The sequence below is a fragment of the Streptomyces sp. NPDC046727 genome (assembly GCF_040645635.1).
Classification (GTDB): Bacteria; Actinomycetota; Actinomycetes; order Streptomycetales; family Streptomycetaceae; genus Streptomyces.
This window is the reverse complement of record NZ_JBEYYR010000030.1, coordinates 74863-118991: the sequence shown is the minus strand read 5'-3', so window position 1 is coordinate 118991 and position 44129 is coordinate 74863. Positions and strand designations below refer to the sequence as shown.

Below are 44129 nucleotides of genomic sequence, written 5' to 3'. Positions count from 1 at the left end.
GGCTTTCCTCCGGGCGCTTCCCTTCGGTCTTGCGTTTCCGACTCTATCAGATCTTTTCTCGATCCGATTTCCTCGGTGCTTTCCAGGTTCCCGCTTTCGCGTTTCCCTTTCCGGCGGTTCCGACTTTATCAGAAGTTCTTGGCCGGTCTGACCGGCCACTCATTTCTGAGTCATCGGGGGGTGCTTCTCGGAATGCCGTTCACGACTTTCTGAGGAAGCTCGTAGATTCTATCGGCTGCCGGTGGAGTTGTCCACTTCCAGGCAACTGTTTGAATCTACCTCCCCACGCCTCCCGTGTCAACGGGTCTTGCGGGGCGAAGAGGAGACTAGCAGCTCACAGGGGCCGAACGCACATCAGGCGGCCGCGGGTGCGGCGGCGCTGCGGTCCGCCGCTTCGAGATCGCCTGTCTCGCCTGCGCGTGCCGCGCGGCCTCCCAGGACGTAGACGTACGCCAGAAATGCCAGCTCGGCCGCGACTCCTGTCCCGATGCGGGCCCAGGTGGGCAGGCCAGAGGGGGTGACAAAGCCTTCGATGGCGCCCGATACGAAGAGAACCAGGGCGAGGCCTATCGCCATACCGAGGGCGGCTCGCCCCTCCTCCGCGAGTGCCGCGCGCCGGGGGCGCGGGCCGGGATCTATCAGTGTCCAGCCCAGACGGAGGCCCGTGCCGGCGGCGACGAAGACCGCGGTCAGTTCGAGCAGGCCGTGTGGGAGGACCAGGCCGAGGAAGGTGTCGAGACGGCCTGCCGAGGACATGAGGCCGAATCCGACGCCCAGGTTGAGCATGTTCTGGAAGAGGATCCAGAGGACGGGCAGTCCCAGGAAGACCCCCAGGACCAGGCACATCGCCGCTGCCTGGGCGTTGTTCGTCCACACCTGGGCGGCGAAGGCGGCTGCGGGATGGCTGGAGTAGTAGGTCTCGTACTCGCCGCCCGGGCGGGTCAGCTCGCGGAGCTGGCTGGGGGCCGCGATGGACGACTGCACCTCGGGATGCGTGCCTATCCACCAGCCCAGGAGGATGGCGACAGCTGTCGAGACGAGCGCCGTGGGCACCCACCAGTGCCGGGCGCGGTAGACCGCGGCCGGGAAGCCCTGGGTAAGGAAGCGTGTGGCGTCCCGCCATGAGGCGCGGCGGGTGCCGGCGACGGCGCTGCGCGCGCGTGCCACGAGCTGGCTGAGCCGACCCGTCAGCTGTGGGTCCGGAGCACTGGACTGAATGAGGGAGAGGTGGGTGGCGGTGCGCTGGTAGAGGGCGACGAGTTCGTCTGCTTCGGCGCCGGTGAGGCGGCGCCGGCGACGGAGCAGTGCATCGAGCCGGTCCCATTCGGCTCGGTGTACGGAGACGAAGACGTCCAGGTCCATCGGGTCTGCCTGCTCCTCGGCTCGTCGGCCACGGCTCGTCTTGGATGCCCGTGAGTGTTGTCAGCTTGTCCCACTGGGGCGCGATGCGCCCACAGCTTGGCAGACTTGCGGCTCAGGGGGGCGGACCAGGGAAGGACGGCAGGCGTGAGTGAGCTGGTGACGGGCGAGGCGGTGGCGCTCGAACTGCGGCCGGCGAAGCTGCCGAGCAGGGCGCTGGCCGTGCTGCTCGACCTGGCGGTGGCGATGGTCGCGTACCTCGTCGTGATCATGGTGCTGGTCGCGTCGACGGCTTCGCTGGACGAGGCCGCGCAGGTGGCGCTGTCGATCGCAACGTTTCTGCTGGTCCTGGTCGGCGGGCCGATAGCCGTGGAGACGCTCAGTCACGGGCGTTCGCTGGGGAAGCTGGCGTTCGGGCTGCGGGTGGTACGTGACGACGGTGGGCCGATCCGGTTCCGGCACGCGCTCGTGCGGGGCGCGATCGGGGTGGTCGAGATCCTGATGACGCTCGGGGTGGTGGCCTGTATCGCCTCACTGGTCTCTGCGCGGGGGCGACGGCTCGGGGACGTGTTCGCGGGCACGCTGGTCGTGCGCGAGCGGATACCCGCCGGGCGGACCGGCTTCGTACCGCCTCCGCCGCCGTGGCTCGCGGGACGGTTCGCCGAGCTGGACCTGTCGGCGGTGCCGGACGGGCTGTGGCTCGCGGTCCGGCAGTACCTGACACGGATGCGGCAGCTTGATCCGCAGGTGTCGGCGGGGATGGCGCAGCGGCTCGCGGCCGACCTCGCCGGACGTACGGGCGCGCCGCTCCCGACGGATCTGCCTCCGGCCGCGTTCCTGGCGGCCGTGGTCCACGAGCGGCAGTCCCGTGAGGCCCGGCAGGCCTTCGGCCACAGCGGTTCGACGGTCGGGGGCTTCGCCCCGCCGGTGGCGCAGCCCGGCGCACCGGCCTCTTATCCGGCTCAGGTCGCGTACCAGCCTCCAGCTCCCCATCAGCCCCCGGCGACATGGCCTCAGGGTTCTCTCCAGCCTGCTCCGGAGCAGGAGCGGGCCGACCGGCCGGACCGGCGGGCCACCGGGTTCGCGCCGCCGGCGTGACGGCGGGGCGGAGGCGCCGCGTTCAGTCGAAGTGCGACGGCGGTGACTGAAGGTCCTCCAGCTCGATCCCGGGCGCGGCCAGGACGACGTCCCCGGCGATGTGGACGGTGTGCTGTTCGCCCGTGTCCAGGGCTGTGACCTGGTATTCGTCCACGGTCAGCGGGCCGTTGTCAGTGGCGTGTGCTTCGCTGTTCACCAGAGCCCAGGACTGGTCCACGGTGCGGGGGGCGAGGACGGGGTCGGTGAACGCCACGAGGCGTACGCGGGTCGCGGCGGACGAGGGGGTGAGGCGCAGGAGACGGGCGGTGGCGACGAGGAACGCGGGGGACGTGCCGGTGAAGGCGTGGGCGCGCACATTGCCTTCGGTGGCATGGGTGCCGGTGGGGTCGGTACGGACCCAGGTGACGCCGTCCAGGGCGGCGCCGCGCACCTGCCAGCCACCCGCGTGCAGTTCGAGGCGGATGGGACGGCCGAGGTCGTCCAGGGCGAGGTCGACCGAGCCGCGGTGGTCGCCGGCGGGGCCGGTCAGCTGCGAGACATAGCGCCAGCCGGACGGGCCGGGGGCGCACTGGAAGTGCTCTTCTGCGAGGGGGGTGTGATCGTGCGGATCGTGGAGCGAATAGCGGCCGCGGGGCATGGGGGTCCTGGGTCTTGACGGGCTGGTCCGGCCGGAAGCCATAGGTCGGGGGCCAAAGGGGCAGGCCCCCGGCACGGGGGTGCGGGGGCCTGCCTCGGAGGACCTGCTGCCGGGGAGGGTGCGTCGGTGCACCGGCGCACTCCCCCGGCGGGCCGGACTACGGAATCGCCGGCTCGGACGGCTCAGTAGCGGTAGTGGTCCGGCTTGAACGGGCCGTCGACCTCCACGCCGATGTACGCGGCCTGCTCCGGGCGCAGCTTGGTGAGCTTGACGCCGAGCGCGTCCAGGTGGAGGCGGGCGACCTTCTCGTCGAGGTGCTTGGGCAGCGTGTAGACGCCGATCGGGTAGGCGTCGGGCTTGGTGAACAGCTCGATCTGGGCCAGGGTCTGGTCCGCGAAGGAGTTGGACATCACGAACGACGGGTGGCCGGTGGCGTTGCCCAGGTTCAGCAGGCGGCCCTCGGAGAGGACGATGATGACCTTGCCGTCGGGGAAGGTCCAGGTGTGGACCTGCGGCTTGACCTCGTCCTTGACGATGCCCGGGACCTTGGCGAGGCCGGCCATGTCGATCTCGTTGTCGAAGTGGCCGATGTTGCCGACGATGGCCTGGTGCTTCATCTTGGCCATGTCGGCGGCCATGATGATGTCCTTGTTGCCGGTCGTGGTGATGAAGATGTCGGCCTTGTCGATGACCTCGTCCAGGGTCGTGACCTGGTAGCCGTCCATCGCCGCCTGCAGGGCGCAGATCGGGTCGATCTCGGTGACGATCACGCGGGCGCCCTGGCCGCGGAGGGACTCGGCGCAGCCCTTGCCCACGTCGCCGTAGCCGCAGACGACGGCGGTCTTGCCGCCGATCAGGACGTCGGTGGCGCGGTTGATGCCGTCGATCAGGGAGTGGCGGCAGCCGTACTTGTTGTCGAACTTCGACTTGGTGACGGCGTCGTTGACGTTGATTGCCGGGAACAGGAGGACGCCGTCGCGCTGCATCTCGTACAGACGGTGGACGCCGGTCGTGGTCTCCTCGGTCACGCCGCGGATCTCGGAGGCCAGCTGGGTCCACTTCTGCGAGCCGTCCGTGATGGTGCGGTGCAGGAGTTCGAGGATGACGCGGTGCTCGTCGGACTCGGCGGTGTCGACGGCCGGCACCTCACCGGCCTTCTCGTACTCGACGCCCTTGTGGACGAGAAGGGTGGCGTCGCCGCCGTCGTCCAGGATCATGTTCGGGCCGCCGGTGGGGCTGTCCGGCCAGGTCAGCGCCTGCTCCGTGCACCACCAGTACTCCTCCAGGGTCTCGCCCTTCCAGGCGAAGACCGGGATGCCCTGGGGGTTGTCGGGCGTGCCGTTCGGGCCGACGGCGATGGCGGCGGCCGCGTGGTCCTGGGTGGAGAAGATGTTGCAGGAGGCCCAGCGGACCTGGGCGCCCAGGGCGACCAGGGTCTCGATGAGCACGGCGGTCTGGACGGTCATGTGCAGGGAGCCGGTGACGCGGGCGCCGGCCAGCGGCTGCGCCTCGGCGTACTCCTTGCGGATCGCCATCAGGCCGGGCATCTCGTGCTCGGCGAGGGTGATCTCCTTGCGGCCGAACTCGGCCAGCGAGAGGTCGGCGACCTTGAAGTCCTGTCGGTTCTCGACAGTCGTCATTGCGAGCTGCTCCTCGGGGTTGGGGCGAGGTGGGTACGGCTGGTCTGCGCGGCGGCGGACACAGGGGTGCCCGAGAAGAGGACACAGGCATGCCCACGTACGCGCAGCGCAGTCCGTCGGAGGCCCTCTCTCCCTCGGTCGGTCCGTGTGGGACCGCCCGACCGCCATCAGCAGCGACGTCTGGCTCCGTCCCAAGCTACACCGGACGCCCCCGTCGTCCCCAGTCCGCCTGAGCATCGCGTTCACGGGTAGCCGCTATTCTCCGCGCGGCGGAAGGGCCGCCTGGGGAGGATGGGACATGGCGCGCAGAGGGCGGGGACTGGGAATCGCGGCGCTCGTGGTGGGGCTGCTGGGGGTGGCCCTCGGCGGTGGTGCCTACCTGTACGGGAGGAGTGCGTTCGGCACGGGCACGATGCCGAGCCAGAGCATGGAGCCGACGTACCACCGGGGCGACAAGATCATCTGGGAGCGGTTGGACGGGAGTGAGGTGCGGCGCGGTGACGTCGTGATGTTCTCGATGCCGGGGCGCTATCGGGCCGACGGTGTGCTCATGCAGCGGGTGATCGGCGTGGGCGGCGACCGTGTGGTCTGCTGCACGACCGTCGGAGCCGAGGAGCGGGTCACCGTGAACGGCGAGCCGCTCAAGGAGCCGTACGTCTACCAGGGCGACGCCGACGGTGTGCACCGGCCGTTCGATGTGAAGGTGCCGCGGGGCCGGCTGTTCCTGATGGGTGACCATCGGTCCAACTCGATGGACTCGCGCTTCTTCGCGTCGGACCACGGCGGGACCGTTCCGGTGGACGCCGTGCAGGGGCGGGTGACGGACGACCGTACGGGCCCGGCGCTGCTGGGGACGGCTCTGCTCGTCAGCGGGGTGCTGGTCCTCACCGGCATCGGGCTGGGGATCGGCTTCCTGGTGGTACGGCGGCGGAAGGCGCCGGCGGTGCCGCCGGCGCCCTGGCCCGTGCAGCCGGTCTGACGACCGACGCCGTACCGGAGGTCAGTGACCGGCGGGGTGCGGGGTCGGGCCGCCCGGGGTGGCCTCCGGGTCCGGGCCCTTGGCGGCCGCGGCCTCGCTGTAGATGTCGGGTTCCAGGTAGATGACACGGGCGATGGGGACGGCGGCGCGGATGCGGACCTCGGCGGCGTCGATGGCGCTCGCGACCTCGGCGGCCGTGTCGTCGTGCCGGACGGCGATCTTGGCGGCGACGAGCAGCTCCTCGGGGCCGAGGTGCAGGGTGCGCATGTGGATGACGCGGGTGACCGTGGTGCCGTCGACGATCGCGGCCTCGATCTTCTCGACCTCCTCGATGCCCGCGGCCTCGCCGAGCAGCAGCGACTTGGTCTCGGCCGCCAGGACGAGGGCGATCAGGACGAGCAGGACACCGATGCAGACGGTGCCGATGCCGTCCCAGACGCCGTCGCCGGTGAGCAGGGCGAGGCCGACGCCGCCGAGGGCGAGGACCAGGCCGATGAGCGCGCCGAAGTCCTCCAGGAGGACGACCGGCAGCTCGGGCGCCTTGGCACGGCGGATGAACTGCGACCAGGACAGCTTGCCCCGCAGCTCGTTGGACTCCTTGATGGCCGTGCGGAAGGAGAAGCCCTCGGCGATGATCGCGAAGACGAGGACGCCGACGGGCCAGTACCAGTGCTCGACCTCGTGCGGGTGGTTGATCTTCTCGTAGCCCTCGTAGATGGCGAACATGCCGCCGACCGAGAACAGGACGATGGAGACCAGGAAGGCGTAGATGTAGCGCTCGCGGCCGTATCCGAAGGGGTGCTGCGGGGTCGCTTCGCGCTGCGCCTTCTTGCCGCCGACGAGCAGCAGGAACTGGTTGCCGGAGTCGGCGAGCGAGTGGACGCCCTCGGCGAGCATCGAGGAGGAGCCGCTGAACGCGAACGCCACGAACTTCGATGCCGCGATCGCGAGATTGGCGCCGAGTGCCGCCACGATCGCCTTGGTACCGCCTGACGCGCTCATGTGTTCGCGTTGTCCCTTCGCCCTCGTACGTCTACGCCGTCCCGGCGTGTACCCGTCTTTGCCCGTGCTTTGCCGGTGGGCCATTCTTGCAGCCCGGCCGGGCAGCGGCGCGTCAGGTATCCACAGCCCCGGTCATACGATCACAGTGGCGCGGAAGACCGTGCCGGCGCCCGAGATCTCCGCCTTCTCGCCCGCCGGGACGAAGACCGACTGACCGGGGCTCAGCTCGTGTTCGCCCGCCCGGACGGCACCGGCCGTGCAGAGCAGGATCTGCGGGGTGTCCCGGGTGAGGTCGTGGACGGTGCCGCCCTCGGGGAGGACGTACCGGGAGAGCCGGAACTCGTCGATCGGCGTCTCGTAGACCTCCTCGTCGTCCGGGGAGGCCTCGGGGCGCAGCACGCCCGGGTCGGTCGGTTCGAAGCGGACGATCCGCAGCAGTTCGGGGACGTCGACGTGCTTGGGGGTCAGGCCGCAGCGCAGGACGTTGTCGGAGTTGGCCATGATCTCGACGCCGAGGCCGCTCAGGTAGGCGTGCGGGATTCCGGCGCCGAGGAACAGGGCCTCGCCGGGCTGCAGGCGGACGTGGTTGAGGAGCATGGCGGCGATGACGCCGGGGTCGCCCGGGTAGTGGTGGGCGATGTCGGCGTAGGGGGCGTAGGCGCCGCCGAGGCGGGTGCAGGCGGCGGTGGCCTCGGCGACGGTGTGGGCCATCTCCTCCGGGTCGGCGCTGAGGATCGCGGTGAGGACCTCGCGCAGGGCGGCGTCCTCGGGGTGGGCGTGCAGCAGGTCGACGTACGGCTTGAGGGAGTCGACGTCGAGCCCGGCGAGCAGGTCGGCGGCCTGGACCGGGTCGCGGAAGCCGCACAGGCCGTCGAACTCGGTGAGGGCGCAGATCAGCTCGGGCTTGTGGTTGGCGTCCTTGTAGTTGCGGTGCGGGGCGTCGATCGGGACGCCGCGCCGTTCCTCGTCGGCGTACCCCTCCTTGGCCTGCCGCAGGTCGGGGTGCACCTGCAGGGACAGGGGGGCGCCGGCGGCGAGGATCTTGAGCAGGAACGGCAGGCGCGGGCCGAACGCGGCGACCGCGCGGGCGCCGAGTTCCCGTTCCGGGTCGGCCTCGATCACCTCGACGAGCGTCCCGCGCGCGGTGCGCGAGGGTGCGCCGGGGTGCGCGCCCATCCACATCTCCGCCTGGGGTTCGCCGGTCGGCTCGACGCCGAGGAGCTGCGGGATGGCGGTGGGGGAACCCCAGGCGTAGGGGCGGACGGTGTTGTCGAGGCGGTCCATGTGTCTTCTCTGTCTCCGTAGGTACGCGGCTCAGCCGGCCCTGTCGCTTCTGGTCGCGCCGCTGATGGGCGCGCTCGGCAGGCCAGGAGTCAGATCAGGCCCCCGAAGCGAGCGCCAGGTAAACGGCGGCGAAATCCGTGACGGCGATCAGTTCCGCGAGGGTCTCCAGTTCGCCGCCCTCCTCCGGTTCGAGTTCGCTGATCGGCGTGTCGTGGCTGAGGGCCAGGTCGCGGGCGGCCGGGGCGGCGGTGAGGCCGCTGATCGGGCGGTCGCGGAGCAGCACCACGCGCGCGTGCAGCGCGGGCTGCTCCTCCACGCGGTCGCGGAAGAAGTCGTCGGGGTCGGCGCTGGCGGCGAGCGGGCCGGCCAGCAGGGCGCTGTGCTCGGCGAGTGCTTCGGGCAGTTCGGCGACGAGGGCGGGGCGGCCGGCGAGCTCGGCGAGGGCGGCGGCGAACCGGCGGCCCGCGGGACCGGCCGAGGTGCCCTCCGTCCACACGACGGGCAGGGCGTCGGCGAGTTCGGCGGCGAGGGTCTTGGCCGGGTTGCTGTAGGTCGCGATGGCGGGACCGCAGCGCTCCGCGATGTGGTCCAGGCGGTCGGCGACCTTCTCCAGCTCGTCCGGCGGGACGGTGAGCAGGCCGATCCGGTCCAGCAGCGCCAGCAGCGGGGTCAGCAGCGCCCAGAAGACGCCCGGGGAGGACGCGGCGAGCGGTTCCCCCTGGTCGTAGGGGGCCGTCGCCATCGGTACGAACAGTCCGTGCGCGCCGGCGACCGCCTCGGCGAGCGGGGTGCCGGACGGGGCCACGCCGACGACCGAGACGCCGCGGCGGTAGGCCTGGTCGGCGAGGAGGGAGAGGCTCGGTTCGGTGCCGTCGGGGGTGGCGATCAGGAGCAGGTCCACGGATCCGGCCCAGCCCGGAAGCTCCCAGCGCAGGGCTCCCGCGGCCGGGGCGACGCCGCTGGGGGCGAGCCGGACGACGGGGCTGCCGGCGCCGGCCAGGGTGCCGAGCAGGTCGGCCGTGTGGGTGGCGGCGGCGCCGGGTCCCGCGATGAGGACCGCGCGGGGGCGGCCGTCGGGCTTGAGGTCGCCGACGCCGGCCTCGGCGGCGTGCCGGGCGGCGGTGCGGACGCGGGCGCCGGCCTCCGCCGCGCCGCGCAGCAGACCCCGGTGGTCGGCCTCGGCGAGGCCCTCCGGGGTGTCGAGCAGCGATTCGTCCAGCATGGGCGGCAGCCTCCGATAGCCGGGGGGTCCTGGGGTCCTACGAGGGTCCTGGGGTCCTACGGGGTGAATCGCCGCGTCACTCGGGGCGGCGGGCCTCGTCGACCAGCAGGACCGGGATGCCGTCACGGACCGGGTAGGCGAGACCGCAGTCCCGGCCCGTGCAGATCAGCTCGGTGTCCTGCTCCTTCAGGGGGGCGTGGCAGGCCGGGCAGGCGAGGATCTCCAGGAGGCCGGCTTCGAGCGCCATGGGGTGTCCCTTCGGGGGGCGGGTATGTGTCTGTGGATATGCCTGGTCAGCGTACCGCCGTTGGGCGGGGCGCTCAGCCCCTGATGATCGCCAGCGCCTCGTCGCGGATCTTGGTCATCGTGGCCTCGTCCTTCGCCTCGGCGTTCAGGCGCAGGAGCGGCTCGGTGTTGGACGGGCGGACGTTGAACCACCAGTCGGCCGCGGCGACCGTGAGGCCGTCGAGGTCGTCCAGGGTGACGTCGGCGCGGCCCTCGTACGCGGTGCGGATCGCGGCGAGCCGGGCGGACTGGTCGGCGACGGTGGAGTTGATCTCGCCGGAGCCGGTGTAGCGGTCGTACTGCGCGACGAGGGCGGACAGCGGGCCCTGCTGGCCGCCGAGGGCCGCGAGGACGTGCAGGGCGGCCAGCATGCCCGTGTCGGCGTTCCAGAAGTCCTTGAAGTAGTAGTGGGCCGAGTGCTCGCCGCCGAAGATCGCGCCGGAGCGGGCCATCTCGGCCTTGATGAAGGAGTGGCCGACCCGGGTGCGGACCGGGGAGCCGCCGTTCTCCCGTACGACCTCCGGGACCGTGCGGGACGTGATCAGGTTGTGGATGACCGTGCCCTTGCCGCCGTTGCGGGCCAGTTCGCGGGCGGCGACCAGCGCGGTGATCGCGGACGGGGAGACCGGGTCGCCCTTCTCGTCCACGACGAAGCAGCGGTCGGCGTCGCCGTCGAAGGCGATGCCGAGGTCGGCGCCCTCCGCCGGGACCCGCTTCTGCAGGTCCACGAGGTTGGCCGGGTCGAGCGGGTTGGCCTCGTGGTTCGGGAAGGTGCCGTCCAGCTCGAAGTACATCGGGACGAGGGTCAGGGGCAGGCCGGCGAAGACCGAGGGGACCGTGTGGCCGCCCATGCCGTTGCCGGCGTCGACCACGACCTTCAGGGGGCGGATGGAGGTCAGGTCGACCAGGGAGCACAGGTGCGCCGCGTAGTCCTCCAACGTCTCGCGCGAGGAGAGGGTTCCCGGCCGGCTCACGGGCTCTGGGGCGCCCTCGGCGAGCCAGCGCTCGGCCAGCTCGCGGATCTGCGCGAGGCCGGTGTCCTGGCCGACGGGGGCGGCGCCCGCGCGGCACAGCTTGATGCCGTTGTACTGGGCCGGGTTGTGGGAGGCCGTGAACATCGCGCCCGGCAGGTTCAGCGCGCCGGAGGCGTAGTACAGCTGGTCCGTGGAGCACAGGCCGATCTCGGTGACGTCCACCCCGCGGTCCGCCGCGCCGCGCGCGAAGGCGCGGGAGAGGCCGGGGGACGAGGGCCGCATGTCGTGGCCGACGACGATGGCCGCCGCTCCCGTCACCTCCGCGAAGGCGGCGCCGAAGAGTCCGGCCAGTGCCTCGTCCCACTGGTCCGGGACCACTCCGCGCACGTCGTACGCCTTCACGATCTGCGACAGATCAGCAGTCACGGCCAACCCTCCTGAGGTCCTATTGGGTGCCCACAAACTACCCGTCGGGAGTGAGGGGGAGGTGTGCGGTCACCGGTGGACGCTCGGTGGACCCCCATCCGTAACGCCCGGACGAGGCGAATCGTCACGCCTGACGGGGGTGGCGCGGGGTGGTGATCAGTTGTCCGGGGAGCGCAGGACCCTCAGGTGGCCGCGGCGGGCGACCTCCATGGGGTCCGCGGCGCGGCCTGCGCCGCCGCCCGCCTCGGCCGCGCGCTCCTGGGGGCGGGCCGCCTCGCGCACGGCGTTGGCAAGCGCTTCCAGATCGTCGCCGCTGGGCCGCGCGGGCGCGGAGCCGTCCAGGAGTCGTACGACCTCCCAGCCGCGCGGGGCGGTGAGGCGCTCGGAGTGCTCGGCGCACAGGTCGTAGCAGTGGGGTTCGGCGTAGGTGGCGAGCGGGCCGAGGACCGCGGTCGAGTCGGCGTAGACGTACGTCAGCGTCGCGACGGCGGGTCGGCCGCAGGCGGTGCGCGAACAGCGACGTACAGGGCTCACGACGTTGGACGGTACCGCACTCTTGAGCGGGCCGCGACGACTCCCCACCAGGTCACTCCACCGTGTCGTGCTGTGAAACGGCCCACACGCCTCTTCGAGCGGACCCCGCTGACCTGCGGGGACAGGTTTCCGGCGGGTGTCCGGCGGGACCGCATCCGGTCATGAGTCGGTACATACACCGTCAATTGCCTTGAGTTCGGCGGTCTTGGAGAGTTACGGAAACGAGCCAGACCTTGGCCGGAATGGTCATCCTGCGACATGGGGGTCCGGCGGCCGGTTGCCGCGTGGAGCCGGACGGCCGGAGGGTGCGGGGACTACGCTTCACCAGTGATGGACAACCGTGTACCGCCCCGTGCCGCCGGCCCCGGGCCTCGTCGCCGTGATCGCCATGGGCGGGGCATGCGGGGGCCGATCGCGCCGCCGCAGGTGCCGCTGGCGGCCAGCCGTGCCGAGGTGTTCGCGGACCTGGTGCAGGACTCCGTGGAGCGTCTTGAACGGCGGTGGCCGCAGCTTGCCGACATCGACTTCCTGGTGCTGGAGGTGCCGCGGCTGGACGGGCGCGGGGAGCAGGCGGCGTGGGGCGACGAGGCCGTGCCGCTCGGCGGGATCATCCCCGCGCGTGACGGGCGGCGGGCCCGGGTCGTCGTGTACCGGCGGCCGGTGGAGATCCGGACCAAGGGACGGGACGAACGGGCCGCGCTGGTGCACGAGGTCGTCGTGGAGCAGGTGGCCGAACTGCTCGGGCTGACGCCGGAGACCGTGGATCCCCGTTACGGGGAGGACTAGGCGGCGTCTCCGGGCCGCGGCTGCGCTACTTCTGCAGTACCGACAGGTCCTCCTCCGCCTGGGGCACCGACACCATCCCGTGGTCGTTCGGGAGGGTCTGGACGGTGAAGGCGGGGATGCCTCCCTCGGTGACCGCGAGGGTGCGGGAGGCGTAGACCGGGCCGCCGGAGACGGGTTCCACCGTGAGGGCGTACGTGCCCTTCATGCCTGCGGGGACCGGGGCGTCGATGTTCTGGGTGGTGCCCGACTTGACGGTGTAGGTCTTGGTGACCGGGGTGCCGCCCTCGCTGCCCGCCGAGGCGGTGACCTTGACCGTGGCCGTGGCGGTGGGGGCCGTCAGGGCGAGCGTCGTTCCCTTCTCGCTGTTGTCGGCCGACGTCGCGCGCGCGCCGACGGCGGCCGTCGCCGGGATGAACGCCGTTTCCCGCTTGTCGCCCTTGCCCCGGACGACCTGGAGGGCCGCGACGACCGGGACCGTCTGGTCGGCGGGGGTGAGGACCAGGGAGCCGGCCTCCCCACGGGTGACGTCGCCGAGGTCGACCGCCGTCGTCATACCGGACTTGACGTGCACGGTCTCGTTCCCGGCCGGGGTGATCAGGCCGTCGGGCGAGGCCAGGCGGATCTTCAGGTCGGCGTCGTCGTCGCCGGGGGTGAAGGCGATCAGGCGGACGTCGGTGGCGTCCTTGGGGATGCCGGGCAGGACCAGGCTGCCGGCCGGGTCGGCGGCCGCGGCCAGCCAGTCGCCGCCCGCCTTGTCGTCCAGGGCCTGCACGGCCGCGCCGACCCGGCCGCTGCGCACGCTGACGTGCACCGTCAGGTCGGTCTGCCGCTCGTCGGTGAGCGTGGAGAGCAGGATCGGCTCGCTCGCGTGCGGCTCGACGGTGAGGTTCTCGCCCAGCGGGGCCTTGATCGCGCCGTTCTTGCCGTACAGCTCGATGTCGACCACGGCGGCGGAGTCGTCGGGGTTGGTGAGGTGGACGTAGTCGGTGCGGCCGGTGGCCGTGGCGGCGCCCGGGAACCAGAACTCGGTGTCCGCGCCGGTGCAGTTGACGCCCTGGAGGCCGCGGCCGGTGCCGACGGCGACCTCGGTGGTCTCCTGGACGGTCCAGCCGGGCGCGAACCCGCCGTCCGCGGTGCCGACGAGCGCGGGCGCCTCCGCACCGGAGGTGTCACCGGTGGCGGGCGTGCCCGGCGCCTTCGGGGTGAGCACCGGCCGGTCGGCCTTCTTCCCGGTGCCCTTGCCGTCCTTGCCGTCCTTGCCCTTCTGGTCGCTGCCCGCATCGTCCGCCGACTGCTCGGTGGCCGCCTGGAACTGGGCCTTGCCGCTGCCGGTGGTGCCCTTCGTGACAGGCGTGAACGACGTGTACGCCGTGTCGGCGACGTCCGACATGCTCGGCGCCGGGCACAGCAGGGTGGTGCGCTCCACGGGCAGTTGGCCGACTGCCTCGGGGACGGCGGCGCCGGAGGCGGACGGCGGGTCGAACGCGGCGAACGCGGTGACGGCGGCCACCGCGGCCGTGCCGGCGATCAGGGACAGGGTGGTGCGGTTCACTGCTGGCTCCCGTCGGGGCGCTGGCTGCCGGTGCCGTGGGGGTGCTGGGCCGGGTCGTAGCCCTGCTGGGCGGGGTCGTACGCCGGGTCGTAGCCCTGCTGCTGGTAGGCCGCCGGGTCGTAGGGGGCCTGGTCGGTGCCGCCGTTGTAGGCGTACGGGTCGTACGGGGCCGTCTGGTACGGGTCGGCCTGGTACGTCTGCTGGCCGTAGCCCGTCGCGGTCTGGTACGGGTCGGTGCCGTAACCGGCGTACCCGGCGTTCGCGTAGCCGCCCTGGTCCCACTCGTCGTAGGACTGCTGGTGCGGGACGGCGGCCGGGGGCTGGTCGGGGGGCGGCGGGGTGCCGGGCCGGTCCTCGGCGGGCGGCTCCTCGGCCTGGGCGCGCAGGCGGCGGGCGCGACGGCCCTCACCGGCGGTGGCCTGGGCGGGCAGCGGCTGCTCCTCGGGCAGGTCGTCGTCGACGTCACGGCGGCGGCCGGGCAGGGCGAGGACGACCAGGACGACGGCGAGCGCGCCCTGCGCCCAGAGCCAGGCGGTGCGGGTGACCGGGGCGTCGTAGGTGACGTCCAGCCGGCCTCCGGTGGAGGGCAGTCGGAAGCCCTGGGCCCAGCCGTCGACCGTGGTGCGGGTGAGCGGCTTGCCGTCGAGGGTGGCCGTCCAGCCGTCGGCGGCGCTGTCGGCGAGCCGCAGGACGCGGTTGCCCGAGCCGGAGGGGATGGTGGTGTGGATCTCCACCGGTCCCGCGGTGACCGGCTGGGCCCGGCCCGGGTCGTCGGCGGGCACGATGGCCGCGCGGGCGACATCCTGGCCGACGCGCCACAGGGCGCTGCCGTTCTGCTGGCTGAGCCGGCTCACGCCGGGGGTGGCGTCGAGGACGCGGGCGATCTCCCGGGGGGCGCCCTTGTGGACCAGGACGTAGCGGACGGCGAAGCCGCCGAGTTCGTCGGCCTGGTCGGCGCCGGAGCCGGCGACGAGGTTGGCGACGATCTTGTCCAGGCGGGTGTTCTCGCCGCCCGCGGCGGTGAGTTCGGCGTCGCCCATGCGGGCGCCGGAGCCGCGGACCAGGGTGTAGCGCACGCGCGCGGTGGAGTCGCTGTCCAGGATCAGGGTGCGGGCCTGGTCGCCGCCGGCGGAGTCCTCGGCGACGAACGCGGGCACCTGGGCCGGGTCGCGGCGCTCCAGGGGGCCGTCGGCGCCGCGGATCATCCAGCCGGCGGCGACGAGCAGCGGGCCGGCGGCCGAGGCGAAGGCGATCAGGGCGGCGACCGGCTGGCGCCAGCCGAAGCTCTGCTCGGCCACGCGCGCGCGTGCGCCGTCGGCGCCGAGGGCGGCGGCGGCGAGCAGGGCGATGCCGTGGACGAGGGTGGCCGGTCCGGCCCAGGCGGACTTGTTGGACAGGACCGCGAAGACGAAGCCGGTCAGGGCGACGGCCCAGGCGGTGCGGATGGCGAGCTGCCGCTCGGAGCGCAGCAGGGCGGCGAGCGCGGCGAGCACGATGCCGATGAGCATCAGGCCGTGCACGGTGCCGGGGCCGCCGGGGGCGGCGCCGAGCAGGTCGAGCGCGGAGGCGGCCGAGGGGCCGTACTCCAGACCGGCTTCCTTGAAGAAGCCGAAGGGGAGCAGGGTCAGCGACCAGGGGGCGAGGACCAGCAGCGGGGTGCCGAGCTGGGCGAGGAAGCGCAGGCCGTGGGCGACGAGGTCACCCCGGCGCAGCACGAGCACGCCGAGGCCGAGCAGCAGCGCGATGGGCCAGACGATCGGCGTGAAGGCGGTGGTGACGGTCAGCAGCAGTGCGTACGCCCAGGTGGCTCGCCAGCTGCCGCGGGCGCCGGCGCGGTACGCCAGGCCGCTCGCGGCGATGCCCGCGCGCGCGATGAGCGGCAGCAGCACGGCGAGGACGGCGGTGCCGACGCGACCGCCGGCCAGGGCGCCGGTGGTGGCGGGCAGGAAGGCGTAGGCGATGGCGGCCCAGGCGCGCAGCAGCCGGGAGGTGACCAGGGGCCGGGAGGCGAAGTAGGCCGTGAGTCCGGCGAGCGGCACCGAGCAGATCAGCAGGACGGTGACGGCGAGTCCGGTGGAGCCGAACAGGAGCGAGGCGAGGGTCGCGACGACGGCCAGGTAGGGCGGGGCGGACGAGGCGCCGCCGGCGCCCACCGGGTGCCAGCCGTCGACGTAGCGGGACCACAGGTCGCCGGCGTCGGCCGGGGCGGGCAGCAGGGCGCCGCCGGCGAGCGCGCCGCCGCCGAGCAGGGCGCGGCAGGCGGCGAGGGAGATGAGCAGCAGCGCGAGGAAGAGCACCGGGCCGGGCTTGCGGGCGATCCGTTTGAGCCGGGCGAACTGCTCGACCTCCAGGAACTCGGCGTCGTCGCCGCCGGGCCCGGACTCCACGGCGCCGCCGTGCCGGCCGGCCGAGGAGGTGTCGGTGTCGGAGCCGCTGGTGAGGTTGCCCGCGAGCTGTTCCACGGTGGCCCGGACGGTGGCGCCGGGCGGCGGGAACAGCTGGCGCAGCTCGCCCTTGTCGATCTGGGCGGGGCCGCGGCGGCGCCGGGCGGCGATGATCCGCTCGGGCCGCAGCAGGGTGCTCAGCAGGCCGCGGATCTCGTCGACGGCCTGTCCGGGGACCTTGCCGACGAGGTAGGCGAGGGTGCGCAGGACGGTGCCGAGGACGAGCCGCAGCAGCACCCAGGGCAGCGCTGCCGTACGGGTGTTGACGAGCAGGGTGTAGACGGCGCCCGCCTTGTCGACCTTGTGCGGGGAGGCGGCGGTGCGGCCGGCGCAGTCGACCGTGCGGCGCTCGCGGGAGGCGGCCTCGGCGTGCCGGACGACCGCGTCGGGGGCGACCAGGACGCGGTGGCCGGCCGCGTGGGCGCGCCAGCACAGGTCGACGTCGTCGCGCATGAGGGGCAGCCGGCGGTCGAAGCCGCCGAGCTGTTCGAAGACGTCGCGGCGGATGAGCATGCCGGCGGTGGAGACGGACAGCACGGTGCGGACGTGGTCGTGCTGGCCCTGGTCCTGCTCGCGGCGGTCCAGACCGGTCCAGCGGCGGCCGGAGTTGGCGATGGAGACGCCGACCTCCAGCAGCTGGCGGCGGTCGTACCAGCCGCGCAGCTTGGGGCCGACGACGGCGACGTCGTCGCGGCCGAGTTCGAGTTCGTTGTCGACGACGCGCAGCAGCTGGGCGAGGGCGTCGGGTTCGGGGGCGCAGTCGTCGTGCAGCAGCCACAGCCACTGGACGGGCTCGCCGTGCGGCAGTTCGGGCAGGTCGTAGGCGTCGTCGCGCCATGAGCGCGTGACCGGGTCCCAGCCGCTGGGGCGCTTCAGGTACGGCAGGTCCTCCGGGGTGAGGACGGGCGCGGTGCGGCTCGCCTCCTCCACGGCCTGGCCGAAGCCGGTGCGGCGGGCGAGGTGCAGCACGTTGGCGTCGCCGAGGGCGTCGGTGAGCAGCTGCGCGGAGAGGTCGGCGCTGCCGGTGTCGGCGGCCACCGCGTACTGGACGGGGCGCTCCTGGCCGAGCAGCCCGGCCAGCGCGTCGGGCAGCCAGCGGGCGCCGTCGTGGGAGACGAGGACCGCGGTCACCACATGACGCGGGGACTCGGGTGTTGCGGCGCTGTCTTGGGCCGCCGTTTGGCTGTGCACGGACATCGAGGTACGGGCCCCGGTTCGATGGACTGCGGTGGACGCCCGCGTGCTCTCGGGTTTCGAGGGGACAGCGGGGCGTCTCGGACGAGCGACCACACTATCGGCTGGCCATGGCAGCGGCCCGCCGCCTGTGGACAAGCCACGGGCGACGGGCCGTTCGTGATGTTCCGGTGTGGATGCGCGGTCAGACGGCGGCCTTCTTGAGGCGGCGGCGTTCACGCTCGGACAGGCCACCCCAGATGCCGAAGCGCTCGTCGTTGGCGAGGGCGTATTCGAGGCACTCGGAGCGGACCTCGCAGGCGAGGCAGACCTTCTTGGCCTCTCTGGTGGAGCCGCCCTTCTCGGGGAAGAAGGACTCGGGGTCGGTCTGGGCGCACAGCGCGCGCTCCTGCCAGCCGAGTTCCTCGTCCGCGTCGTCGACCAGCAGTTGCTGCACCAGCTCGGTCATGTGCGCCCCTCGTCTGTCTTTCGCGTCCCCGTGCGTAGCCGTTACCGATTTCGGCTGAACGACACGAGTGAAATTACAAGTGTGCTGCTCCGGGCGAGTCAAGCCGAGATCTGCTATTGGGCCCGTTATTCACTCTGCGGAACCAAGGCCGTGCGGAAAGTGTTCAAATCGGCATAAACCTTGACACGCAGCGGGACCCGGCGGGGGCGGCCGAACCCCGTACAGATCTCTGTACGGAGAAAGACGTCTCCGTGTTCGATCGCGTTCCGCGAGGCTCCAGCGCTCGGATGTGCCCCATGTGTCCCGGCATCCCCTTGAACAAACCTTTCACCTGGGAGATGAACCGGATGAGGTGAAACATGTCCCACATACCGGGCGCCGAGTTGACAGTGCCGGTGTGAACCGATGTCCTAGTGGGCATGCTCGCGAACTTGGCACCCACCTCGACCCGCACCGCCGGGTCCCTCGGTGCCGCACGCGCGCGCTGTAGCTGTTGTTGCTGTTGCAGCTGTTGAGCCAAGACCGCTCCGGCTGTTCCCGAGTCCATCCCGGCTCGGTCGCGTCTCCCGCTCCCTGATCCCTCGTCCGGGGCACCCCGCCCGCCCGTGACCCGGGCGGACCGTACGCGTCACCCCAGCTCCACCACCCAGCTCCAGCCCCCCACTCTTCACCGAGGACCACCGCACCCCGATGAACAGCGACAACGACCTCCAGATCGCCGGCGACATCCTCGAAGTCCCGCACCTGCTCCAGCCGCCGCGCGAGCACCCGGCCACCGTCGCCGAGTTCGTGGGGCTCGCCCGCTCGATCGCCGCCGACCGCGCCCAGTGGGCGCACCTCGTCCGGTACGACGCCACCACCCGCTGGTACCACCGGCTGCGCACCGGCCCGGGGTACGAGGTGTGGCTGCTGTCCTGGGTGCCCGGGCAGGGCAGCGGGCTGCACGACCACGGGCGCTCCTCCGGGGTGCTCACCGTCCTGGAGGGCACCCTCACCGAGCGCACCGAGCGCGCCACGCGCGCGCTGGAGGCAGGCGCCCAGCGGGTGTTCGCGCCGGGGTACGTCCACGAGGTCGTCAACGACACGCTGGAGCCGGCGGTCAGCCTGCACGTGTACCACCCGGGCCTGACCGAGATGCCCATGCACACCTCCCCGCACTGCGAGGCGCGCCCGGTGACTGCCTGACGCAATGTCCGACCCGCCTGCAAGACTTGGGCCCATGCGCATTGTGGTTCTGGCAGGCGGCATCGGCGGTGCCCGTTTCCTGCGTGGTCTGAAGCGGGCCGTGCCGGACGCGGACGTCACGGTCATCGGCAACACCGGCGACGACATCCATCTCTTCGGGCTGAAGGTCTGCCCGGACCTCGACACGGTGATGTACACGCTGGGCGGCGGCATCAACGAGGAGCAGGGCTGGGGGCGGACGGACGAGACCTTCCACGTCAAGGAGGAACTGGCGGCCTACGGGGTCGGGCCGGACTGGTTCGGGCTCGGCGACCGGGACTTCGCCACGCACATCGTGCGGACGCAGATGCTCGGTGCCGGCTTTCCGCTGAGCGCGGTCACCGAGGCGCTGTGCGCCCGCTGGAAGCCGGGCGTGCGGCTGATCCCGATGACCGACGACCGTGTCGAGACGCATGTGGCCGTCGAGCTGGACGGCGAGCGCCGGGCGATCCACTTCCAGGAGTACTGGGTGAGGCTGCGCGCCTCCGTCCCGGCCGAGGCGGTCGTCCCGGTCGGCGCCGAGCAGGCCAAGCCGGCCCCGGGCGTCCTGGAGGCCATCGCCGAGGCGGACGTGATCCTCTTCCCGCCGTCCAACCCGGTCGTGTCCATCGGCACGATCCTCGCCGTGCCCGGCATCCGCGAGGCCATCGCCGACGCGGGCGTGCCCGTGATCGGCCTCTCCCCGATCGTCGGGGACGCGCCCGTGCGCGGGATGGCCGACAAGGTCCTCGCCGCCGTCGGCGTGGAGTCCACGGCCGCGGCGGTCGCCGAGCACTACGGCTCCGGGCTGCTGGACGGCTGGCTGGTCGACACCGTGGACGCGGGCGTGGTCGAGCAGGTGGAGGCGGACGGCATCCGCTGCCGGGCCGTGCCGCTGATGATGACCGACGTGGACGCGACCGCGCAGATGGCGCGGGAGGCGCTGGCGCTCGCCGAGGAGGTGCGGGGGGCATGAGCGAGACGGAGTCCGCCGATGCCGGCGGGCGGCCCGAGTACCGGGTCTGGGCCCTGCCCGGCATCCCCGAGGTGCAGCCGGGCGACGACATCGCCAAGCTGATCGCCGCGGCCGGGCCGGACCTGGCCGACGGGGACGTGCTGATCGTCACCTCCAAGATCGTCTCCAAGGCGGAGGGCCGGGTCGTGCGGGCGGCCGACCGGGAGGCCGCGATCGACGCCGAGACGGTCCGGGTCGTGGCCCGGCGCGGCACGCTGCGCATCGTGGAGAACCGGCAGGGCCTGGTCATGGCCGCCGCCGGGGTCGACGCCTCCAACACCCCCTCCGGGACGGTGCTGTTGCTGCCCGTGGACCCGGACGCGTCCGCGCGCGCGATCCGGGCCGGCCTGCGCGACGCCCTCGGCGTCAACGTGGGGGTCGTCGTCACCGACACCTTCGGGCGTCCCTGGCGCTCGGGGCTCACGGACGTGGCGATCGGCGCCGCCGGGGTGCGCGTGCTGGACGATCTGCGCGGGGGCACGGACGCCTACGGCAACCCGCTCGTCGCGACCGTCGTCGCCACGGCGGACGAGCTGGCCGCCGCCGGTGACCTGGTCAAGGGCAAGGCGGCCGGGCGGCCGGTGGCCGTGGTGCGCGGACTGGCCCACGTCGTACGCCCCGAGGCCGACGCGGCCGGCGGTGACCACGCGGCGGGAGTCGAAGGCGACGAGGGCGCGCGGGCCTTGGTGCGCGACGCGGCCGACGACATGTTCCGCCTCGGTACCTCCGAGGCGGTCCGGGAGGCGATGACCCAGCGCCGTACCGTACGGGCCTTCACCGACGACCCCGTGGACCCGGGCGCGGTGCGCCGCGCGGTGGCGGCGGCGCTCACCGCGCCCGCCCCGCACCACACCACGCCCTGGCGGTTCGTGCTGCTGGAGTCGGAGGAGTCGCGGGTCCGGCTGCTCGACGCGATGCGGGACGCCTGGATCGCGGACCTGCGCCGGGACGGCAGGAGCGAGGAGTCCATCGCCAAGCGGATCCGGCGCGGTGACGTACTGCGCAACGCGCCGTACCTGATCGTGCCCTGCCTCGTCATGGACGGCTCGCACACGTACGGGGACGCCCGGCGGGACGGTGCCGAGCGGGAGATGTTCGTGGTCGCGACGGGCGCGGGCGTGCAGAACCTGCTGGTCGCGCTGGCCGCGGAGCGGCTGGGCTCGGCATGGGTGTCGTCCACGATGTTCTGCCGGGACGTGGTGCGCGAGGTGCTGGAGCTGCCGGCGGACTGGGATCCGATGGGCGCGGTGGCGGTCGGCCGCCCGGCGGAGGGGCCGAGACCGCGGCCGGAGCGGGACGCGGGGGCGTTCGTCGAAGTGCGGTGAAACACCCCGGACACCGCCTAGTCTCGTAGGACAGCCCCGGCACCCTAGGACCTCACCAGTGGCAGGACGTTTCGCCCCGCGCCCCAGCCGCGCGACCGTGCGCGGCGGGCATGTCGCCGTACCCGCGGGGACCGCCGCCGGGATACCGCGGCAGGCGACCGCGCCCGCGCGGGTGCGGCGCTGGGTGCCGGACGGGCCGCTGGACCTCGGGCTGACCCTCGGGCCGCTCCGGCGCGGGCCCGCCGACCCGACGTTCCGGGCCGCTCCGGACGGGTCCGTGTGGCGGGCCTGCCGTACGCCCGCCGGGCCGGGCACGCTGCGGGTGCGCGCGTACGGCGGTGAGGTGGTCGGCGAGGCGTGGGGCCCGGGCGCCGTATGGCTGCTGGACGGGCTGCCCGCACTGCTCGGCGCGGCCGACGACCCGGACGCGTTCGTGCCCCGGCACCGGGTGGTGGCGCACGCCCGGCACCGGCGGCCGGGGCTCCGGCTGACCCGGACCGGGCTGGTGCTGGAGTCGCTGATCCCGTCGGTGCTGGAGCAGAAGGTCACGACCGTCGAGGCGTACGCGGCGTGGCGCACGCTCGTGCGGACGTACGGGGAGCCGGCGCCGGGGCCCGCACCCGGCCGGATGTACGTGATGCCGGCGCCCCGGACCTGGGCGCTGATCCCCTCCTGGGAGTGGCACCGGGCCGGGGTCGACGACAAACGGGCCTCGACGATCCTGCGGGCCGTGCGCGTCGCCGCGCGGATGGAGGAGGCGGCCGGTATGGAGCCGGACGCCGCGCGGGCCCGGCTGGAGGTCGTTCCGGGGATCGGGCCGTGGACGTCGGCCGAGGTGGTGCAGCGCAGTCACGGCGCGGCGGACGCGGTCACCGTGGGGGACCTTCATCTGCCCGGGATCGTGGGGTGGGCGCTGGCCGGGGACCGGAACGCGGACGACGCCGAGATGCTGCGCCTGCTGGAGCCGTACGCGGGCCAGCGGCACCGGGCGGCCCGGCTGATCCTGCTGAGCGGGCGGGTGCCGCCGCGTCGGGCTCCGCGGATGCCGGTCGGTGACATCGGCAGGCTGTGAGGTGCGGGCCGGCCCGCGTCGCGGAGCCGGCGGTGGCCGTGCCGTAGACGGCCGCGATCCCGTCGAGGGCGGGCTCCCAGGTGCCGGGGTCCTCCCAGCGGAAGGGCGGCTCGCCGGTGCGTGAGCCGACGCGCACCGGCAGGCCCCGGACGGTCAGCCGCTCCGCGACACGCCGTCCGGTCTGGACGGAAGGCCGGCTCCCGGGCGCGCGGCCGCGGCGCCTACTGGTCGGAGGAGAACCGCACCGCCCCCGCCGGGATACGGGCGTCGCACCACACCCGTACTCCCTCGCGGAGTTCGTTGTCGGCGCCGACGATCGCGCCGTCGCCGACGACCGTGCCCGTGAGGACCGAGCGTTCGCCGACGCGGGCGCGAGTGCCGATCAGGGAGTCGGTGATGACGGCGCCGGGTTCGATGACGGCGCCGGGGAGGATGGTCGAGCCGAAGACCCGCGCCCCTTCGGCCACGAACGCGCCCTCGCCGACCACCGTGCCGCCGGTCACCTTGGCGTCCGGCGCCACCGTGGCCGTGGGCAGGACGAGGCGGTCGCCGCAGCGGCCGGGGACGGCCGGGGAGGGCGCGCGGCCGAGCACCAGGTCGGCCGAGCCGCGGACGAACGCGGCCGGGGTGCCGAGGTCCAGCCAGTAGGTGGAGTCGACCATGCCCTGCAGGTGGGCGCCGGCGGACAGCAGGCCGGGGAACGTCTCGCGTTCCACCGAGACCGGGCGGGACCGCGGGATCGTGTCGATGACCGAGCGGCGGAAGACGTACGCCCCCGCGTTGATCTGGTCGGTGACGATCTCCTCCGGGGTCTGCGGCTTCTCCAGGAAGGCCAGGACGCGGCCCGTCCCGTCCGTCGGGACGAGACCGTAGGCGCGCGGGTCCGTCACCTTCGTCAGATGGAGCGAGACGTCCGCGCCCGTCGACTCGTGGGTGTCGACCAGCGCCCTGATGTCCAGGCCGGTCAGGATGTCGCCGTTGAAGATCAGCACCGGGTCGTCGGGGCCGGAGTGCAGGCGGGAGGCGACGTTGCGGATGGCGCCGCCCGTGCCGAGGGGTTCCTCCTCCGTCACGTACTCGATGTGCAGGCCCAGCGCGGAGCCGTCGCCGAAGTACGGCTCGAAGACCTCGGCCAGATAGCTGGTGGCGAGGACGATGTGCTCGACGCCGGCCGCCCGGGCCCGCGCCAGCTGGTGCGTGAGGAACGGCACCCCGGCGGCCGGGACCATCGGCTTGGGCGTGTGCACCGTGAGCGGTCGCAGCCGGGTGCCTTTGCCGCCGACCAGGAGGATCGCTTCTGTCACCTGTCGTCTCTGCTTCCTGCCGGGACCGGCCGAACTACTCGCTGACTCTCGTTTCGGCCGGTCAGTGTATGCAGACCGTGCGACGACGCCTCCGATGGCCGCGCGGTGCCCCGCGAGATCGGCGTGCGGTTTCCCCCGGACCGCCCCCCGGACCGCCCCCTGGGCCGGACCCCGGCCTCACCGCCCCTGGTAGCGCGCCGCGGTGGAGCGGGCCGTGCCGAGCTTGGCGTAGAGCCGCTTGCCGGGGCACTCGGTGGCGTACCCGTCCCGATGACCGGAGATCACGTTCAGTCGTACGTTCTTCCCCTTGGCGTAGAGATTGCCACCGCCCGAGGTGAGATATGTCTTTCCGCGCGGATTGGCCCCGAAGAGCCCGAGCTTCCACGCGGTGAGCCTGGCGATGGCCGTCACGGCGGCGCTCGACGGCTTGCTCGTGGCGTACGTGCCGATCACGGCGATGCCCATGCTGTTGCTGTTGAACCCGAGGGTGTGCGCGCCGAGCACCGCCTTGGCCACGCCGCCGGCCCGGCCCTCGTAGAGGGTTCCGCACTTGTCCACGAGGAAGTTGTAGCCGAGGTCCCGCCAGCCCATGCTCTTGACGTGGTAGCGGTAGATACTGCGGATGACGGACGAGGCCTGAGCGCAGGTGTACTTGTTGCCCGAGGCCGTGTGGTGCACGAAGGCCGCCTTGACCTTCTTCGTGTAGACGAACCCGTGCTCGCGCAGTGACTCGTTCGCGCCCCAGCCCCGGCGGGTGACGATCCGCGGGCGCGGGCCGATGTACGGCTTCGTCCGCGCGGGACCCTGGAGGCGGGTCATCTCCTCCTCGGTGGCCGGCTGGTCCAGTTCCGGGATCTCGGTGGCGCCGAAGGCGGTGATCTCGGAGTTGGCGCCCGAGGCGGCGATGGCCGCCTCCGTGTCCAGCGCGGTGCGGGGCGGATCGTCGGCCGGCAGATCCGCGGGCAGCGCCTCACCGGCCCCCTGCGCCTCCTCCGCGGCCCCTGTCTTCTGCCCGTCCTCGCTCTTCAGGGCCTCGTCCGTCTTGCCGGGGTCTCCGGTCTTCCCGGGCTTCTCCGTCTTCTGAGCGTCCTCGGTCTTCCCGGCGTCTCCGGTCTTCCCGGGCTTCTCCGTCTTCTGACCCTCCTCCGTCTTCGGGCCGTCCCCCGTCTTCGGGCCGTCCCCCGTCTTCGGGCCGTCCTCCGCCTTCGGGCCGTCCTCCGCCTTCGGGCCGTCCTCCGCCTTCTGAGTCTCCTCCGCCTTCTGAACCTCGTCCGCCTTCTGAACCTCGTCCGTCTTCGGGGCGTCTCCCCTCTCCCCCGCCGCTCCGTCCCCTCCCGTGTCATCCCCGGGGTCGACCAGTTCCAGGCGCAGCCCCGTCGGCAGCGAGGCCGCACCCCCTCCCGCTCGCCTTCCGGCGGCGCCCTCCGGCTCCGCCCGCACCCGTACGTCCGCCCCGTCCGAGTCCCCCACCCACAGTGGCGCCGTCGCCCCGCGCACATGTCCGGAGGCGCGTTCCGCCGTGTCCGGGTCGGCGCCGTGGTCGGCGGTGTGCGTCTCGACGTCCTGCCAGCCGGACCACTTCCCCGTCAGGGCGGACCGGGTGCGCACCTGCACCCGGCCGTGCAGTGCGGTGTCCGGGTCGTCCCAGACGACGCCGACCAGCGCGAACCGGTGGAGGCCGACGCGGTACAGCCCCTGTTCGGGGGCAGCGCCGAGAACGCGCTCGCGGGTAAGCGGAACGAGCGGCAGCGACTGCGTACTGCCCGGGACCGCGACGGCGCTCCGTCCGGGCACGGCCGGCGAGGCCGGCGCGGCGGTCGCGGGCAGGGCCGGCGCGAGCGCGAGAACCGTGGCGCAGGTGACACCGATCGAGCAGGCGGCGAGCGGGGAGACGCCGAGGGGGGAAGTGAGGAATCCACGCATGGTCACGATCTTGGACATAGTCATACATATCTGTCCACACGTGAACTGACGGACCGTCGGGAAACGTTCCGCCGAACCGGTGGCGCCTCCGCCCCGTGCGCGCGCCCGCCCGCGCGTACCCTGTGCCGGGTGACTGCCACCGATCGCACCCCTGCCGACCTGCTGACTTCCGCGCTCGCCGCGGACCCCGGCCGCCCGCTGGTGACCTTCTACGACGACGCCACGGGCGAACGTGTCGAACTGTCCGTGGCCACCTTCGCCAATTGGGTGGCCAAGACCGCCAACCTCCTCCAGGGCGACCTCGCCGCCGGGCCCGGCGACCGGGTCGCGCTGCTGCTGCCCGCGCACTGGCAGACGGCGGTGTGGCTGCTGGCCTGCTCCTCCGTCGGCGCGGTCGCGGACGTCGCCGGGGATCCGGCGGCGGCCGACGTCGTGGTGAGCGGGCCGGACTCGCTCGACGCCGCGCTCGCCTGCACCGGTGAGCGAGTGGCGCTGGCGCTGCGGCCGTTGGGCGGGCGCTTCCCGCGGACGCCGGCCGGGTTCGTCGACTACGCCGTGGAAGTGCCGGGACAGGGGGACCGGTTCGTCCCGTTCGCCCCGGTGGACGCCGAGGAGCCCGCGCTGATCGTCGCCGGACGGGAGTTCAGCGGGGCGGAGGTCGTCGAGCGGGCCGCGTCGGAGGCGGGGGCGCTCGGGCTCACGGGTCCGGGGTCGAGGCTGCTGTCCGGGCTGTCGTACGACACGTGGGAGGGGCTGAGCGCGGGGCTGCTCTCGCCGCTGGCCGTCGGGGGGTCGGTGGTGCTGTGCCGCCATCTGGACCGCCTGGACGAGGAGGGTCTCGCCCAGCGGGTCGAGAGCGAGCGGGTGACGGCGGTCCGGCGGTAGGGCGGCCACCCGGCTCCCCGTCCGCCCGGGTCCCCCGAATGGAGTAGTACAGGGCGCTCCCGGCCCCCCTCCCCGCCATCGTCGTAAGAGCAGGACGTGACGCTCGTACGCCAGAGGGGTGGACCTGACGTGGGCGACACCGCAGGCAACTCCCCCGGGCCCGGGGCCGGCTCCTCGGCCACCGGGGAAGGGCTCGTACGACGGCGGCGTCGGCGGTGGATCAGGGGTACGGCCCTCTCGGCGTCCGTACTCCTCCTCGCCGCCTCCGGCGCCGGCTGGGCCCTCTACGCCAAGCTCAGTGCCAACATCACCCCCGACGAAGCCGCCGCCGCCGAACTCGCGCGGTACGAGCGGGAGCGGCCCACCGCGCTGGTGCGGGGCGCGCTGAACATCCTGCTGATCGGGTCCGACACCCGGGCCGGGGACGGCAACCGCAAGTACGGCAAGGATCTCGGCACCGAGCGGTCGGACACCACGATCCTGCTGCACCTGGCCGCCGACCGGGACAGCGCCACCGCCGTCTCGCTGCCCCGGGACCTGATGGTGGACATCCCCTCGTGCCGGCAGGAGGACGGCACGCGCAGCGACCCGGTGTTCGCGATGTTCAACCACGCCTTCCAGGTGGGCGGTTCGGCGTGCACGATCCGGACCGTCGAGAAGCTGACGGACATCCGCGTCGACCACCACATGGTCGTGGACTTCAGCGGGTTCAAGGAGATGGTGGACGCCGTCGACGGCGTCGAGGTGTGCCTGAAGGAACCCGTGGACGACAAGGCGGCGAAGCTGAAGCTGCCCGCGGGAAAGGTCACGCTCGACGGGGAGCAGGCGCTCGGGTTCGTACGGGCCCGCAAGTCGCTCGGGAACGGCAGCGACACCGACCGGATGGAACGGCAGCAGCGATTCCTCGGCGCGCTCGTCAACAAGGTGCAGAGCAATGACGTCCTGCTGAATCCGGTGAAGCTGTATCCGGTGCTTGACGCGGCGACGTCTTCGCTGACCACCGATCCGGAACTGGCGAGTCTGGGCGGCTTGTACCAGTTGGTGCGCGGGCTGCGCGACATCCCCACCGAACACATCCGATTCCTGACGGTGCCGAGGGAGTCGTACGTCTACGACGCCAACCGTGACCAACTCGTGGAGCCGGCGGCCGAGAAACTGTTCGCGCGGCTGCGGGCCGACCAGCCGGTGGCGGTGACCCCGGACAATTCACAGAAAGTTCCCGGGGAGGACACAGGTTCGGGCGGCGCGGACGGCCCCTCTCCCGCGCCGACGTTCCGCGGGAACACCGCCGCCGAACAGACCTGTGAGTAAGCGGCACACCAAGTCGGCGAACTTCCGTTCAGAAAATGAGGGGGATTGCCCGGTTGTAGGCAGGTGGAATTTGTCACCGGCGTCGCCCGACGCTGAACTGGGCGGATAGTGTGAGCGATCCGGTGCACCTGGCCGCGAGGTCCGACGGGCTTTGTCGGGGCCGTGCACTGATTCACCGAGACCCGAGCGCCTTGGAGGGGGAAGGCGCCGCGTGGCCCCGACGGAGGATTCGGACAACCGTGGACGCGCAAGGCCGTGGGCGGGCGGACAACATCGACCCCGCAGACCAGTGGGTACTCAATCCGAACACCGGCGAATACGAACTGCGACTGAGCCCTTCCGCAGCGCAGTCGCCGGTACCCGGACCGCGCAGACCGTCCTCCCGGGACGGGAGCGGCGGAGCGGGCGGCCGAAAGCGGCCGGCGGACGGAGAGAACCGTCAGGCGCCCCGGGCGCGCGGCGCCGATGTGCCGCCGCAGCGCTCGGCCCGGCGCCGGGGCGGTGAGCCGGAGGCGCCACAGGGACGGCGCGCGGCCCGGCGGCCGGTGAAGAAGAAGTCGAAGGCGAAGAAGGCACTGCTGTGGACCGGCGGGACCATGGCCTTCGTGCTGGTCGCCGTGACGGCTGCCGGCTACCTCTACATCAAGCACCTGAACGACAACATCACCTCCGTGCCCGACGACGGCGCGAGCACCGGTGGCTTCCGCAAGGACCAGGCGATCAACATCCTGCTGATCGGCACCGACAAGCGCACCGGCAAGGGCAACGAGGGCTACGGCGACTCGGGCAGCGTCGGGCACGCCGACACCACGATCCTGCTGCACGTCTCCAAGGACCGGTCGAACGCCACCGCGCTGAGCATCCCGCGCGACCTGATCGTCGACATCCCGGACTGCCCGACCACGCAGGAGGACGGCAGCCAGAAGGTCATCGCCGGCACGGACGGCGTCCGCTTCAACGAGAGCCTCGGGCAGGACGACCGTACGCCGAGCTGCACCATGCGCACGGTGACCGAGCTGACCGGGATCACCCCGGACGACTTCATGGTCGCCGACTTCAACGCGGTCAAGACGCTGACCGAGGCCGTCGACGGGGTCGAGGTCTGCCTGGCCAAGGACATCGACGACAAGGACTCGCACCTGAAGCTGTCCAGGGGCACCCACAAGATCGCCGGTGAGCAGGCGCTGGCGTTCGTGCGCACCCGGCACTCCGTCGGCTTCGGCGGCGACCTGAGCCGGATCGGGCTGCAGCAGCAGTTCCTGAGCGCGCTGATGCGCAAGCTGAAGAGCAACGACACGCTCACCAGTCCGACGAAGATGCTGAAGCTGGCGGAGGCCGGCACCAAGGCGCTGACCGTGGACGACAAGCTGGACAGCATCGGCAAGCTGAAGGACCTCGGTCTGGAGCTGGGCAAGCTCAATCCGAAGAACCTGACCTTCACGACGGTGCCGGTCGTGGACAACCCGACGGAGAAGGTCAAGGCCACGGTCGTCCTCAACGAATCCAAGGCTCCGGCGGTCTTCGAGGCCGTCAGGAACGACGTCTCCTTCACCGACGTGAAGAAGAAGGAGAAGGCGGCGAAGAACGCGCAGGCCTCCCGGCTCAAGGGCACCAAGGCGCCCGCCGCCGACGTGCGGGTGCGCATCCTCAACGGCGGGGCCGCGGCCGGCAGCGCCCAGGCGGTGCTCAGCTGGCTGCAGAACGACGAGGGCGTGACCAAGTCGGAGAACGCCGGCAACGCTCCGGCCGCGCTGAGCAGGACCACGCTGGAGTACGCGCCCGACCAGGCGGCCCAGGCGCGCCGGCTGGCGGCGATCATGGGCCTGTCCGGGGCCGCGCTGAAACCGGGCAAGAGCGTGACCAACTCCCAGGGGCTGCCGGCGATGACGCTGACCCTGGGCAAGGACTTCAAGGGTGCGGGGGTCTCCCTCACCCCGTCGGCGAAGGCACCGGACGTCGACAAGTCCACGGCAGACAAGGTTCAGTGCGCCTCATAGGTAACCCAACGGGCCCGTCGTGCGTCTAACCCGGCGCGGGACGGGCCCGTTGCTTGGCGCAAGGGTGGGGAGGGCAGGGAGTTGGCGCAGAGCGAGGTGCGCGGGGAGGCTCCGGCGGTCGAGGACACGATGTCGCTCACGCCGAAGACCACGGACGCGCCGGCGCGGTCCGGCCGGCGCGGAGGCGGGCGGCGGGCGGGCGGTCCGAAGGTCGACCGGCGGCGGCGCAGACGGCGCGTGCTGCGCTGGTCGGCGACCGTGCTGGCGGTGGTGATACTCGGCACCGCGGGTGCCGGGTATCTCTACTACCAGCATCTCAACAGCAACATCCAGAAGGGCAAGCGTGCCAACGGCGACGACTCCAAGGCACACCGGACGGCGCCCAACGCGGCCGGCCAGACCCCGCTGAACATCCTGCTGATCGGCTCCGACAGCCGGAACTCCAAGGAGAACCTGAAGCTCGGCGGCAGCAGGGACCACGTCGGCGATCCGCCGCTCGGGGACGTGCAGATGCTCATCCACCTCTCCGCGGACCGCAAGAACGCCTCCATGGTCAGCATCCCGCGGGACACCCGGGTGGACATCCCCAAGTGCACGGATCCCGAGACCGGCAAGGTCTACCCCGCGACGAACGACATCATCAACGTCTCCCTGGCCCGTGGCGGGGCCGGGTGCACGCTGCTCACCTGGGAGAACCTCACCGGGGTCTACATCGACCACTGGATGACGATCGACTTCGCGGGCGTGGTGCGGATGGCGGACGCGATCGGCGGTGTCGAGGTCTGCGTGAAACAGAACGTCTGGGACCACTCGACGCCCAGTCAGCGCGGCGGCTCCGGGCTGAAGCTGAAGGCGGGACGGCAGAAGGTGTACGGCGAGAAGGCCCTGCAGTGGCTGCGTACCCGGCACGCCTGGGGCAGCGACCTGATGCGGGCCCGCGCCCAGCACATGTACCTGAACTCGATGATCAGCACGCTGAAGCAGCAGAACGTGTTCACCGACACCGGCCGGCTGACGGACCTCGCCGAGGCGGCCACCAAGTCCCTGAAGGTCTCCGAGGAGATCGGCACGGTCAAGAAGCTGTACGACCTGGGCATGGAGATGAAGTCGGTGCCGACGGACCGCGTGACGAGTCTGACGATGCCCAACGTCCCGGACCCGAACGACCCCAAGAACCACGTCGTACCGGACAAGGCCAAGGCCGACCAGGTGTGGCAGATGCTCCAGGACGACGTGCCGTTCGACAAGAACGGCGGGAAGTCCGAGGTGAAGAAGGACGCCGGCAAGGACAAGCCGTCGAAGAAGCCCTCGCTCGACGCGGCCCGGCTCGGGGTGCTGGTGCAGAACGCCACCCGGACCTCCACCGAGGCCCCGGTGCAGCAGCGGGCGTCGGCGGTCGGTCAGGTGCTCGTGCAGAAGGGCTACGCCCGGGCGCAGGCCGACGCCTCGGGGAGCCTCGCCGAGGACAAGACGGTCGTGCGGTATCCGAGCGCGGACCTGGAGGGTGACGCGCAGGCCGTCGCCAAGGCGCTGGGGATCCCGATGAGCCAGGTGCAGAAGTCGACCGACGTGTCGGGGGTCACGGTCGTCGTCGGCGCGGACTGGCGCACGGGCAGCGCCTACCCCAAGCAGTCCAAGCCGAAGGCGGGCGACCTGCCCGAGGGCACCGACGCCGTCAACGCCTCGGACAAGGGGGACTGCATGGAGGTGTACGGGCCCTACCAGTGGCACTGACGGACCTCAGTACGTCGAAGGGCCCCTCCTCGGTGTGAGGAGGGGCCCTTCGCGGTTGCGTCAGACGGCGTCCAGGACCGCCGGCCGCCGGGACGCGATGACCTTCTTCGCCAGCGACTTCGGGCTGGTCAAAAAGCCCCAGCCCCAGCACATGTGCATGGTGGCGAGGGCCACCGGTATCTGCAGCCGGGCCTTCAGGGGCAGCCCCTTGCCGGCCGGGACGGAGCCCGCGACGATCGCGGCCAGGTAGCCGCCGGGGATCACGAAGCCCCACGGGGTCAGCGCCGCGCCGACCACCAGGCCCGCCGCCATCGCGCACACCGCCGTCGGCGGGGCGAGGTAGCGCAGGTTGATGGAGCCGGAGTGGAAGCGGGCGACGACGTGCCGCCAGCGGCCGTAGTCCTTGTACTGCTTGGCCAGCGCGCGCACGGACGGCCGCGGCCGGTACGACACCTTCAGCTCGGGCGAGAACCAGATGAGCCCGCCCGCCTCGCGGATCCGGAAGTTCAGCTCCCAGTCCTGGGCGCGGATGAACTCCTCGTTGTAGCCGCCCTGCTGCTCCAGCGCCGCACGGCGGAAGACACCGAGGTAGACGGTCTCGGCGGGGCCGGCCTGGCCGCCGGTGTGGAAGGCCGCGTTGCCGACACCGACCTTCGACGTCATGGCCGCGGCGACCGCGTGCTCCCAGTCGTTCTCGCCCTCGGCGTGCATGATGCCGCCGACGTTCTGCGCGCCGGTCTCCTCCAGGAGGCGCACGGCGGTCGCGATGTAGTTCGGCGAGAGCATGCCGTGGCCGTCGACACGGACCACGACCGGGTGCCGGGACGCCTTGATCGCCGCGTTCAGCGCGGCCGGGGTGCGGCCGGTGGGGTTCGGGACGGTGTGCACACGCGCGTCTTCGGCCACGAGCTGGGCGGCGATCTCGTCCGTGCGGTCCGTGGACGGACCGAGGGCGATCACGACCTCCATCTCGCCGGCGTACTCCTGCGCGAGGATCGCTTGGACGGCACCGCGCAGATGCCGCTCCTCGTTGAGGACGGGCATGATCACGGACACAGCGGGGAGCCGCACGTCGGGCTTGGCGTTCATAGGGGCCTCACGTTACCGCGAACGGGGGACACGGGTGCGCGCCGCCGGGCCTGCGGCGCGGGCTGGAGATCGTATCGGCCTACTGTGCTCGCGGATCCCACGTACGGCCTCGTCCGGAGGTGTCCTCCTTGCCCAGCCCGCCTCGGTCCCCCTCCCCCACCACCAGAAGCGTGGGAGGAGCCCCTCGTCCGCGCCGTCCGCAGCCGCCCCGCCGGGTGCCGCGCCCGCCCCAGCGGCCCGTGCGGGCCGTCCGGCCGCCCCGGCGGCCCCGCTGGGCCATGCGGGCGGTCACCACGCTGTCGGTCGTGGTGCTGGCCTCCGCCGGGATCGGGCACGCGGTCGTCAGCAGTCTGGACGCGGGGATCACCCGGATCGACGCCTTCAAGGACATGAAGAACCGGCCCCAGGCCGGCCACGGCATGAACGTCCTGCTGGTCGGCACCGACGGCCGGGACAAGGTCAGCGAGCAGGACCGGCGCACCTACCGGCTGGGCGGGCAGCCCTGCCACTGCACGGACACCATGATGATCGTGCACATCGCCGAGGACCGGGAGCGGGCCACCGTGGTGAGCCTGCCGCGCGACTCCTACGCCGAGATGCCCGCGCACATCGACCAGAACTCCGGGCAGCGGCACGGCCCGCACCCGGTCAAGCTGAACGCGGCCTACGCCGAGGGCGGCCCCCAGCTGACCATCCGCACGGTGGAGAACATGACCCATGTGAAGATCGACCACTATCTGGAGGTCGACTTCACCAGCTTCATGAAGACCGTGGACGTGCTCGGCGGGGTCAAGGTCTGCACGCCGACGCCGCTGAAGGACCGGTACACCGGGCTGGACCTCGCGCCCGGCACGTACACCCTGCGGGGCGGGCAGGCGCTGCAGTACGTGCGCGCCCGGCACCTCGACGGGGCCAGCGACCTGGGCCGGATGAAGCGGCAGCAGCGGTTCCTGGCCGCGCTGATCGAGAAGGCGACCTCCTCCGGGGTGCTGCTGAACCCGATGCGGTTCCGGGACGTGACCCGGGCGGTGCTCGGTTCGGTCCGTGCCGACGCGGGCTTCGGCACCGACGAGCTGCTCGACCTCGGCCGTGCGATGCGGAACTTCTCGCCGTCCTCGTCCGAGTTCACCACCGTGCCCATCGGGCAGCTGAACTACCAGGTCAAGGGCATCGGCTCGACCCTGAAGTGGGACCAGGCGAAGGCGGACCGGCTGTTCGGGGCGGTGCGGGACGACAAGCCGCTCAGCGTGGACCGGCCGCGCCGTGCCCCGGCCGAGGCTCCGGTGCCGGTGGAGGTGGCCCCGGGCACGGTCCGGGTCCAGGTGGCGAACGGCACCGGCACGGTCGGGCTGGCCCGGCGGGTCGACGCGGCGCTCGCGGCGACCGGCTTCGCGACCACCCGCCGGCCGGTGACCGCCCCCGCCCATGTGCCGCGCACGGTGATCTTCTACGACCCCCGCTGGGACCGCTCGGCCCGCACCCTGGCCGCGGCCCTGCCGGGCAGCGAGCTGCGCGCGGTGCCGGGGCAGGGGCCGACGCTGAAGGTGACGGCCGGGACGGACTTCAGGAACGTGCGCCCGGTGCGCTTCGAGGACCCGGGCAAGCCGGAGGAGTCCGTGGTGCGGGGCAACGAGGTGGTGTGTTCCGGCGCGTAGGGGGCGCCCAGGTCAGTCCTCGAAGCCCTCGGCCGCCCGCTGCTCCCGCAGCTCCCTGATCGCCCGGCGCCGGGCCAGGCGGTGGGTGCGGCGGATCTGGGCCTCCTGGTAGCGGCGGCGGTCGCGGTCGGTCTCGGGTATCACCGGCGGGACGCGGCGCGGCTTGCCGTCGGCGTCGACCGCGGCGAAGACCAGGTAGGCCGAGCCGACCTGGGTGGCCGGGGCGGACTCGTTCCAGCGCTCGGCGAGGACCCGGACGCCGACCTCCATCGAGGTCCGGCCGGTCCAGTTGACCTGCGCCTTCACATGGACCAGGTCACCGACGCGGACCGGCTCCAGGAACGCCATCTCGTCCATGGAGGCGGTGACGGCGGGACCGCCGGAGTGCCGGCCGGCCACCGCGCCCGCCGCGTCGTCGACCAGTTTCATGATCACACCGCCGTGCACCGTCCCCAGCAGGTTGGTGTCGTTGTGGGTCATGATGTGGCTGAGAGTGGTGCGCGAGGCGGACGTGGGTTTGCCCGGGATGTCCGGTTCCATGTCCGGATCCATGTCCGTGGCCTGGTCTGTCATGGCCCCCACCTTATGCCGTGGTGACAATCGCGGAATTTGTGTCGGGTTCGCAACAGCGGCGCTCTGATTTTTCGACACCCCTTGTCGGGCCCACTGCCGTGCCCTGCACACTGGGGCGCATGAATGACTGGCCCGAGGGATGGTCCGACGACAACCGCGACCCGCGCTACGGACGCGGCAGCGCCGGCGCACAGCCGGAGGGGGCCCGCGTGATGCGTCAGGTGCGGCGCGGCCCGGCGGTACCGCCCGGGCCGCGCTCGGCGTACGGCGGCCCCGGCCCGGCCGCGCCGCCGTACGGAGCCGGTGTGCCGCAGCAGCCGTCGTACGTCGACGGCCGAGGGCACGACGACGGCGCCGGCTACGGCGACTACGACAGCGGCTACAACACAGGTCAGGTCTACGGCAGCCCCGGCGGCGGGGGGCCGGGCGCTCCGACGGGCGCGCCCGCCCGCGCCCCGCGCCCGGCGCCGAACTGGCGGCGCCGGATCAAGTGGACCGCGATCACGCTGGCGACCGTGCTGGTCGTCACCTCGATCGCGACCTACTTCTGGGCCGACTCCAAGCTGCGCCGCGAGGTGGACCTGTCGAAGGTCATCGACCGGCCGGAGGCGGGCGACGGCACGAACTACCTGATCGTCGGCTCGGACAGCCGTGAGGGCATGTCCAAGCAGGACGAGAAGAAGCTGCACACCGGCGGCGCCGAGGGCAAGCGCACGGACTCGATGATGATCCTGCACGTCGGCGACAACGGCGACACGCTGATCTCGCTGCCGCGCGACTCGGACGTGGTCGTCCCGTCGTACAAGGGCTCGACGTCCGGGAAGACCTACCCGGCGCAGGGCCGGCACGCGAAGCTGAACGCCACCTACGCCGAGGACGGGCCGACGCTGCTGGTCCGCGCGATCGAGTCCAACACCGGTCTGCACATCGACCACTATGTGGAGATCGGCTTCCAGGGCTTCGCCAACATCGTGGACGCGGTCGGCGGCGTCGACATCGACATCGACAAGGGCTTCAAGGACAAGTGGTCGGGCGCCGACTTCAAGTCCGGCAAGCAGACCCTGAACGGCCAGCAGGCCCTCGCCTTCGTCCGCACCCGGCACGCGTTCGCCACGTCCGACCTGCAGCGCACCAAGAACCAGCAGAAGTTCCTGGCCGCCCTGGCCCACCAGGTGGCCACCCCGTCGACGGTGCTGAACCCGTTCAAGTTCTACCCGGTCATGGGCGCGGGCCTGGACTCCCTGATCGTCGACAAGGACATGTCCCTGTGGGACCTGGCCTCGATGTTCTGGGCGATGAAGGGCGTCAACAGCGGTGACGGCACCTCGATGAACATGCCGATCTCCGGCTCCTCGGGCGGCAACCTCGTCTGGGACAAGGCGAAGGTGAAGACGCTGGTGGACCAGCTGAACAACGACGAGAAGGTCACCGTCTCCGGCAACTGACGGCCTCCGCGGCACGGTTCGAGGGCACCCGCACGGGTGCCCTCGGCCGTTGTGCGCCGGACGTCACATGGTGGCGCCGGCCATCGCGCGGCAGGTTTCGGCGCAGCGGCGACACGCCTCGGCGCAGCGCATCATCTGCTGGTCGTCCGGCATGGCCATACACGCCTCGGCGCACATGTCACAGGCCCGCGCGCACAGCGCGCACATCTCGGCCGACAGGGGTGAGCGGCGCATCATCATGTCGGCGCACATCCGGGTCATCTCGGAGCAGTCCATGAGCGCGCGCATGATCTGCATCTGGGCCTGGCCGCCCATCTGCATGCAGGAGCTCATGGTCTCCTCGCAGATGGTGTGGCAGTTCATGCAGGCATCGACGCAGTCCTGCATCTGCTGGGGCATCGGCGCCATCGTTCCGGGCTGGGTCATGGCTCCTCCTCGGAGGCAGGGGGGACCCCGACCGGGTCCCCATGTGCTTCCGTCCTACGCCGCGCGGCGCGGTCCCGCATGTCGAGTCCGGGCGTCCCGCCGCACGGAAGAAGGCGCCCCGCAGGGCGCCTTCAGGGGTCCGTGAGCCGTGCGTTACGGCAGGTTGCGGGCCATGACGATGCGCTGGACCTGGTTGGTGCCCTCGTAGATCTGGGTGATCTTGGCGTCGCGCATCATGCGCTCCACCGGGTAGTCGCGGGTGTAGCCGTAGCCGCCGAGCAGCTGGACGGCGTCCGTCGTGACCTCCATCGCCACGTCCGAGGCGAAGCACTTGGCGGCGGCGCCCAGGTAGGTGAGGTCGGCGTCGCCGCGCTCGGAGGCGGCGGCGGCCTGGTAGGTGAGGGCGCGGGCCGCCGAGATCTTCATCGACATGTCTGCGAGCATGAACTGGATGCCCTGGAAGTCGGCGATCGCCTTGCCGAACTGCTTGCGCTCCTGGACGTAGCCCTTGGCGTAGTCGAAGGCGCCCTGGGCGACACCGAGGGCCTGGGCGGCGATGGTGATGCGGGTGTGGTCCAGCGTCTTCATGGCCGTCATGAAGCCGGTGCCCTCCTCGCCGATCATGCGGTCGGCGGGGATGCGGACGTTGTCGAAGTAGACCTCGCGGGTCGGGGAGCCCTTGATGCCGAGCTTCTTCTCCGGGGCGCCGAAGGAGACACCCGGGTCGGACTTCTCGACGACGAAGGCGGAGATCCCCTTGGAGCGCTTCTCCGGGTCGGTGACGGCCATCACCGTGTAGTACTCGGAGACGCCCGCGTTGGTGATCCAGCGCTTCACGCCGTTGAGGATCCAGTGGTCGCCGTCGCGGACGGCCTTGGTCTTCATGCCGGCCGCGTCCGAGCCCGCCTCCGGCTCGGAGAGGGCGTACGAGAACATCGCGTCGCCCTTGGCCAGCGGGCCCAGGTACTTCTTCTTCAGCTCCTCGGAGCCGGAGAGGATCACCGGGAGGGAGCCGAGCTTGTTCACCGCGGGGATGAGGGAGGAGGAGACGCAGGCGCGGGCGACCTCCTCGATCACGATGACCGTGGCGAGCGCGTCGGCGCCGGCGCCGCCGTACTCCTCGGGGACGTGCACCGCGTGCAGGTCGTTGGCGACGAGGGCGTCCAGCGCCTCCTGGGGGAAGCGGGCCTCCTCGTCCACGGCCGCGGCGTACGGTGCGATCTTCGCCTCGACCAGCGAGCGGACGGCGTCCCGGAGCATGTCGTGCTCCTCGGACGGGCGGTACAGGTCGAAGTCAGCCGATCCGGCCACGGTCTCTCACGCTCCAAAGACGCAGTGATACTGACGCTAATTACCGTTAAGTAACTCAAATTTTAGAGGCCCGCCCGTGGGACGCCTACGTGAGCTACACGACAGCGGGGAAATTGCCCGGTGGACGGCCCGACTATGCTCGGCTCCGCATCACCGACGTACCCGATCTGGAGCACATCCATGAGCCTGAAGATCACTGTGATCGGCACCGGCTATCTGGGCGCCACGCACGCGGCGGCCATGGCCGAGCTGGGGTTCGAGGTGCTCGGTCTCGACGTCGTGCCGGAGAAGATCGCCCTGCTGGAACGCGGCGAGACCCCGATGTACGAGCCCGGCCTCGAAGAACTGCTGCGCCGGCACGTGGCCGGCATCGAGGGGTCGACCGGACGGCTGCGGTTCACCACGGACTGGGCCGAGGTCGGCGCCTTCGGAGACGTGCACTTCGTGTGCGTGAACACCCCGCAGAAGCACGGCGAGTACGCCTGCGACATGTCGTACGTCGACGCCGCGATCGCCTCCCTCGCCCCGCATCTGCACGGCCCGGCCCTGGTCGTCGGCAAGTCGACCGTGCCGGTGGGCTCCGCCGACCGGCTGGCCGGCTACCTCGCCGAGCACGCCCCGGCGGGCCAGGACGCCGAGCTGGCCTGGAACCCGGAGTTCCTGCGCGAGGGCTTCGCCGTGCGGGACACCCTGCACCCGGACCGGATCGTGGTCGGCGTGCGCAGCGAGCGCGCGGAGAAGCTGCTGCGCGAGGTGTACGCGACGCCGGTGGAGGAGGGCACGCCGTTCGTCGTGACCGACTTCCCGACCGCGGAGCTGGTGAAGACCTCGGCGAACTCCTTCCTCGCGACCAAGATCTCCTTCATCAACGCGATGGCGGAGGTCTGCGAGGCCGCGGGCGGCGATGTCGCGAAGCTCGCGGAGGCCATCGGGCACGACGACCGGATCGGCCACAAGTTCCTGCGCGCCGGGATCGGCTTCGGCGGCGGCTGCCTGCCCAAGGACATCCGGGCGTTCATGGCCCGCGCCGGTGAGCTGGGCGCCGACCAGGCGCTGACCTTCCTGCGCGAGATCGACTCCATCAACATGCGCCGGCGCGGCCAGATGGTCGAGATGACCCGGGAGGCCCTCGGCGGCGGCTCCTTCCTCGGCAAGCGGGTCGCGGTGCTCGGCGCCACCTTCAAGCCCGACTCGGACGACGTCCGCGACTCGCCCGCGCTGAACGTGGCCGGGCAGATCCACCTCCAGGGCGGGCAAGTGACGGTGTACGACCCGAAGGGCATGGCGAACGCCCGCAAGGTCTTCCCGACCCTGGGCTACGCCGAGACCGCCGAGGCGGCCGTCCGGGGCGCCGACGTCGTGCTGCATCTGACCGAGTGGCGGGAGTTCCGCGAGCTGGACCCGGCGGCGCTCGGCGAGGTCGCGGCGGCCCGGATCGTCCTGGACGGCCGCAACGCCCTCGACCCGGAGCTGTGGCGGCGGGCCGGCTGGACCTATCGCGCGATGGGCCGCCCCACCGCGTGACAGCACAGGGCACATGACAGCACGGAGCGGGTGACGCCGGTTCGGCCGAGGCTCAGTCGGCCGAACCGGCGTCTGTCCGCATTCTGCACCACGCCGTCCCGTCTCACGGCCCCTTCGCCCGGTAGCGGCGCATCTTCGCGCGGGCCCCGCACACCCGCATCGAGCACCAGCGCCCGCGGCCGGCGGGGCTGCGGTCGTAGTACGCCCAGTGGCAGGTGCCGGCCTCGCACGCCTTGAGCCTGGTCCAGGTGCCGGCGACGAGCGCCTCGGCGACGGCGGCGGCGATCCGGGAGAGCAGCGGGCCCGGGTCGGCGGGCGCGAGCCGGGCCGAACCGTCGTGGTCGTCGACGGCGACACGCAGCGGGGCCCGCGCCAGCAGGGTGCCCAGCGGGGTCACGGCACGGTGCGGCGGATGGCCGGCGTGGGCGAGCAGCGCGGCCCGCAGCGACTCGCGCAGCTCCCGGGCGTCGGCCAGCCCGGTCTCCGTGACGCCGAGGCGGGCCCGGCCCTCCGGCGTGTCCAGCGAGTCGGCGCCCGTCTCGATGTCCAGCGTGTTCACCAGCGACTCGACCAGGGCCAGGCCGCCCGGAGCGGCCGATCTCTCGCTCATGCTTGCGACGTTACCTCCAGTGCGGGAGCATGCGGTAACCGTTACCGGTTGACCCTCTCCAGGGGTAACGCAAGGAGGTAGTCATGGCTCTCGCCAAGTTCGGTGTCGTGGTCCTGGACTGTCCCGACCCCGGCGCGCTGGCCGGCTTCTACGCCGGTGTGCTGGGCGGCACGCCGGAGGTGGACCCCGAGGACAGCTCCTGGGTGGACCTGAAGGTGCCGGACGGGCCGGCGCTGGCCTTCCAGCAGGTGACCGGGTTCGTGCCGCCGCAGTGGCCAGCGGAGGACCGCTCCCAGCAGTTCCACCTGGACCTGGTCGTGGCGGACCTGGACGCGGCCGAGAAGGGGGTGCTGGAGCTGGGCGCGCGGCCGCTGGACGCGGCGGACCGCTCGCGCACCTTCCGTGTCTACGCCGACCCCGCTGGGCACCCGTTCTGCCTGTGCGCCTGCTGAACCGGGGCGCCCACCACCCGTTCGACCGAGGGAGAACGTGATGACCTCCGTGGCCCGTTTCCGCAACGTCGTGCTCGACTGCCCCGACCCGCACGCCCTGGCCGCCTTCTACGCGGCGGTGGCCGGGGGCACCCCGGAGCCCGAGGACGACGACTGGGTCGTCCTGCAGGTCCCGGACGGGCCGCGGCTGTGCTTCCAGCGGGCCGAGGGGCACACCCCGCCGGAGTGGCCGCGCGCGGACCACAACGGTCAGCAGTGCCATCTCGACTTCGACGCGGGCCCGGGCTGGGCGGACGTCGATGTGGCGCACGAGCGGGTGCTGGCGCTCGGTGCCCGCCCGCTGGACCTGGAGGACCGGGAGAAGAAGGACTTCCAGGTGTACGCCGACCCGGCCGGGCATCCGTTCTGCCTGTGCCGGATCGGCCCGGGCGCGGGGTCGTAGCGGCTCAGCCGTCGAGTTCGGTGATCGTGACCGTCGACGCCTCCCGGCGGTGCTGCGCGGCGCGGGCCGCGAAGTCCGCGCTGCGCAGCACCCGCTGTACGTTCCCCCAGGTCAGCAGGGACAGCTCGGTCTCGGACCAGCCGCGTCGGAGCAGCTCGGCGATCAGGTGCGGGTAGCGGGAGGCGTCGGCGAGGTCACGGGGGTGGACGGCCCCGGAGTCGTAGGTGCCGGACAGGCCGACGCACTCGGGGCCGGCCACGTCGCGGACGTGGTCGAGGTGGTCGGCGACGTCCGGGACGGTCGGGCCGGTCTGCTCGGCGGTCAGCGGCACCATGCACAGGCCCTTCGCCTCCCCCAGGGCCGCGAGCAGCTCATCGGGCAGGTTGGCCGGGTGCGGGCGCAGGGCGCGGGCGGCCGAGCGGGTGCACAGCACCGGGGTCTTGGACAGGGCGACGGTCCGCTCGACGGTGGCGGCGGAGGCGCCGGTGACATCCGCGAGCACCCCGATCCGGTTCATCTCGCGCACCACCTCCTCCCCGAACCGGGTCAGCCCGGACGGGCCCGCCCAGGCGGTGCCCGTGAGGGTGAGCACGCGCAGCCCGAGGGACTGCAGGATGCGCAGGATGCCGAGGGAGTCGTCGAGCGCGGCGGCGTGCGCGGGGCCCAGCAGCACGGCGACCCGGCCGCAGTTGCGGGCGTCGATGATCTGCCCGGCGGTGTACACCAGCCGCAGCCCCTCCGGGTGGGACTCGACGACCGTGCGCACCTGGTCCAGCTGCTCCAGGGTGGCCGCCGCCGCGCGCTCGCGGCCCAGCCCCTCGATGCCCGGGCCGTCGGGCAGGTGCAGTGACCAGAACAGCGCGGCGACGTGCCCCTCGCGCAGCCGGGGCACGTCCGTGTCGACGGCGGTCTCGCCCAGCTCCAGGTCGTACCAGGGCAGATGGCGCAGGGCCCAGGGCAGGCCGCTGTAGCCGTCGGCGACCGGGTGGGAGGCGAGCAGGGTGTGCGCCCGCGCCAGCAGCTCCGCGTCGGGCTGCTGCGGACGGGGGTACCCCCGGTCGAGCGAGTCCGGGGGAGGGTCGGCCCGCAGGTCGTAGCCGCCGCCGACCTCGGTCGCGGTGGGGATGTCGTCCTGGAGGTCGGCCATGGCGGGCTCCGTACGTCGTCGTGGGCTACGTCGGTCGTGAGCTACGGCGTGCTGCGGCTGGCGTACCGATACGGTCGCACGGAGCGGAGGGGGACTTCCTGATGAGTGGGGCGTTCGGGGGTACGTCGGGCGGGGGCGAGCGCCCCCGCCCGTGGCGGTTCAGCCCCGCGGGCCGTCCAGCGACTCGATGGTCGCGACGGACGGGGTGCGCGTGGCCCGCAGATCCCGGGCCACGTCCTCCGCGGCGCCCAGCACCCGCACCGCGTTCTGCCAGGTCAGCTTGGCGAGGTCGGCCTTGGACCAGCCGCGCCTCAGCAGCTCGGCGAGCAGGTTCGGGTAGCCGGAGACGTCGCTGAGGCCGTCCGGGGTGAACGCGGTGCCGTCGTAGTCGCCGCCGATGCCCAGGTGGTCGATGCCGGCCGCCTCGCGCATGTGGTCCAGGTGGTCCGCCACCGTCGAGACCGTGGCGACCGGGCGCGGGGTGCGCTCCTCGAAGGCGCGGTGGATCTTCATCGCCTCGGGGCTGGTGTCCAGGTGGTGCAGACCGTGGGCGCGCATGTTCTCGTCCGCCGCGGCCGTCCACTCCACCGCCGCCGGGAGCACGAACTTCGGCACGAAGGTCACCATGGCCACGCCGCCGTTGGCGGGCAGCCGCTCCAGCACGTCGTCGGGGATGTTGCGGGGGTGGTCGCACACCGCCCGAGCGGAGGAGTGGGAGAAGATCACCGGCGCGGAGGTGGCGTCCAGCGCGTCCCGCATCGTCGTGGCCGCCACGTGCGAGAGGTCGACGAGCATGCCGAGGCGGTTCATCTCCCGGACGACCTCGCGGCCGAAGGCGGACAGGCCGCCCACGTTCGGCTCGTCGGTCGCGGAGTCCGCCCAGTCCACGTTGTCGTTGTGGGTGAGCGTCATGTAGCGCACGCCGAGCCCGTACAGGCCGCGCAGCGTGCCCAGCGAGTTGGCTATGGAGTGCCCGCCCTCGGCCCCCATGAGCGAGGCGATACGGCCGTCCCGGCGCGCCGCCTCCATGTCCCCGGCGGTCAGCGCGGGCGCCAGCTGAGCGGGGTAGCGGTCCAGCAGCTGCCGGACGCAGTCGATCTGCTCCAGCGTGGCCGCGACCGGCTCCGGCTCGTCGGCGGGCACGTACACCGACCAGTACTGGGCGCCGACCCCGCCCGCGCGCAGCCGCGGCAGGTCGGTGTGCAGGTGCTCGTGCTGGTCGCCGGCGATGTCCAGGGCGTCCAGGTCGTAGCCGGCCTGCTTGCGCAGCGCCCAGGGCAGGTCGTTGTGCCCGTCGACCACGGGGAACTCACGCAGCAGCGCGCGTGCTTCGTCCAGGGCGGCCACGGCGGTCACTTCCCGAAGCCGAAGCCGCTGCCCGCGCCCTCGACCTTGGCGCGCAGCCGCTTGCCCTTCTCCGTGGCCTGGTCGTTCAGGTCCTGCTGGAAGTCGCGCATCTTGTGCAGCAGGTCCTCGTCGTGCGCGGCGAGCATCCGGGCCGCGAGCAGACCCGCGTTGCGGGCACCGGCGACGGAGACCGTGGCGACCGGGACACCGGCCGGCATCTGCACGATGGAGAGCAGCGAGTCCATGCCGTCCAGGTACTTCAGCGGCACGGGCACTCCGATGACGGGCAGCGGGGTGACGGAGGCGAGCATGCCGGGCAGGTGGGCGGCGCCGCCCGCGCCCGCGATGATCACCTTCAGGCCGCGGTCGGCGGCCTGCTCGCCGTACGTGATCATCTCGCGGGGCATGCGGTGCGCGGAGACGACGTCGACCTCGTAGGCGATCTCGAACTCGTCCAGGGCCTTGGCGGCGGCTT

At 72.3% G+C, this 44129-nt stretch carries 38 protein-coding genes and 1 pseudogene (1 of these 39 running past the window's edge); 16 read left to right on the top strand and 23 right to left on the bottom strand.

Features of this window, described 5'->3' with window-relative positions; all coding sequences use genetic code 11:
• Positions 1-354: 354 nt before the first annotated feature.
• A complete protein-coding gene (locus tag ABZ937_RS30600) occupies positions 355-1362 on the bottom strand; it encodes a stage II sporulation protein M (protein ID WP_361696564.1) in 1008 nt (335 codons plus the stop codon).
• 144 nt (positions 1363-1506) lie between these two features.
• On the opposite strand from ABZ937_RS30600, the gene ABZ937_RS30595 reads away from it, so the two are divergent.
• Positions 1507-2457 (top strand): RDD family protein, encoded by a 951-nt coding sequence (locus ABZ937_RS30595; RefSeq protein ID WP_361696563.1) that lies wholly within the window; start codon positions 1507-1509, stop codon positions 2455-2457.
• A gap of 22 nt (positions 2458-2479) precedes the next feature.
• Here ABZ937_RS30595 and ABZ937_RS30590 read toward each other — a convergent pair whose 3' ends face one another.
• Together ABZ937_RS30590 and ahcY are read right to left on the bottom strand one after the other, a co-directional pair.
• Positions 2480-3094 (bottom strand): hypothetical protein, encoded by a 615-nt coding sequence (locus ABZ937_RS30590; protein WP_361696562.1) that lies wholly within the window; start codon positions 3092-3094, stop codon positions 2480-2482.
• 182 nt (positions 3095-3276) lie between these two features.
• A complete protein-coding gene (gene ahcY, locus ABZ937_RS30585; protein ID WP_361696560.1) occupies positions 3277-4734 on the bottom strand; it encodes an adenosylhomocysteinase in 1458 nt (485 codons plus the stop codon).
• A gap of 298 nt (positions 4735-5032) precedes the next feature.
• Between ahcY and lepB the strand changes: the two genes are divergently transcribed.
• Positions 5033-5713, top strand: coding sequence for a signal peptidase I (gene lepB, locus ABZ937_RS30580; RefSeq protein ID WP_361696559.1), 681 nt, complete (start codon positions 5033-5035; stop codon positions 5711-5713).
• A gap of 21 nt (positions 5714-5734) precedes the next feature.
• On the opposite strand, the gene ABZ937_RS30575 is transcribed toward lepB, so the two are convergent.
• The 6 genes from ABZ937_RS30575 to ABZ937_RS30550 all read right to left on the bottom strand — a co-directional run bounded on the left by ABZ937_RS30575 (position 5735) and on the right by ABZ937_RS30550 (position 11488).
• A complete protein-coding gene (locus tag ABZ937_RS30575; protein WP_361696558.1) occupies positions 5735-6715 on the bottom strand; it encodes a cation diffusion facilitator family transporter in 981 nt (326 codons plus the stop codon).
• A 132-nt stretch (positions 6716-6847) separates the two neighbouring features.
• The gene (manA, locus tag ABZ937_RS30570) at positions 6848-7999 is read right to left on the bottom strand and encodes a mannose-6-phosphate isomerase, class I (protein WP_361696557.1); all 1152 of its coding nucleotides are present in this window, start codon (positions 7997-7999) and stop codon (positions 6848-6850) included.
• 94 nt (positions 8000-8093) lie between these two features.
• The gene (locus tag ABZ937_RS30565) at positions 8094-9221 is read right to left on the bottom strand and encodes an SIS domain-containing protein (protein ID WP_361696556.1); all 1128 of its coding nucleotides are present in this window, start codon (positions 9219-9221) and stop codon (positions 8094-8096) included.
• A 76-nt stretch (positions 9222-9297) separates the two neighbouring features.
• Complete coding sequence (locus tag ABZ937_RS30560; protein ID WP_361696554.1) at positions 9298-9468, bottom strand: Trm112 family protein; 171 nt, start codon at positions 9466-9468, stop codon at positions 9298-9300.
• 73 nt (positions 9469-9541) lie between these two features.
• A complete protein-coding gene (locus tag ABZ937_RS30555; RefSeq protein WP_361696553.1) occupies positions 9542-10906 on the bottom strand; it encodes a phosphomannomutase/phosphoglucomutase in 1365 nt (454 codons plus the stop codon).
• A 156-nt stretch (positions 10907-11062) separates the two neighbouring features.
• A complete protein-coding gene (locus ABZ937_RS30550; protein ID WP_361696552.1) occupies positions 11063-11488 on the bottom strand; it encodes a DUF3499 domain-containing protein in 426 nt (141 codons plus the stop codon).
• A gap of 351 nt (positions 11489-11839) precedes the next feature.
• Here ABZ937_RS30550 and ABZ937_RS30545 point away from each other — a divergent pair, with 351 nt between their 5' ends.
• Positions 11840-12226, top strand: a complete 387-nt coding sequence (locus ABZ937_RS30545; protein WP_361696551.1) for a metallopeptidase family protein — start codon at positions 11840-11842, stop codon at positions 12224-12226.
• 25 nt (positions 12227-12251) lie between these two features.
• Here ABZ937_RS30545 and ABZ937_RS30540 read toward each other — a convergent pair whose 3' ends face one another.
• The 3 genes from ABZ937_RS30540 to ABZ937_RS30530 form a co-directional block, all read right to left on the bottom strand.
• Positions 12252-13778, bottom strand: a complete 1527-nt coding sequence (locus tag ABZ937_RS30540; RefSeq protein ID WP_361696550.1) for a DUF5719 family protein — start codon at positions 13776-13778, stop codon at positions 12252-12254.
• A complete protein-coding gene (locus tag ABZ937_RS30535; protein WP_361696549.1) occupies positions 13775-17419 on the bottom strand; it encodes a glycosyltransferase in 3645 nt (1214 codons plus the stop codon). The genes ABZ937_RS30540 and ABZ937_RS30535 overlap by 4 nt, the downstream gene beginning before the upstream one ends.
• A gap of 181 nt (positions 17420-17600) precedes the next feature.
• On the bottom strand, positions 17601-17864 hold the full coding sequence (locus ABZ937_RS30530; RefSeq protein WP_003975777.1) for a WhiB family transcriptional regulator: 264 nt from the start codon (positions 17862-17864) through the stop codon (positions 17601-17603).
• Positions 17865-18554: 690 nt separating this feature from the next.
• Here ABZ937_RS30530 and ABZ937_RS30525 point away from each other — a divergent pair.
• From ABZ937_RS30525 to ABZ937_RS30510, 4 genes are read left to right on the top strand one after another with little or no spacing between them, the layout of a single operon-like run.
• The gene (locus ABZ937_RS30525; RefSeq protein ID WP_361696548.1) at positions 18555-19049 is read left to right on the top strand and encodes a cysteine dioxygenase family protein; all 495 of its coding nucleotides are present in this window, start codon (positions 18555-18557) and stop codon (positions 19047-19049) included.
• Between the two features lie 34 nt (positions 19050-19083).
• Complete coding sequence (gene cofD / locus ABZ937_RS30520; protein WP_361696547.1) at positions 19084-20043, top strand: 2-phospho-L-lactate transferase; 960 nt, start codon at positions 19084-19086, stop codon at positions 20041-20043.
• On the top strand, positions 20040-21407 hold the full coding sequence (locus ABZ937_RS30515; protein ID WP_361696546.1) for a coenzyme F420-0:L-glutamate ligase: 1368 nt from the start codon (positions 20040-20042) through the stop codon (positions 21405-21407). The genes cofD and ABZ937_RS30515 overlap by 4 nt, the downstream gene beginning before the upstream one ends.
• Before the next feature lie 58 nt (positions 21408-21465).
• Positions 21466-22479: a DNA-3-methyladenine glycosylase 2 family protein gene (locus tag ABZ937_RS30510; protein WP_361696544.1), complete on the top strand. Its 1014-nt coding sequence runs from the start codon at positions 21466-21468 to the stop codon at positions 22477-22479.
• A gap of 55 nt (positions 22480-22534) precedes the next feature.
• On the opposite strand, the pseudogene ABZ937_RS30505 reads toward ABZ937_RS30510, so the two are convergent.
• The 3 genes and pseudogenes from ABZ937_RS30505 to ABZ937_RS30495 all read right to left on the bottom strand — a co-directional run.
• A pseudogene (locus ABZ937_RS30505) lies at positions 22535-22636 on the bottom strand (NmrA family transcriptional regulator); the annotation flags it as partial.
• A gap of 64 nt (positions 22637-22700) precedes the next feature.
• Positions 22701-23783, bottom strand: a complete 1083-nt coding sequence (locus ABZ937_RS30500; RefSeq protein ID WP_361696543.1) for an NDP-sugar synthase — start codon at positions 23781-23783, stop codon at positions 22701-22703.
• A gap of 177 nt (positions 23784-23960) precedes the next feature.
• Complete coding sequence (locus ABZ937_RS30495; protein WP_361696542.1) at positions 23961-25730, bottom strand: N-acetylmuramoyl-L-alanine amidase; 1770 nt, start codon at positions 25728-25730, stop codon at positions 23961-23963.
• A gap of 105 nt (positions 25731-25835) precedes the next feature.
• Here ABZ937_RS30495 and ABZ937_RS30490 point away from each other — a divergent pair, with 105 nt between their 5' ends.
• The 4 genes from ABZ937_RS30490 (at position 25836) to ABZ937_RS30475 (ending at position 31633) form a co-directional block, all read left to right on the top strand.
• The gene (locus ABZ937_RS30490; RefSeq protein WP_361696541.1) at positions 25836-26591 is read left to right on the top strand and encodes a TIGR03089 family protein; all 756 of its coding nucleotides are present in this window, start codon (positions 25836-25838) and stop codon (positions 26589-26591) included.
• Between the two features lie 129 nt (positions 26592-26720).
• On the top strand, positions 26721-27902 hold the full coding sequence (locus ABZ937_RS30485; RefSeq protein WP_361696540.1) for an LCP family protein: 1182 nt from the start codon (positions 26721-26723) through the stop codon (positions 27900-27902).
• Positions 27903-28141: 239 nt separating this feature from the next.
• Positions 28142-29899, top strand: coding sequence for an LCP family protein (locus ABZ937_RS30480; protein WP_361696539.1), 1758 nt, complete (start codon positions 28142-28144; stop codon positions 29897-29899).
• Positions 29900-29980: 81 nt separating this feature from the next.
• Positions 29981-31633 carry an LCP family protein gene (locus ABZ937_RS30475; protein WP_361696538.1) on the top strand — a complete coding sequence of 551 codons (1653 nt, stop codon included), beginning with the start codon at positions 29981-29983 and terminating at the stop codon, positions 31631-31633.
• 60 nt (positions 31634-31693) lie between these two features.
• Here the strand turns inward: ABZ937_RS30475 and ABZ937_RS30470 are convergent, their stop codons facing one another.
• Positions 31694-32722: a glycosyltransferase family 2 protein gene (locus tag ABZ937_RS30470; protein WP_361696537.1), complete on the bottom strand. Its 1029-nt coding sequence runs from the start codon at positions 32720-32722 to the stop codon at positions 31694-31696.
• A 278-nt stretch (positions 32723-33000) separates the two neighbouring features.
• Here ABZ937_RS30470 and ABZ937_RS30465 point away from each other — a divergent pair, with 278 nt between their 5' ends.
• Complete coding sequence (locus ABZ937_RS30465) at positions 33001-34377, top strand: LCP family protein (protein ID WP_361696571.1); 1377 nt, start codon at positions 33001-33003, stop codon at positions 34375-34377.
• Positions 34378-34389: 12 nt separating this feature from the next.
• On the opposite strand, the gene ABZ937_RS30460 is transcribed toward ABZ937_RS30465, so the two are convergent.
• Positions 34390-34950, bottom strand: coding sequence for an acyl-CoA thioesterase (locus tag ABZ937_RS30460; RefSeq protein ID WP_361696536.1), 561 nt, complete (start codon positions 34948-34950; stop codon positions 34390-34392).
• Between the two features lie 119 nt (positions 34951-35069).
• Between ABZ937_RS30460 and ABZ937_RS30455 the strand changes: the two genes are divergently transcribed.
• Positions 35070-36395: an LCP family protein gene (locus ABZ937_RS30455; RefSeq protein ID WP_361696535.1), complete on the top strand. Its 1326-nt coding sequence runs from the start codon at positions 35070-35072 to the stop codon at positions 36393-36395.
• A gap of 63 nt (positions 36396-36458) precedes the next feature.
• Here ABZ937_RS30455 and ABZ937_RS30450 read toward each other — a convergent pair whose 3' ends face one another.
• Positions 36459-36821, bottom strand: coding sequence for a four-helix bundle copper-binding protein (locus ABZ937_RS30450; protein ID WP_361696534.1), 363 nt, complete (start codon positions 36819-36821; stop codon positions 36459-36461).
• 153 nt (positions 36822-36974) lie between these two features.
• The gene (locus ABZ937_RS30445; protein WP_361696533.1) at positions 36975-38132 is read right to left on the bottom strand and encodes an acyl-CoA dehydrogenase family protein; all 1158 of its coding nucleotides are present in this window, start codon (positions 38130-38132) and stop codon (positions 36975-36977) included.
• Between the two features lie 180 nt (positions 38133-38312).
• On the opposite strand from ABZ937_RS30445, the gene ABZ937_RS30440 reads away from it, so the two are divergent.
• Positions 38313-39656, top strand: a complete 1344-nt coding sequence (locus tag ABZ937_RS30440) for a UDP-glucose/GDP-mannose dehydrogenase family protein (RefSeq protein WP_361696532.1) — start codon at positions 38313-38315, stop codon at positions 39654-39656.
• A 103-nt stretch (positions 39657-39759) separates the two neighbouring features.
• On the opposite strand, the gene ABZ937_RS30435 is transcribed toward ABZ937_RS30440, so the two are convergent.
• On the bottom strand, positions 39760-40266 hold the full coding sequence (locus tag ABZ937_RS30435; RefSeq protein ID WP_361696531.1) for a CGNR zinc finger domain-containing protein: 507 nt from the start codon (positions 40264-40266) through the stop codon (positions 39760-39762).
• A gap of 83 nt (positions 40267-40349) precedes the next feature.
• Here ABZ937_RS30435 and ABZ937_RS30430 point away from each other — a divergent pair, with 83 nt between their 5' ends.
• Positions 40350-40718 carry a VOC family protein gene (locus tag ABZ937_RS30430; protein WP_361696530.1) on the top strand — a complete coding sequence of 123 codons (369 nt, stop codon included), beginning with the start codon at positions 40350-40352 and terminating at the stop codon, positions 40716-40718.
• Between the two features lie 40 nt (positions 40719-40758).
• Positions 40759-41160, top strand: a complete 402-nt coding sequence (locus ABZ937_RS30425) for a VOC family protein (protein ID WP_361696529.1) — start codon at positions 40759-40761, stop codon at positions 41158-41160.
• A gap of 4 nt (positions 41161-41164) precedes the next feature.
• On the opposite strand, the gene ABZ937_RS30420 is transcribed toward ABZ937_RS30425, so the two are convergent.
• The 3 genes from ABZ937_RS30420 to purE all read right to left on the bottom strand — a co-directional run.
• Positions 41165-42307 carry a dipeptidase gene (locus ABZ937_RS30420; RefSeq protein ID WP_361696528.1) on the bottom strand — a complete coding sequence of 381 codons (1143 nt, stop codon included), beginning with the start codon at positions 42305-42307 and terminating at the stop codon, positions 41165-41167.
• Positions 42308-42466: 159 nt separating this feature from the next.
• Positions 42467-43663: a dipeptidase gene (locus ABZ937_RS30415; protein WP_361696527.1), complete on the bottom strand. Its 1197-nt coding sequence runs from the start codon at positions 43661-43663 to the stop codon at positions 42467-42469.
• On the bottom strand, positions 43660-44129 hold the 3' portion of the coding sequence (purE, locus tag ABZ937_RS30410; protein WP_361696526.1) for a 5-(carboxyamino)imidazole ribonucleotide mutase. 55 nt of this gene lie beyond the right edge of the window; 470 of the gene's 525 nt are visible here — the last part of the coding sequence; its start codon lies beyond the right edge, outside the window — the gene reads right to left on this strand; it ends in the stop codon at positions 43660-43662. Before purE ends, ABZ937_RS30415 begins: the two co-directional genes overlap by 4 nt.

Bases quoted from the DNA above. Each gene is read 5' to 3' on its own strand.
- ABZ937_RS30600 (WP_361696564.1), bottom strand. From the start codon at position 1,362: ATGGACCTGGACGTCTTCGTCTCCGTACACCGAGCCGAATGGGACCGG.
- ABZ937_RS30590 (WP_361696562.1), bottom strand. From the start codon at position 3,094: ATGCCCCGCGGCCGCTATTCGCTCCACGATCCGCACGATCACACCCCC.
- ahcY (WP_361696560.1), bottom strand. From the start codon at position 4,734: ATGACGACTGTCGAGAACCGACAGGACTTCAAGGTCGCCGACCTCTCG.
- lepB (WP_361696559.1), top strand. From the start codon at position 5,033: ATGGCGCGCAGAGGGCGGGGACTGGGAATCGCGGCGCTCGTGGTGGGG.
- ABZ937_RS30575 (WP_361696558.1), bottom strand. From the start codon at position 6,715: ATGAGCGCGTCAGGCGGTACCAAGGCGATCGTGGCGGCACTCGGCGCC.
- manA (WP_361696557.1), bottom strand. From the start codon at position 7,999: ATGGACCGCCTCGACAACACCGTCCGCCCCTACGCCTGGGGTTCCCCC.
- ABZ937_RS30565 (WP_361696556.1), bottom strand. From the start codon at position 9,221: ATGCTGGACGAATCGCTGCTCGACACCCCGGAGGGCCTCGCCGAGGCC.
- ABZ937_RS30560 (WP_361696554.1), bottom strand. From the start codon at position 9,468: ATGGCGCTCGAAGCCGGCCTCCTGGAGATCCTCGCCTGCCCGGCCTGC.
- ABZ937_RS30545 (WP_361696551.1), top strand. From the start codon at position 11,840: ATGCGGGGGCCGATCGCGCCGCCGCAGGTGCCGCTGGCGGCCAGCCGT.
- ABZ937_RS30535 (WP_361696549.1), bottom strand. From the start codon at position 17,419: ATGTCCGTGCACAGCCAAACGGCGGCCCAAGACAGCGCCGCAACACCC.
- ABZ937_RS30530 (WP_003975777.1), bottom strand. From the start codon at position 17,864: ATGACCGAGCTGGTGCAGCAACTGCTGGTCGACGACGCGGACGAGGAA.
- ABZ937_RS30525 (WP_361696548.1), top strand. From the start codon at position 18,555: ATGAACAGCGACAACGACCTCCAGATCGCCGGCGACATCCTCGAAGTC.
- cofD (WP_361696547.1), top strand. From the start codon at position 19,084: ATGCGCATTGTGGTTCTGGCAGGCGGCATCGGCGGTGCCCGTTTCCTG.
- ABZ937_RS30515 (WP_361696546.1), top strand. From the start codon at position 20,040: ATGAGCGAGACGGAGTCCGCCGATGCCGGCGGGCGGCCCGAGTACCGG.
- ABZ937_RS30495 (WP_361696542.1), bottom strand. From the start codon at position 25,730: ATGACTATGTCCAAGATCGTGACCATGCGTGGATTCCTCACTTCCCCC.
- ABZ937_RS30470 (WP_361696537.1), bottom strand. From the start codon at position 32,722: ATGAACGCCAAGCCCGACGTGCGGCTCCCCGCTGTGTCCGTGATCATG.
- ABZ937_RS30465 (WP_361696571.1), top strand. From the start codon at position 33,001: ATGCGGGCGGTCACCACGCTGTCGGTCGTGGTGCTGGCCTCCGCCGGG.
- ABZ937_RS30460 (WP_361696536.1), bottom strand. From the start codon at position 34,950: ATGACAGACCAGGCCACGGACATGGATCCGGACATGGAACCGGACATC.
- ABZ937_RS30455 (WP_361696535.1), top strand. From the start codon at position 35,070: ATGAATGACTGGCCCGAGGGATGGTCCGACGACAACCGCGACCCGCGC.
- ABZ937_RS30450 (WP_361696534.1), bottom strand. From the start codon at position 36,821: ATGACCCAGCCCGGAACGATGGCGCCGATGCCCCAGCAGATGCAGGAC.
- ABZ937_RS30440 (WP_361696532.1), top strand. From the start codon at position 38,313: ATGAGCCTGAAGATCACTGTGATCGGCACCGGCTATCTGGGCGCCACG.
- ABZ937_RS30435 (WP_361696531.1), bottom strand. From the start codon at position 40,266: ATGAGCGAGAGATCGGCCGCTCCGGGCGGCCTGGCCCTGGTCGAGTCG.
- ABZ937_RS30430 (WP_361696530.1), top strand. From the start codon at position 40,350: ATGGCTCTCGCCAAGTTCGGTGTCGTGGTCCTGGACTGTCCCGACCCC.
- ABZ937_RS30425 (WP_361696529.1), top strand. From the start codon at position 40,759: ATGACCTCCGTGGCCCGTTTCCGCAACGTCGTGCTCGACTGCCCCGAC.
- ABZ937_RS30420 (WP_361696528.1), bottom strand. From the start codon at position 42,307: ATGGCCGACCTCCAGGACGACATCCCCACCGCGACCGAGGTCGGCGGC.